The 50927-nt window shown below is 36.3% G+C and carries 58 protein-coding genes and 3 pseudogenes; 24 read left to right on the top strand and 37 right to left on the bottom strand.

What is annotated here, in order from left to right; genetic code table 11:
- The 12 genes and pseudogenes from FY049_RS21050 to FY049_RS20995 all read right to left on the bottom strand — a co-directional run.
- Window positions 1–251 (bottom strand): annotated as a pseudogene (locus FY049_RS21050) (hypothetical protein); the annotation flags it as partial.
- A gap of 159 nt (window positions 252–410) precedes the next feature.
- The gene (locus FY049_RS21045) at window positions 411–800 is read right to left on the bottom strand and encodes a hypothetical protein (RefSeq protein ID WP_446084310.1); all 390 of its coding nucleotides are present in this window, start codon (window positions 798–800) and stop codon (window positions 411–413) included.
- Between the two features lie 72 nt (window positions 801–872).
- A complete protein-coding gene (locus FY049_RS21040; protein ID WP_446084309.1) occupies window positions 873–1220 on the bottom strand; it encodes a hypothetical protein in 348 nt (115 codons plus the stop codon).
- A 391-nt stretch (window positions 1221–1611) separates the two neighbouring features.
- Entirely contained in the window at window positions 1612–1899 is a 288-nt protein-coding gene (locus FY049_RS21035) for a hypothetical protein (protein WP_446084308.1), read from the bottom strand.
- A 177-nt stretch (window positions 1900–2076) separates the two neighbouring features.
- Window positions 2077–2286 carry a hypothetical protein gene (locus FY049_RS21030; RefSeq protein ID WP_446084307.1) on the bottom strand — a complete coding sequence of 70 codons (210 nt, stop codon included), beginning with the start codon at window positions 2284–2286 and terminating at the stop codon, window positions 2077–2079.
- Window positions 2287–2354: 68 nt separating this feature from the next.
- Window positions 2355–2918: a hypothetical protein gene (locus tag FY049_RS21025; protein ID WP_446084306.1), complete on the bottom strand. Its 564-nt coding sequence runs from the start codon at window positions 2916–2918 to the stop codon at window positions 2355–2357.
- Between the two features lie 54 nt (window positions 2919–2972).
- On the bottom strand, window positions 2973–3134 hold the full coding sequence (locus tag FY049_RS21020; protein WP_446084305.1) for a hypothetical protein: 162 nt from the start codon (window positions 3132–3134) through the stop codon (window positions 2973–2975).
- Between the two features lie 316 nt (window positions 3135–3450).
- Window positions 3451–3636 carry a hypothetical protein gene (locus tag FY049_RS21015; RefSeq protein WP_446084304.1) on the bottom strand — a complete coding sequence of 62 codons (186 nt, stop codon included), beginning with the start codon at window positions 3634–3636 and terminating at the stop codon, window positions 3451–3453.
- A 3-nt stretch (window positions 3637–3639) separates the two neighbouring features.
- A complete protein-coding gene (locus FY049_RS21010) occupies window positions 3640–4074 on the bottom strand; it encodes a hypothetical protein (RefSeq protein WP_446084303.1) in 435 nt (144 codons plus the stop codon).
- Window positions 4075–4083: 9 nt separating this feature from the next.
- Window positions 4084–4758 (bottom strand): metallophosphoesterase, encoded by a 675-nt coding sequence (locus tag FY049_RS21005; RefSeq protein ID WP_446084302.1) that lies wholly within the window; start codon window positions 4756–4758, stop codon window positions 4084–4086.
- A gap of 8 nt (window positions 4759–4766) precedes the next feature.
- Window positions 4767–5417 (bottom strand): annotated as a pseudogene (locus FY049_RS21000) (helix-turn-helix domain-containing protein); the annotation flags it as partial.
- Window positions 5414–5710 (bottom strand): hypothetical protein, encoded by a 297-nt coding sequence (locus FY049_RS20995; RefSeq protein ID WP_446084301.1) that lies wholly within the window; start codon window positions 5708–5710, stop codon window positions 5414–5416. The gene FY049_RS20995 and the pseudogene FY049_RS21000, both read right to left, overlap by 4 nt.
- Here FY049_RS20995 and FY049_RS20990 point away from each other — a divergent pair.
- From FY049_RS20990 to FY049_RS20980, 3 genes are read left to right on the top strand one after another with little or no spacing between them, the layout of a single operon-like run.
- The gene (locus tag FY049_RS20990) at window positions 5709–6443 is read left to right on the top strand and encodes a hypothetical protein (protein ID WP_446084300.1); all 735 of its coding nucleotides are present in this window, start codon (window positions 5709–5711) and stop codon (window positions 6441–6443) included. The genes FY049_RS20995 and FY049_RS20990 overlap by 2 nt on opposite strands.
- Window positions 6444–6455: 12 nt before the next feature.
- Window positions 6456–7541, top strand: coding sequence for a hypothetical protein (locus tag FY049_RS20985; RefSeq protein WP_446084299.1), 1086 nt, complete (start codon window positions 6456–6458; stop codon window positions 7539–7541).
- A 56-nt stretch (window positions 7542–7597) separates the two neighbouring features.
- Complete coding sequence (locus tag FY049_RS20980) at window positions 7598–7858, top strand: DNA-binding protein (protein WP_446084298.1); 261 nt, start codon at window positions 7598–7600, stop codon at window positions 7856–7858.
- Window positions 7859–7872: 14 nt separating this feature from the next.
- Here the strand turns inward: FY049_RS20980 and FY049_RS20975 are convergent, their stop codons facing one another.
- Window positions 7873–9102, bottom strand: a complete 1230-nt coding sequence (locus FY049_RS20975; protein WP_446084297.1) for a tyrosine-type recombinase/integrase — start codon at window positions 9100–9102, stop codon at window positions 7873–7875.
- Between the two features lie 167 nt (window positions 9103–9269).
- Between FY049_RS20975 and ybgC the strand changes: the two genes are divergently transcribed.
- The 7 genes from ybgC (at window position 9270) to pal (ending at window position 14960) form a co-directional block, all read left to right on the top strand.
- Window positions 9270–9677: a tol-pal system-associated acyl-CoA thioesterase gene (gene ybgC, locus FY049_RS20970; protein ID WP_004724526.1), complete on the top strand. Its 408-nt coding sequence runs from the start codon at window positions 9270–9272 to the stop codon at window positions 9675–9677.
- 24 nt (window positions 9678–9701) lie between these two features.
- Window positions 9702–10400 carry a protein TolQ gene (gene tolQ, locus FY049_RS20965; RefSeq protein WP_004724528.1) on the top strand — a complete coding sequence of 233 codons (699 nt, stop codon included), beginning with the start codon at window positions 9702–9704 and terminating at the stop codon, window positions 10398–10400.
- The gene (gene tolR / locus FY049_RS20960) at window positions 10400–10849 is read left to right on the top strand and encodes a protein TolR (RefSeq protein WP_004724530.1); all 450 of its coding nucleotides are present in this window, start codon (window positions 10400–10402) and stop codon (window positions 10847–10849) included. The genes tolQ and tolR overlap by 1 nt, the downstream gene beginning before the upstream one ends.
- Window positions 10850–10852: 3 nt before the next feature.
- Window positions 10853–12265 carry a cell envelope integrity protein TolA gene (gene tolA, locus FY049_RS20955; RefSeq protein WP_446084296.1) on the top strand — a complete coding sequence of 471 codons (1413 nt, stop codon included), beginning with the start codon at window positions 10853–10855 and terminating at the stop codon, window positions 12263–12265.
- A gap of 67 nt (window positions 12266–12332) precedes the next feature.
- Entirely contained in the window at window positions 12333–12779 is a 447-nt protein-coding gene (locus tag FY049_RS20950; RefSeq protein ID WP_336953998.1) for a hypothetical protein, read from the top strand.
- 276 nt (window positions 12780–13055) lie between these two features.
- A complete protein-coding gene (tolB, locus tag FY049_RS20945) occupies window positions 13056–14339 on the top strand; it encodes a Tol-Pal system beta propeller repeat protein TolB (RefSeq protein ID WP_004724537.1) in 1284 nt (427 codons plus the stop codon).
- Window positions 14340–14390: 51 nt separating this feature from the next.
- Window positions 14391–14960 carry a peptidoglycan-associated lipoprotein Pal gene (pal, locus tag FY049_RS20940; protein WP_004822680.1) on the top strand — a complete coding sequence of 190 codons (570 nt, stop codon included), beginning with the start codon at window positions 14391–14393 and terminating at the stop codon, window positions 14958–14960.
- Between the two features lie 163 nt (window positions 14961–15123).
- On the opposite strand, the gene FY049_RS20935 is transcribed toward pal, so the two are convergent.
- Both FY049_RS20935 and FY049_RS20930 read right to left on the bottom strand, forming a co-directional pair.
- The gene (locus FY049_RS20935; RefSeq protein WP_446084295.1) at window positions 15124–15729 is read right to left on the bottom strand and encodes an SMI1/KNR4 family protein; all 606 of its coding nucleotides are present in this window, start codon (window positions 15727–15729) and stop codon (window positions 15124–15126) included.
- A 75-nt stretch (window positions 15730–15804) separates the two neighbouring features.
- Window positions 15805–15990, bottom strand: coding sequence for an NF038105 family protein (locus FY049_RS20930; RefSeq protein ID WP_004724542.1), 186 nt, complete (start codon window positions 15988–15990; stop codon window positions 15805–15807).
- Between the two features lie 175 nt (window positions 15991–16165).
- Between FY049_RS20930 and FY049_RS20925 the strand changes: the two genes are divergently transcribed.
- From FY049_RS20925 to FY049_RS20905, 5 genes are all read left to right on the top strand, one after another.
- Entirely contained in the window at window positions 16166–17140 is a 975-nt protein-coding gene (locus tag FY049_RS20925) for a class 1 fructose-bisphosphatase (protein WP_314338101.1), read from the top strand.
- A gap of 110 nt (window positions 17141–17250) precedes the next feature.
- A complete protein-coding gene (locus FY049_RS20920; RefSeq protein ID WP_056517677.1) occupies window positions 17251–18027 on the top strand; it encodes a TrmH family RNA methyltransferase in 777 nt (258 codons plus the stop codon).
- Window positions 18028–18182: 155 nt separating this feature from the next.
- Window positions 18183–18797 (top strand): RNA polymerase sigma factor, encoded by a 615-nt coding sequence (locus tag FY049_RS20915; protein WP_035371023.1) that lies wholly within the window; start codon window positions 18183–18185, stop codon window positions 18795–18797.
- A complete protein-coding gene (locus FY049_RS20910; protein WP_224963865.1) occupies window positions 18790–19116 on the top strand; it encodes a hypothetical protein in 327 nt (108 codons plus the stop codon). Before FY049_RS20915 ends, FY049_RS20910 begins: the two co-directional genes overlap by 8 nt.
- The gene (locus FY049_RS20905; RefSeq protein WP_004724554.1) at window positions 19106–19513 is read left to right on the top strand and encodes a DUF3106 domain-containing protein; all 408 of its coding nucleotides are present in this window, start codon (window positions 19106–19108) and stop codon (window positions 19511–19513) included. Before FY049_RS20910 ends, FY049_RS20905 begins: the two co-directional genes overlap by 11 nt.
- Before the next feature lie 215 nt (window positions 19514–19728).
- On the opposite strand, the gene glnA is transcribed toward FY049_RS20905, so the two are convergent.
- The 3 genes from glnA to FY049_RS20890 form a co-directional block, all read right to left on the bottom strand.
- The gene (gene glnA / locus FY049_RS20900; protein ID WP_016539490.1) at window positions 19729–21144 is read right to left on the bottom strand and encodes a type I glutamate--ammonia ligase; all 1416 of its coding nucleotides are present in this window, start codon (window positions 21142–21144) and stop codon (window positions 19729–19731) included.
- 440 nt (window positions 21145–21584) lie between these two features.
- Window positions 21585–22118 (bottom strand): GTP-binding protein, encoded by a 534-nt coding sequence (locus FY049_RS20895; protein ID WP_327857375.1) that lies wholly within the window; start codon window positions 22116–22118, stop codon window positions 21585–21587.
- A gap of 135 nt (window positions 22119–22253) precedes the next feature.
- A complete protein-coding gene (locus FY049_RS20890) occupies window positions 22254–23195 on the bottom strand; it encodes a hypothetical protein (RefSeq protein WP_333666284.1) in 942 nt (313 codons plus the stop codon).
- A gap of 632 nt (window positions 23196–23827) precedes the next feature.
- Between FY049_RS20890 and FY049_RS20885 the strand changes: the two genes are divergently transcribed.
- Window positions 23828–24280: a hypothetical protein gene (locus tag FY049_RS20885; protein WP_333666286.1), complete on the top strand. Its 453-nt coding sequence runs from the start codon at window positions 23828–23830 to the stop codon at window positions 24278–24280.
- A 46-nt stretch (window positions 24281–24326) separates the two neighbouring features.
- Here the strand turns inward: FY049_RS20885 and FY049_RS20880 are convergent.
- Window positions 24327–24588: pseudogene (locus tag FY049_RS20880) on the bottom strand (phage tail protein); the annotation flags it as partial.
- A 160-nt stretch (window positions 24589–24748) separates the two neighbouring features.
- Between FY049_RS20880 and FY049_RS20875 the strand changes: the two are divergent.
- The 6 genes from FY049_RS20875 to FY049_RS20850 all read left to right on the top strand — a co-directional run bounded on the left by FY049_RS20875 (window position 24749) and on the right by FY049_RS20850 (window position 31430).
- A complete protein-coding gene (locus tag FY049_RS20875) occupies window positions 24749–25261 on the top strand; it encodes a hypothetical protein (protein ID WP_333666287.1) in 513 nt (170 codons plus the stop codon).
- Between the two features lie 1145 nt (window positions 25262–26406).
- The gene (locus FY049_RS20870; RefSeq protein WP_434279339.1) at window positions 26407–27621 is read left to right on the top strand and encodes a tyrosine-type recombinase/integrase; all 1215 of its coding nucleotides are present in this window, start codon (window positions 26407–26409) and stop codon (window positions 27619–27621) included.
- Between the two features lie 136 nt (window positions 27622–27757).
- On the top strand, window positions 27758–28609 hold the full coding sequence (locus FY049_RS20865; RefSeq protein ID WP_446084294.1) for a hypothetical protein: 852 nt from the start codon (window positions 27758–27760) through the stop codon (window positions 28607–28609).
- Window positions 28610–28783: 174 nt separating this feature from the next.
- The gene (locus FY049_RS20860; RefSeq protein WP_446084293.1) at window positions 28784–29428 is read left to right on the top strand and encodes an SOS response-associated peptidase; all 645 of its coding nucleotides are present in this window, start codon (window positions 28784–28786) and stop codon (window positions 29426–29428) included.
- A 92-nt stretch (window positions 29429–29520) separates the two neighbouring features.
- Window positions 29521–30138, top strand: coding sequence for a LexA family protein (locus tag FY049_RS20855; protein ID WP_446084292.1), 618 nt, complete (start codon window positions 29521–29523; stop codon window positions 30136–30138).
- Window positions 30135–31430: a Y-family DNA polymerase gene (locus tag FY049_RS20850; RefSeq protein WP_446084291.1), complete on the top strand. Its 1296-nt coding sequence runs from the start codon at window positions 30135–30137 to the stop codon at window positions 31428–31430. Before FY049_RS20855 ends, FY049_RS20850 begins: the two co-directional genes overlap by 4 nt.
- Window positions 31431–31593: 163 nt before the next feature.
- On the opposite strand, the gene FY049_RS20845 is transcribed toward FY049_RS20850, so the two are convergent.
- Complete coding sequence (locus FY049_RS20845; RefSeq protein WP_446084290.1) at window positions 31594–32094, bottom strand: hypothetical protein; 501 nt, start codon at window positions 32092–32094, stop codon at window positions 31594–31596.
- A 2-nt stretch (window positions 32095–32096) separates the two neighbouring features.
- On the bottom strand, window positions 32097–33074 hold the full coding sequence (locus FY049_RS20840) for a hypothetical protein (protein WP_446084289.1): 978 nt from the start codon (window positions 33072–33074) through the stop codon (window positions 32097–32099).
- 192 nt (window positions 33075–33266) lie between these two features.
- Here FY049_RS20840 and FY049_RS20835 point away from each other — a divergent pair, with 192 nt between their 5' ends.
- On the top strand, window positions 33267–34019 hold the full coding sequence (locus FY049_RS20835; protein WP_446084288.1) for a hypothetical protein: 753 nt from the start codon (window positions 33267–33269) through the stop codon (window positions 34017–34019).
- Window positions 34020–34282: 263 nt separating this feature from the next.
- Here the strand turns inward: FY049_RS20835 and FY049_RS20830 are convergent, their stop codons facing one another.
- The 13 genes from FY049_RS20830 to FY049_RS20770 all read right to left on the bottom strand — a co-directional run bounded on the left by FY049_RS20830 (window position 34283) and on the right by FY049_RS20770 (window position 48132).
- On the bottom strand, window positions 34283–35257 hold the full coding sequence (locus tag FY049_RS20830) for a hypothetical protein (RefSeq protein ID WP_446084287.1): 975 nt from the start codon (window positions 35255–35257) through the stop codon (window positions 34283–34285).
- A 226-nt stretch (window positions 35258–35483) separates the two neighbouring features.
- A complete protein-coding gene (locus tag FY049_RS20825) occupies window positions 35484–36026 on the bottom strand; it encodes a hypothetical protein (protein ID WP_446084286.1) in 543 nt (180 codons plus the stop codon).
- Window positions 36023–36526: a lysozyme gene (locus FY049_RS20820; RefSeq protein ID WP_446084285.1), complete on the bottom strand. Its 504-nt coding sequence runs from the start codon at window positions 36524–36526 to the stop codon at window positions 36023–36025. Before FY049_RS20820 ends, FY049_RS20825 begins: the two co-directional genes overlap by 4 nt.
- Window positions 36513–36785 (bottom strand): holin, encoded by a 273-nt coding sequence (locus FY049_RS20815; protein ID WP_004823278.1) that lies wholly within the window; start codon window positions 36783–36785, stop codon window positions 36513–36515. The genes FY049_RS20820 and FY049_RS20815 overlap by 14 nt, the downstream gene beginning before the upstream one ends.
- A 60-nt stretch (window positions 36786–36845) precedes the next feature.
- Window positions 36846–37076, bottom strand: coding sequence for a hypothetical protein (locus FY049_RS20810; protein WP_224963669.1), 231 nt, complete (start codon window positions 37074–37076; stop codon window positions 36846–36848).
- A complete protein-coding gene (locus FY049_RS20805; protein ID WP_446084284.1) occupies window positions 37069–39078 on the bottom strand; it encodes a hypothetical protein in 2010 nt (669 codons plus the stop codon). The genes FY049_RS20810 and FY049_RS20805 overlap by 8 nt, the downstream gene beginning before the upstream one ends.
- 16 nt (window positions 39079–39094) lie before the next feature.
- The gene (locus FY049_RS20800) at window positions 39095–39496 is read right to left on the bottom strand and encodes a hypothetical protein (protein WP_446084283.1); all 402 of its coding nucleotides are present in this window, start codon (window positions 39494–39496) and stop codon (window positions 39095–39097) included.
- Window positions 39493–39846, bottom strand: a complete 354-nt coding sequence (locus FY049_RS20795) for a carboxypeptidase regulatory-like domain-containing protein (RefSeq protein ID WP_446084282.1) — start codon at window positions 39844–39846, stop codon at window positions 39493–39495. The genes FY049_RS20800 and FY049_RS20795 overlap by 4 nt, the downstream gene beginning before the upstream one ends.
- Window positions 39839–41068 (bottom strand): hypothetical protein, encoded by a 1230-nt coding sequence (locus FY049_RS20790; RefSeq protein ID WP_446084281.1) that lies wholly within the window; start codon window positions 41066–41068, stop codon window positions 39839–39841. The genes FY049_RS20795 and FY049_RS20790 overlap by 8 nt, the downstream gene beginning before the upstream one ends.
- 52 nt (window positions 41069–41120) lie before the next feature.
- The gene (locus FY049_RS20785; RefSeq protein WP_446084280.1) at window positions 41121–42737 is read right to left on the bottom strand and encodes a hypothetical protein; all 1617 of its coding nucleotides are present in this window, start codon (window positions 42735–42737) and stop codon (window positions 41121–41123) included.
- A 10-nt stretch (window positions 42738–42747) separates the two neighbouring features.
- Window positions 42748–44709 carry a hypothetical protein gene (locus FY049_RS20780; RefSeq protein ID WP_446084279.1) on the bottom strand — a complete coding sequence of 654 codons (1962 nt, stop codon included), beginning with the start codon at window positions 44707–44709 and terminating at the stop codon, window positions 42748–42750.
- Complete coding sequence (locus tag FY049_RS20775; RefSeq protein WP_446084278.1) at window positions 44699–45112, bottom strand: hypothetical protein; 414 nt, start codon at window positions 45110–45112, stop codon at window positions 44699–44701. The genes FY049_RS20780 and FY049_RS20775 overlap by 11 nt, the downstream gene beginning before the upstream one ends.
- A gap of 2 nt (window positions 45113–45114) precedes the next feature.
- Entirely contained in the window at window positions 45115–48132 is a 3018-nt protein-coding gene (locus FY049_RS20770) for a tape measure protein (protein WP_446084277.1), read from the bottom strand.
- 471 nt (window positions 48133–48603) lie between these two features.
- On the opposite strand from FY049_RS20770, the gene FY049_RS20765 reads away from it, so the two are divergent.
- Window positions 48604–49410 (top strand): hypothetical protein, encoded by an 807-nt coding sequence (locus FY049_RS20765; RefSeq protein WP_446084276.1) that lies wholly within the window; start codon window positions 48604–48606, stop codon window positions 49408–49410.
- A gap of 29 nt (window positions 49411–49439) precedes the next feature.
- Here the strand turns inward: FY049_RS20765 and FY049_RS20760 are convergent, their stop codons facing one another.
- The 3 genes from FY049_RS20760 to FY049_RS20750 are packed head-to-tail and all read right to left on the bottom strand — an operon-like array spanning window position 49440 to window position 50782.
- The gene (locus FY049_RS20760; RefSeq protein WP_446084275.1) at window positions 49440–49877 is read right to left on the bottom strand and encodes a hypothetical protein; all 438 of its coding nucleotides are present in this window, start codon (window positions 49875–49877) and stop codon (window positions 49440–49442) included.
- Window positions 49878–49879: 2 nt separating this feature from the next.
- Window positions 49880–50161 carry a hypothetical protein gene (locus FY049_RS20755; protein ID WP_446084274.1) on the bottom strand — a complete coding sequence of 94 codons (282 nt, stop codon included), beginning with the start codon at window positions 50159–50161 and terminating at the stop codon, window positions 49880–49882.
- 60 nt (window positions 50162–50221) lie between these two features.
- The gene (locus tag FY049_RS20750; RefSeq protein ID WP_446084273.1) at window positions 50222–50782 is read right to left on the bottom strand and encodes a hypothetical protein; all 561 of its coding nucleotides are present in this window, start codon (window positions 50780–50782) and stop codon (window positions 50222–50224) included.
- Window positions 50783–50927: the final 145 nt, after the last annotated feature.

Here is a 50927-nt window from a genome sequence, read left to right as displayed (position 1 = left end):
ACTTCTAATCGTTTAATTTGGTCATCTGAAAGACCACCCACAATATCGCCTTTTTCAAAACGACCTATGGGCTGTAATGCTTTATATATTTTCATATGGTCATGGTCAGGGTTATGTAATGCACCACCAAGTGTTAGAAAGTTAGTCACCACCCATTCTTTTAGATCCACGGCGGGTGTCAAGCGAATCGCTTCCTCTTCTTCGGCTTGGTCAATCAACTCAGTTGGTGGGAATGGTCTGATCTGGTCCATAATTCACCCATAAAAAACCCACATTTTTGGAGAAAATGTGGGTATAAAATACATAGGCATTTGGGGAATTACCTACGTCAACTAACAGTACTAGGAATTGCTCAAACTAAAAATAGCAATTTAAATAATATAATAAAATTTAACAAATAATAAAAAGCTTCAATCAAGTTTTGTACAAATATAATTTACAACATAACTAGAAAGGATTTGATCAGGGTGAAACCGCTCAATCTTGTACCCCATCTTTTCAGCTAAATCATATTTACTGAATGCATTTGCTATCTTTTTACCGCCACGACCAACTGACCACGGGCTACCCACAATTTCAATGAGAAGATTTAATTTCACAATATAAAAATCAAATCGCCAATTTCTAGTTGATTCAAATTGAAATTTTCTACGATAACCAATTCGATGTTCTTCTAATTCTTGAAATAAAGTTTCCTCAGCTTCTAAATACTTTTGAGTTGCTTTTGGCAGTGGTCTTATTCTTGGTTTGGTTTTAGGTGGATTCTTTTTGGTAAGAGTGGTGTATTGGTTAATTTCCATAAAGGACTCTCCCATAAAAAACCTCCCGGAGGAGGCTTGTGTTACCAAATAAGAAGCTTGTATTTTAGATTATCAAAGAGTTGCTTGTGGGATTGGAATGTCTTTTGATATTTTCTTGGCATTTTTGAAGTGAAGATCACAACGAGAGAGGCCCCACTTCTTTACTATGCCTTTTTCAATCATAAATTTTTCTTCACAATAACGCCCTGGATGTACAAATTTTTCGTAAGAAATAATCTTACTGCCACTCGTTAAAGTATAACTATTATCTGGTGTCCCCCATTTTTGAATCAACTCTTCTTCTGATGAGCCAACCCATGATTTCATTAGATCATTGCGTGTTTCATAACGCTGGGTACTTATACTTGCACAAGCTAAAAGAATTTGGCTAATCAGAATAATTAAAAGTATCTTTTTCATTATTTATGTCCAATAAATATTAATATAGATCACTAAGATCTCATTAGTTCTTTTTAACAAGATCAAAATTTACATTATTGCTTATTATAGATACATAGCATTGTTTAGTATTTCATCCCACTTTCCTCTAAGCATTAAAAAACCCCTCGAAAGAGGCGTAATCTTAAAGATGAAGTGAATAGCTAACTTAATTCTCACATCTGGCGGTTGAATGCGTGTCGTCATATCTCATCAACTCAAATTAAGCCATCAATGCTTTGAACAGTGGTACTGACGTAATACTGCTAGCCTACTGCTTTTTTATTCACTTCTCTTTAAAATCTAAACAGGTTTAATTTTCCCATACTTCCGACACTCTCTCACCGTAAAGAAATCTGAATATTCCCAAATCCTATCCAATAAAGGGTTCAGTTTTAAAATCCGGATGCGTGGCTTTATACAAAATCAATCTTCTTTTTTCAATTTCTAAAAATAATTTTGGCTCATCAGACCATGTTGATTTACCCGAGTCTAGACCTGAATGTATCAGAGCCCATTCTGAAACACATCCATAAATAAACGTGTTATCAGCGAAAATCCATTTTGCCTTATCACCCTTACTGTTAGTAAAAACCTTATATGTTGGTAAAGACCCAAATATACTAATTTGTGTATAACGATATTTATAGATTTCAGGCATAGAATAGACAACTTAAGGGGCTGATCATTATATCATGTTGTGTAGCTGAACAGATTGCACAGCTACACAAATCAAAATCGCCCTTGGTTCGGGTGGCGTACTACCCCTATGCATATGCTGACATGACGAATCTCCCGATCATGTTACTTGTGCACGTCACAAGCACCTTTATAAATTTCAAACATAAAAAAAGACGCCTAAGCGCCCTTTATTTAAACCCTGCCTTGTCAGCTTCTCAGCCTCAACAAACGCATCATGAAAACTTACTTGATCTGAAAACCAAAACTTATATGTCTTGTCGCCGATTACGATTGACTGTTGAAAATAATCATTTGGGCTTTTCTCTACAACTTGACCGCTCAGCTCACCACCGATGCAAATATTCATGTGTTTTCCTATTTATCGGTGGGAGTGTAGCACCCAACAACATACAACAGTTTAATGAATTAAGGACTTTATTGATTCTTTTTTTCATTCCTGAGATTAATTAGCTCAGCTTCTAGCTCAGAATCTTCTGATATACCAAGGTCTTTTCGCAACAACTTTGCAAATTCAAAAACATGATCTTCTAGGTCTGTAGTTTTAGGTTTTTCAGTATGACGCCAATAAAACTCAAGTAACTTTTGTTGATATGAATGAATCTCATATTCCAATTTATGTAGTTCTAATCTTATTTCTGAAGTAGTAATTAAATTAACTTTGTTAAGACATCCGATAAGTTCAAAATATTTACTTTCAAACAAATCCCATTTTTCTTGATTTTCACCATCAAATGGTGCATTTGAATTGCTAAGTGGAAGTCTTAATGAGGAAACTAAATACCGAGTATAGGAATCTGTCAGATCTATATATTGATCTCTCTTTGATTCAGCAACCTTTTCTGACTTTATTTCATTTAAAGTATTTTTAGCAGCAATTCTGATTGAAATTATTAGAGCCACAGCCCCAATTAGTGCTCCAAAGAATCCCAAAAAACCTTGAATGTAGGCAGCATCAATTATTGCTCTTATAGCATCCATTTATAAAAACCCTAATTATTATTAAGCCCCACAATGCGAGATTTATCTAGTGGATTACCCATAGAGTGATTTGTATTCTTCATCCGTCAATACCGAAACGAAATCATCATTCACTACAACCCATCTATTGACTGGAACTAGAAGCATCTTGCCTTCTTGCAATGTAATAATAAAGTGTTCTGGATAATCAACACTCATTGCTAGATCAATGCCCAATGTTATTGCAGCATTTAGAATATTCATGCTCTGTCTAACAAAAAAGGATTTCATTATTCCACCAAAAAATACCCACCTGATGGAGTTAGTGGGTATGCAAAGAACTTAATATTTGATGCCCGTCTTTCCGAGCTGTCAACAAATTTACATCAGTATGTTGATGCCAATCAAGAATAACTTTTTCTATTTATTTTCTCAACCCAAAAAAAATACCCACGTATTGGAATAGATGGGTATATGAAATTTAAACTGTGTGGATTACCATAACTTCGTCCAGTATAACAGAAATATGCCATAATGCGTTTAAACGGTCAAGCTATTCATATTCGAAAATAATTAAAGCACTATACTCAAATAAATTAACATCAGCATTGCAAGTAGTGTGACTGATAGCTTTGATAGAGATATGGTTGTTATTATTTACGAGCTCATGATGTACCCAAGCATTAATTTCATTAGCTAGTCCTTCTGCTGAATTTGATTCAAATGATTTGACTGTCATTAATTACTCCATTTTTAGAAAGCTATATTTACCAAGAATATAGAATCTAGCACATCCAATTAGAATATTCACCTGACCTTTTGACTGATTCGTAATGCCTGCCACAGCACTTAGACTTCTATTCTCCACCTTGTGCTTGACTAAACACATCACTGCATACTTAACCTGATAATCCACTGAATCACTCTTAAAAATACTTCTCAGCAATGCCTGTACCTGCTCTGCCTCAAAGTCACTAATTTCGCAACGGATATAACACTTCGAGTTACGTGGCGTTTTATCCGCTTCACGAATCAACCAATAGATCTGGTTGACATGTAGACCATCAGGCAATTCACCACCTTTCAAACGAGCGGTTTCACACCAAGCGCCAAATTGCTCAAGCCATCCATCAATTGTGTATTTAGACCAATCCATAATTCTCACCGCTGCGTTCATAATTGCCCCTTAAACTTTACTCAAATCTAAAATTGTCATAGTTCCCCAATGCACCGCACCTGTATCGATGTAATAGCAGTTGTCACGCTTGAGAGGCTTTGGAGTGACTGTATGCCCCATGATGACCGCATCAATACCTTTGACATGTGTGTATTGCAGATTGTCCGAATCAAGTCGATCTCTACCCCACATTGCCAATTGAGCAGGATCACGGAAAGCTGACACGCCTTGATTGTTCGCAAATTCATTCCAATCATTTTGTTCAATGTGACCGTGAACAAATCCATACTTCTTGCGTTTGTGATTTACTTCTAAAGCAATTGGAAGCTCCTTAAACTGCTCAACCATTCTTTCTTGATCACCAGGTGATAACTCGTTGTAGAACCATTCACCGCCATTTGAGATATGGCAATTTCTAGCAGCTTGGTTGTCGATGCCCTGAATACATAGATCCTCATGATTACCACGAACCGAAGTGAACCAATCCTCATTCAATAAATCCACACACTCAATGTTTTGAATGCCTCGATCCACCAAATCACCTACTGCAACCAACAAATCATTTTCAAAATCAAAACCAATTTCATTTAAACGATTCATCAGCAAGTTGTAACATCCGTGAATATCACCGACTGCATAGAGCTTGCCTTTGATCTCTTTGTCCCAAACTTTGACTAAGCTCATACCTTCACCTTCTTAATCGCTTCAGCAAAGTGGTAAATCAAGAGATCATCACAAAGATTATTTCCAGCATTGAAAAGCTCGAATGCTTTTTTCTCACGCTCAAACCAACTTGCTTCGATAATCGATTTTGGTACTACCGTGGGATCAGCTTGATCTAATTCAGAACGAAGTTTTTTAAAGCAAAGCCAGTCTTTTTTATTTTTAGATTCTAATGGGAGATTCCTTGGGAGGTTCTGTGTCCCAAAATTGGTACTGGTCTCGGTACCAAAATCGGTACTGGTTCCAGTTCCATTATTGGTACTAGTACCGTTTTTGGAACCAGTGCCTAAATCAACACCAGTGTCATTTTTGGTACTAGTCCCCTTTTTGGTATTGGTTTCTGAACTATCTTCACGTCCAAATACACCAATTAATTGATAGACTTTTACGCCATTCCCTTTAATTTCACCTGTAAATTTAATCAACTTTTTAAGCTCAAGTTCGTCTAAAACTTTGATAATCGTTTTTCGATTTAAAGTGGTGTCTTTCTCTAATCGTTTTAAACTTGGGAAGCACTTATGGTCATCTCCAGCTCGATCAGCAAGTGATAGAAGTACTAGCTTTTGACTAGCACCATCTACAGTTGTTTTCCAAGCCCATACAGTTGCATCAAGGCTCATAATTCACCGACCTTAGGCTTTACGTACCCACCAAATGAAATGACCTCTTCAGCTTTAATCAAGCTCGTAATAACCTGATGTGATAAACAAATTGTGATCTTGAATCGATAAGCCATCTTTTGGGCCAATTCTTCTTTGGTTACAGCTGCATTCTCTTCGTTGTAACCACGCATTCTTAAATTGCCTTTTTTGATGTCATGGATGTGGTTCAACAACAGCAAAGTTGGTTCATAAAATGATTGGATTTCCTGAGTCTGTTTATGCTCAGGTTTAATTTGAAAATGGCTAATCATGACAAATTCAAATAATACAAACATGGATCTTTGGAATTCTTTAAGCATCACAGATCCAAAGAAAGTTAAGCCGATTACAGGTAAATCTTATAAAGGCTCATCACCTCAACCGTATTGGTTAGTTCAACGAGCTACCGAGACTTTTGGCCCTTGTGGCCAAGGTTGGGGAATTGAAATAGTTCAACAAGGTTTTCAGCAATGTAATGCCGAAACAATGATGCATTATGCAACAGTCCGTGTTTGGTATATGCAAGACGGTAAAAAGTGTTCAGTGGAACACATGGGCGGAACAATGGCCATGTATAAAACCAGTACAGGTAAAATGATATACGACGAGGATGCCCCTAAAAAATCTGTCACAGATGCAATGGTGAAAGCGCTTAGTTTTATTGGTTTTGCTGGTGATATTTTCTCTGGTATTTGGGATGACTGGAAATACCAAGAAATGGCTGCAGCACATTACAATGAGCAAAAACAACAGCCAGCACAAAATCAAAACAACCAAAATTCAGTTCAGCAACAAAAGCCATTAGCTCAGCGTTATAACGATGCACTTCTGGCTATAAAAGATGCTAAAAAACCTCAAACACTTGATAAAGCTATCAACACTTTCAAAGGTACTCAATACGAGGCAGGTATATCAAAAGCCTGTCGTGCTAGAGCAGATCAAATGGGATGGAATGAAGCGCCACCAATAAACCAAGTTCAACAACAAAATCAAATGCAGCATTGAGGAAAATAAAAAATGAATTTATTAAATAGTAATGAAGCATTTTCAGCACTTATGGCTGGTAAAAATATTATGTGCCGCGCTGTTGGCGAATTGATGGAATTTGATGACTTAAATCAGTTCCCTGCTACGATCTTCGCTTTACAAGGTTATGAGTTCTGCATTAAACGTGAATCTTTAACATTGTCTGATATTCAATTTACTAAGCCAGTTGAGCCGCACGATCTGGAGAATGGCCAAGAAATCTTTATTGTGATGCCAACATGTATCTTGCGTACTAAATACGATTCAGAACATGGTGATATATGTTTAAGTGTGGCAAATGGATTTGCTCAATTAGATGCTGAGAATGCACAGCTGCAGCTTCAGGCGTTTGGTAAAATGTTTGGCAATATAATTACTGAAATTGAAATTAAAGACGGTTTCAGTGAAAAGCCAAAAAAAACTCGGACTCCACGTAAAGTAAAAGAAACCGAAAACAAAGATGGCAAATCCAGTGGGAGTTACCCTAAGTCTCAAGTAAAGAGTCAAGCATTCATAGATCTATGGCTTAATCGTGCTAAAGATGAACCTACTCAAAGAAACTTATTCAATTTAAAAGGTAGTATTGACCATAATTTCAATTTATTAGATGACGATCATAAAGTTCAAGCACAAAAGATTTATGAAGATTTTAAACTGCTTGTTGAAGAACAAGATACTTCAATGGATCCTAAGCAACAACAAATCCAAGAAGACTTAAAAGAAGATCCAGATTATCAAAAAGTTTTAACGGAACTTCTTGATGCTGCTAAAAAGGCTCATACACCCAAACAAGCCAACGCTTTATATAAATATTCAGTCCATTGGACGGAAGAACAGCGTAAGCCTTTGATGGATGCAATTAATAAACGATTGAGTGAATTGGGTGCGACCGCTCCACCTCCTGAACAGCCACCTTCCTTAGCAGTTCAGATCCAAAATGCACCTGATTTAATAGCCTTGGATATTTTGGAAATTGATGTTGCAACCCGTCATCCAGACATTCAACCGAAATTAATGGGACTGGTTCGTAAACGTCGATTTGAGCTTGAAAATTCAGGTTCAAACGTAATGACTTAATTTGGAGCTATTTCTCTTATCACTTGATGAAATGAATTTAATAAATAGGTAAAGGTATGAGTAGACAATCAAAACTTTCTAAAATGACAGAAGAAGAAAAGCTCTTGGCAGCAAAGATTTTTTGGGAATCCCCTTTAGATGCAACATTCCCACCTACCACAGTAGCAATTGTATTTAATGTATCCCTTCTCTGGTTACAGCTTAAACGCTGTGAAGGTGGAGGCATACCATTCATTAAAGGTGCTAGAAAAATCTCGTACACAAAAGGTGATGCTGTTAAATATTTTGAAGGCCAAAAACTTACAAATACAATCTGATTTAAAAAGGAGGTTTATCCTCCTTTTTTATATCCTTCAAAAACAATGTCCTCAACTTCCTGCATGGCCAACCTTAACTTTTTATCGCTAATCTGGATATAACCCTCAGTTACATCACCCGAAACAGTATGATTCAATAATCTCTTAATCGTGTACTGACCGTAATCAAGATTCTCTGCAATGGTGCCAAAGGTACGTCTAAGGTCGTGGAAAGTGAACTCAATACCAGTTGCATCAATTATTTTTTGTTTAGCTTCAAATAAATTTGTTGTATAGCCTTTTTTCTTAGCCTTAGTGGACGCAAAAACATATTCATTGAACTTTTGCTCATCTCTTTTCTTCATGATCTCCCAAAGGCGCGCCCCCATTGGTAATGTATGAACTTCCCCATTCTTAGGATCATTAGAAGTTATCCAGCCATATTTTAAATCAACAGCATCCCATTTTAATGTTTGGCATTCATGACGGCGAAACCCGGTGAGTATCAAAGTTATGAGAAAGTCTCTGACTGTATTTCGTTCCTGTCTCAAAGCAGTGAAGCTCATAACCGCATTAATCCAATCGGCTAACTGTTCCTGTTTGATATAGCCTTTCCGGCGTTTGATTTTATTCCATGTTCTTTTAGCTTTAAGCGTTGCTACTGGATTCACTGCAGTAATAATTGACTCGTCTTTGGCATCAAGAAAATGTTCAATAGAAAAATTAAAGATCGCCCTGAAGACAGCCATTGCTAGATTTGCTTGAGCGGGACTTCTTTCAGTTAATTCTGTGTATTTTGCTTGGACTTGAATTCGCGATATATCCCCTATCTTAAGTTTTTTCCAATCAGCTAAATATTCATTTACAACCTTGTCGTAATCTTTAAGTGTTCTAGGTTTTAATGTTCTATTCTTAAGATATTCATTATAAGCAACCTCAACAGTAGGATGCTGCCTTGATACGTTTAAAATATGTTCATCTTGATCACGTTTAGCCTTCTTCTCCTCATTTGGATTGTAACCTTGTGCCATTTGAGAAAGCAGACCTTGTGCTAAAATTCGCGCCTGTGATAGTGTTAAATTGCCATGTAGACCAATAGTAGACCGTACCGCTTTGCCTTTGACCTTTTTTTCAACAATATAGGTTTTACAAGTTGTATTAACTCGTACAGCAAATCCAATAAGTTCACTGTCCCTGTATATGCCTGGTTCGCTTAAAGAATCAATTGCAGTTTTAGTGAATTTTATGCGTTCTGACCTAGACATTGTTTAACCCTATTAAGCAATAACGATCGCTAGTAAGCAGTATACATTCTAGTCTACTATGCGTCTACTTTATGAGTTTTCTTATTAATTTAAGTTTTTCATGAACAATTTAAAATCGCTAAATATTTGATAGATATGCAATAAACAACACAGGAATGCATAGCAACATGAGTAATAAATTCGAATTCCAAATCCGTGTATATATCGAAGATACAGATGCTGGCGGTATCGTATACCATGCCAATCATATCCGCTTTATGGAACGTGCACGGACAGAATGGCTACGTGCATCCGGTATTGACCACTATTGGCATCAAAAAGATTACAATTTTGTCGTGCATAAAATTGCATTGAAATATTCTCGCCCTATACTCATGGACGATCTTATTACTGTTACAGCAAGTGTAGTTTCATGTAAAGCTTCGTCATTTGTGTTGCAACAGAATATATATCGTGGTGAAATCATGCTTGCTTCTGGCGAGGTGGAATTGGCATGTTTAAGTACAGATATGAAACCTCGTAGAATTCCTGACGAAATCCGTGATTTAATTCTTCGAGAATTAGCTCACGAATAAAAAATACTTTTGGCACATGTAACTATGGCAACACAACTAGAATCTTCTTTACACATCTCTGATTTAATTTTACAAGCGAGCCCTGTGGTTCAATTGGTGATGCTAATCTTAGTACTCGCATCCGTTTTTAGTTGGTATTTGATTGCCAAGTTGCATATGGGCTATAAGAAAGCACATCAAGGCGATGAGCACTTCCAAAAAATCTTCTGGTCTGGTGCTGAACTCAATACCTTATATAACAATGCTCAGCTTAATTCTAAGCGAAGCGGTTTAGAAGATATTTTCTATCAAGGTTTAAGTGAGTTTTTAAAACTTAAAAAACGTCATGCTGAAACTGCATCGATGATTGAAGGTACTGAACGTATCTTGCGTGTAGGACTCAGTCGTGACCAAGGCCGTTTAGAGCAAGGCTTAAGCTCTCTCGCCAGTATCGGTTCTGTCGCACCTTATATTGGTTTATTTGGTACTGTTTGGGGCATTATGAGTGCATTCATTGGCTTAGCTCAGGTTGAACAAGTTACCTTAGCCACTGTTGCACCAGGTATTGCTGAAGCATTGATTGCAACTGCGATTGGTTTATTTGCTGCAATACCAGCAGTACTAGCATTTAACCATTACACTGCAAAAGGCGAAGAAATTTATTCAGATCGTGCATTATTTGCAGAAGAAATGGTGGCGCTATTACAACGTCAGTCTGTGGGAACTACACAGGAAGATGAATAATGACAATCCAACGTTCTGGACGTTTTGAGCGCGTCAAAAAGCCTTTAAAAAGTGATATGAATGTCGTTCCCTATATCGACGTCATGTTGGTTTTATTGGTTATTTTTATGGTGACAGCACCCATGATTACCACGGGTGTTAAAGTTGATCTACCTCAAGCAAACAATAATCCGATTCAATCTGAAGACCGACCAGCCATCGTGACTTTAGAAGCAGATGGTACGATTAAACTTGAAGACAAAAACCATAAAAATGAGGTTTTAACTTTAGATGAGTTAAAAACAGTACTTACAGAAAATCAGCAACAGGCTCAAGCAAATAACAAGCAATTGAGTGTCTTGATCAATGGTAGTGAATCACGCCCTTATGGTGAAGTCATGAAACTCATGTCTACACTGCAAGATGCTGGTTTAAGCCAAGTGGGTTTACTGACAGAGTCTGTAAAGTAAGTTATGAAAAATATTCAAAAGCCACAATCTAAAGAAAAAGCGATTGCACTTGGATTTACCTTAGGTATTCATGTGGTGGCGATTACTGGCTTACTTTTTCTCGGTTTAAGTCAACCACCTGAGCCACCCAAGCAAATTAAAACTGTTTTAATTAAGCCTGAAGATTTACCACCGCCTGAACCCAAGCCTTTAGTAGAAACTGATGCCACTGAAACGGCAGATAGCAAGGTTGCAGATAATACTCAGCAAACAGCGGAACCCGATCAAACTGCACCAGAAATTCCAACTGAAGCAAATAATACACCAGATACCAAGGCGATAGATGCACAAAAAGCTGCCGAACAGGCCAAGGCAGCCGCATTAGAACAGCAATTGGCTATGGCAGCGGCTAAAGCAGCACAAGAAAAAGCCTTAAAACTTTCTCAAGCTAAAGCAGATGCTGCGGAAAAAGCCAAACAAGAGGCAGCTGAAAAAGTAAAGCAGGCTAAAAATGCTGCTGAGAAAGCTAAGGCAGAAGCTGAAGCAAGATCTAAAGCAGATGCAGCAGCTAAGGCCAAGCAAGAGGCGCTTCAAAAAGCCAAAGCGGATGCTGCGGAAAAAGCCAGACTCGCAAGACTCAATGCCGAAGCAAAAAGCAAAGCAGAAGCTGCTGAAAAAGTCAGAAAAGAAGCCGCAGATAAGGCCCAACAAGCCAAAGCCGATTCTGCTGCAAAAGCCAAAGCCGATGCTGCTGCAAAAGCCAAAGCCGATGCTGCTGCAAAAGCCAAGGCGGATGCTAATGCAAAAGCTAAAGCAGATGCTGCAGCAAAAGCCAAAGCAGACGCTGCTGCAAAGGCTAAAGCGGATGCTAATGCAAAAGCCAAAGCGGACGCTGCTGCAAAGGCTAAAGCGGACGCTGCTGAAAAAGCCAAAGCGGATGCTAATGCAAAAGCCAAAGCAGATGCTGCTGCAAAAGCCAAATCAGATGCTGCTGCAAAAGCTAAAGCGGATGCTAATGCAAAAGCCAAGGCAGATGCCGCGGCAAAAGCCAAAGCGGATGCGGACGCAAAACGTAAAGCTGATCTAGCACGCGAATTAGATGAAGAAAAAGCCTCTGCTGCTGAAAAAGCCAAAGAAGCTGCTGCAAATAAAAAGGCAGAAGCGAGAAAAGTTGCATCTTCTGCGAAAAAGGACTTCGAAAGTAAAGTTCGGAATGCTTGGCGTATGCCTGCTGGCTCAACGGGTCAAAAGGCTACAGCTCGTGTCACGCTAACAGATAGCGGTTCTATAGCCTCTGTCTTTGTTAATGCATCAGACCCAGATGTAAAAGCAAGTGTGGAACAAGCAGTTCGCAATGCTGCACCTTTCCCAATGCCATCTGATCCAGATGCCAGACGCGAAGCACGAAGTTTTAGTGCAAATTTTACTGTGAAATAATCTTAAAATTACACCCTGTCTTGGCAGGGTGTAATTTAATGCAAAAACAATCACTCGGAAAAATCAAATGCGAGTTAAACCCATATTTGTAGCAATTTCATTATTTTTTCCAACCGCGTTATTATTTGCAAAAAATCTCGAGCAAGAAAAAATACTTGAAGTAAATACGCAACAATACCCACCTTCTGCGTCATACGAAAAAAACCCGTCTGTAGCAACAACGGAAGCATTACTTCTACAAAGTCAAATGGCTCAGCGGATAAATACCGCTAGAGTCAATCGTATTGTTAAAAAGTTGAGAAATTTAACAATCATCCAAGAAAATGCCGATGTTATTATTTACTTAGATGACAGTGGGAATGTAAAAGATATTTTAATCACAGAACAGGACAGCGAAACGTTTTCAAACGCAATCAAAACGGCGATTCAGCAAACAGCACCTTTTGAGATGTCTAAACAGTCATCGCTCAATCAATTATTAAAAGTGATTCGCATCAAATTCCGTGTTGAATAAGTCTCTATTCAACACGAGATAATATATTTTAATGGCAGCAACAATGACATTGTTGTCAAATCTATAAAAAAGTAATTTTTAAAGCTGCAACATTTACAATGCCCAAAGATCAAGCTGAAATTCATTAGTGTAATAAATTTGAATTTAATTTTTTAGTAAATCTGTTCAATGATAATCTTTTGTTCACAATTACATGCTTTATATAGATTAAAATCATGTCTTTGTGCTACAAAGCTAAGCATAGTTAAAAATTGATATTTGAGTACATGAAGTCCAATGAAAATCATGCCTAAACATCTATTAGGATTCGCAATTATTGTTGCATTTAGTCCAGCATTGATCACAACATCATATGCACAATTGCAATTAGAAATTGCCAAAGCACCTGAATCTGCACCTAAAATTGCCATCATTCCATTTAGTAATGATCAATCTATCTACCCTATTGTTGAACAAGATTTAAATCGCTCTGGGCGCTTTACCAGTTCATCAAAAAATCTTCCTGCAACTGCAAACATAAACAATATAAATGCAGAAGCATGGAAAGCGGCTGGGGTTCCTTATGTGGTTTTAGGTGACTCTAAAACCAATGCAGATGGTTCATTGGCAGTACATTACCAACTCTATGATGTTGAAAAGCAGAAATTCCTATTAAATGAATTGCTCTCAATCCCAGCATCACGTGTACGTTCTGCGGCACATATGATCAGTGACGCAATTTATCAAGCGCTTACAGGGATTCAAGGTGACTTCACAGGACGTATTGCTTATGTGTTACGTAACCCTGCAACACCAGAGACTCGTTATACCTTACAAATTGCAGATACTGATGGTGAGCAACCTAAAACAGTATTAAGTTCAAGAGACCCGATTCTCTCACCTGCTTGGACGCCAGATGCGAAAAAAATTGCATATGTTTCATTTGAAACCAAGCGCCCTGCTATTTATATCCAAGATTTAGCCACTGGTGCACGAGAAAAACTCGCTGCATTTCGCGGTTTAAATGGTGCACCAAGTTTCTCTCCTGATGGGAAATCAATGCTGTTTACTGCATCTATGCATGGAAATCCTGAAGTTTATCAAATGGATTTAGATTCACGTCAAGTGAAGCGCATGACCAACGATAGCGCAATTGACACTGAAGCACGTTATGCTCCAGATGGAAAATCATTTATTTTCACATCTGACCGTGGTGGATCAGCACAAATTTACCGTTATAGTTTTGATGATGGCTCAACCAAGCGTTTAACTTTCCGTGGTGCATTTAATGCACGCGGTACATTAAGTGCCGATGGTAAATATGTGGCATTGGTACACCGCCCTTCTGGTAGTAATTACAAAGTTGCCATTCAGGAAATTTCTACAGGTATCACCAATATTTTGACACCAACAAGTTTAGATGAATCACCAAGCTTTTCTCCAAATGGGCAAATGGTGGTTTATGCAACACGTGAGGGTAATCGTGGCTTATTGGCAATCATGTCTACAGATGGTCGCTTCCGCATGAACTTACCAAGTGAACAAGGTGAAGTACGTGAACCGGCTTGGGCCCCTAAATAATTTAATCAAGATGTAAATCACTTATTTAAAATTGAAATACCGGAGATCAACATGAAGTCAATTCAATATCTAGCTTTACCCTTATTAGCAGCAAGCTTGGTGATGACAGGTTGTGCAAGCCGTAAACCTGCTGCCACTGTAGAATCAGGAACCAATCCAAATAGTGCAACGACAGTAAATACCAGTGGTTTAAGTGAAGATGCTGCTTTAAATGCACAAAACTTAAATGGTGCTTCATCTAAAGGCGTGACTGAAGCCAATAAAGCATTTTTAGCAAAACGTGTGGTACATTTTGATTATGACAGTAGTGATCTTTCCAATGATGACTACCAAACACTACAAGCACATGCGCAGTTCTTGATTGCCAATGCCAACTCTAAAGTGGCATTAACAGGTCATACAGATGAACGTGGTACGCGTGAGTACAACATGGCTTTAGGTGAGCGTCGTGCTAAAGCCGTTGAAAGCTACCTGATCACCAATGGTGTTAAAGCAAACCAATTAGAAGCGGTAAGCTACGGTAAAGAAATGCCAATCAATGCTGGTCATGATGAAGCTGCTTGGAAAGAAAACCGCCGTGTTGAAATCAACTACGAAGCCGTTCCTCCTCTTTTAAAATAATGCCAAAGTTGCATTATTAAAATAGACCATAAAAAAATGCCCAATTCAATTGGGCATTTTTACCAGAAATTCTTCTCATTCAGCGCTTTTCCATTTCAAGATAAAGTCTTGATTTAGTAAAATAAAATAAGAAACTGCTTAGAATGTTCAATGGTAATTTATATTAATAACGCCATTTCTTGAGTATTTGCTCATTAAATAACGCAATAAACCTTTCCTCTACCCATTCATCTACTTCATCTGGATGTGCTTCAGCAAAAAACTCAGACTGCACTAAAATCAGACAACCTTTAATATAGTCATCCACACAGTCCAATATTTTACTTAAATAAGGCGTGTCGTCATGATCAAAGTAATAGATTTCTTTGCTGATATCATGAAAGCAAAACATATTGCCATTACCAAGATAATCACTAAATGTAATCAGATGAGGTAAAACTGCTAAATCGGTCTGACTAAATTCAGGCGCATATTGCGGTGCATTTGCCCAAATATCTTTTAAGTAGCCAATATCATCAAATTGCTGCAATTGTTCACCAATATCAGCAATCCCAAAGTGCTGATAAAAGAACTTTAAAGATTCAGGTAAGTGACAATTTAAACGCTGTTCAAGTTTAAAAATTTGCTCATCATCAATTGCAGGTACAATCTCATCATCATTTAAATCAGCAAGGGATTCTAAAATAAGGCGAGTTTTAACATCCCACTCCACTTCACCAATTTTATTAAACGGAATGATAATGTCTGTTTTGTGATCAATTTCTATCATGAAGCGTTATTGTTCGGAATGAATATGAAATAAATAGAAAAAAGCGCTCATATAGTAATGAACGCTTTTTATTGATTAAGCCTTTGACTCGTCTGGCTTGGGGCTTTGCATAGATTCAATCATGTCATGCTTATTGAATTCTTTGAATTCAGGCTTAGCTTCGTAATTCTTCCATGCTTCTTTCACTTTTTCAGCACTAATATCTTTTAAATCAATGCTTTCATTTGGAGTCGGAGTCGCTTCAAACTTTGTCGTTGTCATGTCAGTGCTCCTTTACGCTATTGTACGTATATTCAACATAACACTTTCTAAAATACTTTCAAGGGTAATTTCACGACAAATAACACAGGATAATTTCTATTTTGTGCTGAACTCATCTAAAATAGCCTCCATTATTTGGTTTGTAAAAATTTATCGCTTTTGGAGCACCTCTGATATGTCATATCGCACCCTATCCCAATATTTAGAACAACAACAAGGGAACTTAACACCTGAACTTGCCAATGTGATTGAAACAATTGCCAATACCTGTAAAACCATCGATCAGGCTTTACAAAAAGGTGCTTTAGCTGGTGTCTTGGGAAGTGCGCAACATGAAAATGTACAAGGTGAAGAGCAAAAAAAACTTGATGTGATTTCAAATGATTATTTGATTGATGCTTTAAAAGCCAATCCAAATGTAGGTGGACTCGCATCTGAAGAATTAGATGAATTTACCCCAGCTCAAGAAAATGGTAAATATTTGGTTTTATTTGATCCATTAGATGGTTCAAGCAATATTGACATTAACATGTGTGTAGGAACAATTTTCTCTATCCTTCCTGCTCAAAATGCCGTAACGCAAGCTGAAGACTTCATGCAAGCAGGTATTCAACAAGTTTCAGCAGGTTATGTGCTTTATGGCCCATCGACAATGATGGCTTTGACTGTTGGTGCAGGCGTTGTGTTCTTCACTTACGACCCTGAAGAAAAGCAATTCTTGCTCACTTCTGAAAATATTCAAGTTGCTGCGGATACCAAAGAGTTTGCGATTAACTCATCAAACCAACGTCATTGGGAAGCGCCTGTAAAACGTTATATCGATGAACTACAAGCGGGTAAAACATCTATACGTGAAAAAGATTTCAATATGCGTTGGGTGGCGTGTATGGTGGGTGATATTCATCGTATTTTATGTCGTAGCGGTATTTTCTTATATCCATACGATACCAAAGATCCTAAAAAAGCAGGTCGTCTACGTTTAATGTATGAAGCCAACCCAATGAGTATGTTAATGGAACAAGCTGGCGGCGCATCGACTACAGGTCGTACACGTATTTTAGAGATTCAACCGACTGAGTTACATCAACGTGTTCCTGTTATCATTGGTTCTAAGAATGAAGTTGAGCTTGTTACCAGCTACCACAACTAATTCTTCTCTTTTCTTACTCTCTATTTAGGGAGTAACGCCAGCTAGGGTCTGTTGCAATTTCTTTATAGAATGATCACAGACCCTACTTAATTTTTTGGACGTACTCTCCCATGCCTACAATTTTCCTTGAATCAAAAGACAATCCCAAAATTAAACACCTCAGAGGTTTAATTGAACAAAATACTTACCGTAAAAAACAAGGACAAACTGTACTTGAGGGGACGCACCTTACGCTTGCATGGTTAGAAAAAGGTCGAAAAATCAATTCAATTTTCACCACTGAACATGCCTTAGAACATGAAGATTTAGGCAGCATCCTTGACCAATATCAAGGTATCGTGTTTGTGGTCGGTGAATCTTTATACAAAGATTTAAGTACCCTTGGAACCAGCCTTGCATGTCTAGCCATTGTGGATTTACCAAGTTCAACTCAGGCACTGAATTTTACTGAAGACACGCTAATTCTTGAAAATGTCCAAGATCCAGGCAATGTTGGTACATTACTTAGATCAGCGGCCGCTGCGGGTATTGAACAAATTGTCTGTACCAAAGGTTCTGCATCTTTATGGTCACCACGAGTATTACGTGCTGGTATGGGGGCGCATTTTTCATTACACACATATGAAAACGTGATCCTTGAAGACCTGCTCAAGCAATTTAAAATTCCTGTGTATGTCACCAGTTCGCATCAGGCAGAAAGCCTTTACACTAAAAACCTACGCAAACAATGCGTTTGGATTTTAGGTAACGAAGGTCAAGGTGTTTCAGATTTCGCTCTTAAACGTGCAGAAGCGGTATCTATCCCACAACCTGGTGGTCAAGAATCACTCAATGTTGCAGTTGCTGGCTCGATTTGTTTCTTTGAAATGGTTAGACAACGACTATAAGGTTAATTTATTTTAAATATTGCCCGTTATTGGAAAAAATCATTTAAACTGAAAAAAATAATTGATTTACATGTCAACCCAAACCATTTTTTTAACGTTATAGAGATATGAATTTAAAATAATGGTGGGTACCCATGACGGGATTTTCCATCTCTATGGACTTAGCACCAAAGAAGTCACAGTCTGAAACAGCAAGTGCTCAAACGAGTACGAGCGAGCAGCGTCTGCGTTTTTTCATGCAGGACGTGACGGGTCGTGCCCTAGTGATGATGGAAAATGCAACCCAAGGTCACAATGGGATTGCGATGGATTTGGTACAGGAAGCGTTTATTTCCTTACATAAATCTTATGCTGATAAATCCACTGAAGAATGGTATCCGCTGTTCTATACAATTTTAAATAACAAATTACAAGATTGGCGACGCAAAGAAGCACGACGCGCTTCTCCATTTTCGTTATTTCGAAAAATTGATTTAGATTCTGATGACGAAGAAGCCATGGAAATTGTGGATGAATCCACACCTAATCCACTTCAATTTCTAGATCAAGATGTCACCGTTGAGGAAATTCAAGAAGCCATTAGCCGCCTCCCTGTACGCCAGCAACAAGCATTTATGTTACGCGCTTGGGAAGGATTTGATACTCAAACCACTGCATCTATTATGAATTGTACAGAAGGTAGTGTAAAAACCCATTATCACAGAGCTATTCAAGGACTAAGAACTTCGCTCTCACATTTAAATCCGTATGGAGGTTCATCACATGAATAATGATGATTTCACCAAACAAGTGACGGCAAAACTGGATGAAGCTGCACGTCATCACCGCAATAAAGCAGTGGTGATGAACAATGTGCTTGATCATATCCAAGATAAACAAACCTCACGTTTTGGTCACTGGAAAATGACTGGCTTTGCGCTTGCAGCGGCAATTACTGGTTTTGTTGTGATTCCCAATGCTTTTGATGTATCACCAGAATCGCAAACTCCGCAACAAGTGGTGATTAGCCCTAAACTTTCACCTCAAATGATGGAAGATTTAGATATGTTGTCTGTATTTGGTGAGGATAAAAACTCTCATGGCAGCTAGAAAATTAGCTTTGGCATTTTGTGCTATTGGTTTTCTACAAACAAGTTTTGCTGGATTTGAACGTTTTTGGATTTTTTCTAAAGATGCGAACAGTCAAGTCAATGAAACATGGGATGCCCTTTCTGAGGACGAACAAAAAGCACTAATTAAACGCTATCAAAATTTAAAAGAAATTCCGACTGATCAAAGTGCAGCACTGCAACAACGCATGGATTGGTTTACTCAGCTTCCTGAACAAGAAAAGCAAAAAATGCGTGAAGTCTGGCAGCAAATGAGCACCGCTGAACGCAACGAAATGCGTAAAAAAATGCAAAAAGCATCAACATCTGATGAACGTAATGAAATTCGTGAACAATATATGGTGAAATATCAACAGAATATCACGGGTTCACATTAAGCATATTTTTAAATTTTATTCATTGCCAGTTATCTAACTGGCTTTTTACCATTAAATTTAGCATCTTCAAACTCAATATCGTCAAAATCTAAACTCACCATTACTGACAATTCTCCCCTCTCATAATTTTAAAATTAAAATACTGAATTTCTAATTTTCAGGCATAAAAAAACCTGCACAAGGCAGGTTTTTCATCACTTAAATTCGAAAACGAATTACAAGCTATAGTACATATCAAATTCAACTGGGTGAGTCGTCGTATTTAAACGACGTACATCTTCAGTTTTAAGCTCGATGTATGCATCCAACATTTCTTTTGTGAATACGCCACCTTTAAGAAGGAACTCATGATCCGCTTCAAGTGCTTCAAGAGCCATATCTAGGCTATGCGCAACTGTTGGGATTTTAGCTTCTTCTTCAGGAGGAAGATCATATAAGTTTTTATCAGCTGCTTCACCTGGGTGGATCTTGTTTTGAATACCATCAAGACCAGCCATCAATAATGCCGCAAAACCTAAGTACGGGTTCATCATTGGATCTGGGAAACGCGCTTCAATACGTTTGCCTTTAGGGCTAGAAACGTATGGGATACGAATCGAAGCAGAACGGTTACGTGCAGAATAAGCAAGCATAATTGGCGCTTCGAAATGAGGAACCAAACGCTTATACGAGTTAGTAGAAGGGTTTGTGATCGCATTCAATGCACGCGCATGCTTGATGATACCACCGATGAAGTAAAGCGCCATTTCTGAAAGACCAGCGTATTCATCACCAGCAAACAAGTTCTTGCCATCTTTAGAGATAGACATATGAACGTGCATACCTGAACCGTTATCACCAACCATAGGCTTAGGCATAAACGTCGCAGTTTTCGCATATTGATGCGCAACATTCCAAACAGCATATTTGAACTGTTGAACTTCGTCAGCTTTACGAACCATCGTATTGAAGCTTACACCAATTTCTAATTGGCAAGATGCAACTTCGTGATGGTGCACCTCTACACGACCAGGACCCATGATGTCTTCAATACGTGCACACATTTCAGCACGCATATCTTGTGAAGAATCTACTGGAGGAACTGGGAAATAACCACCTTTAACACGAGGACGGTGACCAGAGTTACCTGCTTCGTAGTCTTTACCTGTAGACCAAGCAGCTTCTTCAGCGATTAATGTATGGCGAGCGCCAGACATATCGATGTCCCATTTAACTTCGTCAAAAACGAAGAATTCTGGTTCTGGACCAAAGAATGCAGTATCACCAATACCTGTTGATTTTAGGTATTCTTCCGCACGACGAGCAATCGAACGTGGATCACGGTCATAACCTTGACCAGTAGATGGTTCAATAACATCACAAGTAACGACGATGGTTGCTTCAGCAAAGAACGGGTCAAGGAAAGCAGTTTCAGGATCTGGACGTAAAATCATGTCAGATGCTTCAATGCCTTTCCAACCAGCAATTGAAGAACCATCAAACATTTTACCATCTTCAAAAGTATCTTCATCGATAGTGTCTGATGGGTAGCTTACGTGCTGCTCTTTACCCTTAGTATCAGTAAAGCGAAAATCGACCCATTTTGCGCCACTTTCTTGTATGAGTTGAAGGACCTTGTTCGCCATGCTCATTTTGCTCCAATGAATTTTTGTTGCACTTGTGAAGTGCGTGTTAGTAGTTGGTATTTATATAGCAAGTAGCATACCAACTTTTAAAATAATTGCTAAAATATTGAATTTCTTATCAGAAAATAAGCTTAGCAACGATTAAATTCCATCTATTATACTGAGTGCAAATAGAATTGCACCATATTCAAACACACTTCTCATTTTAAAATTATTACGCACAATTTTAACGCACTATTTTTGTGCAAACTGAATAAAATGTTTTATCTTGGTGCTTATATTACGCGAACAACACTTTTTATCGACTATTTTTTAAGATGATGGCAATTTTTTATTTCAAAAGCATTAAAATAAGGCGTATTCAGTCTGTGTACGCCTTTAACATTGTTCTATACAACCCTTAATGCAGTAACGTAATTTTATAATCTACGATCTATTATATATAATTAACCAAATTCGACTTCGGCTCTTGCAATAAGCGCTTCAACCATGACCAATACATCATCTTTTTTTCTGGCATCCACCGCAAAAATTGGCATGGTCAATTGATTTAATTGCATCCAATCTTTATAAGGTTTTAATAGATGCTGCGGATTTTCATCTATATGGGTCACACCAACCACAATATTATTGAGATGTTCTTTAAAACTTTGAAAGTAAAATTTTAAATCTTCAAGTGCATCTTTTTGCGTATGGTCAATCAATATGACCGCTCCGATTGCACCTTTACATATCACTGACCAAACAAAATCAAAGCGATCCTGCCCTGGTGTTCCATATAATCCAACAATAACGCCTTCATCTAATTTAATTTCACCATAGTCAATCCCGACAGTGGTCAATGCCTTGCTGTGTGCTTGCTCATCTGTATTTTGTGCTTCTGTAGATAAGACTGAAATTTCAGATAATGATTTGATCGCTTCTGTTTTACCAGCCCCCATTTTACCGCCAAAAACAATTTTATACTTTTGTAAGATCACATCATCACCTATTTTTAAACTTATCACTGCATCATATAAACTGACTATGCATTTATTTATCGTGTCAGTTTAAACAAACTTGATTTAAGGGTTAATTTTTACAAGCCTTATTTGATTCGCATGTTTTTTACACACTTAAAGCCCTAATTTTTTCCTTAACTTACCAAAAAACCCACGTAAAATGCCTGAAGATTGTTTTTCCTCAGTGAGTAATTTTGCATCTTCAATCGCTATTTTTTTCAGTGCATTGGTCAACATGCCAATTGAAACAAATTTAGCGACTTGTTCTTTGCTATAACCTGTTTTCTGAGCCACTTGGGAAACACTTGCTCCCAATTCAAAACACGCTGCAATTTTAAAAACCATTTGCCGTTCATTTTGATGATTCGGTTGCGGCCAATCTAGCAGTTTATAGCAATCGTTAGAACTGATTGGAATATTGACATCATCTGAATACCACAATAAATTCCACACCCAAGATCTAAGTTCTATACCTTGAAAAGTGCTGACAGACTGTGCCATTTGCATAGTTGCATAAGTAAAATTTAAAGAAACATCTGTTCCCTGCACTTTTCGTAACGGGTCTATCCAAACTTGCTGTGTGCGAATATTAACTAATGCGATGTTGCCTTTTGAGTCAAATACTTGAACATTGCCATTTCGCTCATTAAAAAGCTCAGGAACCACCTTGGTTAAATCGGCTTTTTTTGAAATCTGATTGACAATATTGACTGCTTTATCACTGACAGGTACATGTAAATAGCGATCTTTAAACCATTTTCGAATTTCATCTGAGGGAGAAAAAGGTAAATATAATTTATCTCCTTCTATTTGCCCTGATTTTTCATTCTTATTGACCAGACGCAAATAAGGGACTTTTTTAACACCAACCAAATTTTGAATTGTAGGTGAACTAAAAAACATATCATTCACAAGAAGAATATCTAAATGAGGGTCTGCAATATTCGCCCAACTTACTTGAAGTGAGTCATCATACATAGATCGTATTTTCTGCTTAATTGCATCGAGCACATTTAAACTCAAACCGAATATAGCGATTTTTACTTCTTCTTTCATTTAGCCCCCATGGCCTCATATAGAATGTGAACAGTTTATCATTTTTATAGAAAAATAAAATATAAAACACTATATTTGCTGTAAAAAAATTGTACAAATTTAATATACTATTGAGCGCATAAAATACAAGAATAGTTATTAAAAAAATCCTCAAGTAAAATTTAACCTAGACAACACAAACAAAATATATAATTATATTTCAATAACTTAATTTAAAATTAAGCTAAATCAGTGATATTTTAGCTTAGAAATAATGCCAATCAAATTTAATAAAACTAAATGTTTTATTTAAAAATATTAATAACATTTGTATATTAATATCGGTAACATGAATAAATCAATTTTAACTTGATCAGTTAATCTTATATTCTCATGCATCAAATAGATCTTTTTAGCGCGTATTGGTTTACCCTGCTTACTAAATAAGTAATATAAAATGTTCTAAAAATAAATTAGTGATTCAGTTTTCGAGTATTCACTGTGGCACAAAAATTTAAGACGAGCTGAGAATGACAACCTAGTTTTAGGAACTGTATAGGGGGGATGGTAAGATGGTATAAAGGAAATCAATAAATAGATATCGCAGCTGAAAATAGAATTGTTTGATTTGGGAAAAGAGGAAACTAAAACTAATGGCAAAGAAAATCAGAAATATTAACTTTAAAGTTAAAAAAAATGATGGTTTGTGTGCAGGGCTTTGGATGCAAATTATCCCCTCAAGTATTGAAAATAATAGGAATTATTTAAATTCTATTGTTATTGGCGAAACTGCTTTTTCTTTAATCGAGAGGTTTTTTTTTGAAGGTGAAGATAAATGGGCACATTGGAGAGATGTTTATCTTGATTCAAAAAAGGTTGAAGTGATAATTGGGAGATTAGAAGCTTATAGAATGTATTTGGATACTAAAACAGTAATAAATGAAAATGATGATATTCAATTCATTTTTAATGAAAGTAAGTTAAATTTTATTGAAAACTTTGAATCATATAAAAATGATGCTATTGAAATGATGGATCAAATTGTTAATTTTTTGAAAAATATTTTAGAAAATAAAGTAGATGGAATGACTGTGATAGGCGTATGACTTTGTTGGTTTCGAATAAAAATAAAGTGTACTAACTTGTATCTGCTCTAACGCCCACCTCTCCATCCAATGCAGAATTCCATAGAAATGAATCAGTGCCTTTGTGACGATAAAAAAAAGCTTTGATTTGTAGAATCTCACCTTTGCTTGACGTTCTCTGATATGACCACTACCTCCTTACTATTGTTGATCCTTACTAAGTTGCTCTGCTCATAGCCATGGCCGAATTTCGAAGTCAAAATATTGAAGTTTTGCTTGCTTAAATTTCCATCTAGATCACAGAGATGTGTAAATTTTTCATTACTCATAAATTGGGTCCAAAAAAACCCAACGGATGAACTGCACCCCGAAAGTTGGACAATTTTAGACTAACTTGGAGGATACATTGCTCTGAGCTTGTTATAATTATTCTTGGAATTATTAAATATAAACACCATTTTTACAGCAAATGTTTGCAGACCTTGTTTTATGAAAAAAATATTACTAACTCTGAGTATTCTCCTATCCTGTTTTAGTCTTTCACTTGAGTCAAGTTTTGCTCAAAATGAAAGCGCAGCTAAAATATCGAAATCCGAAAAACAGGATTTAATTAATGATTGGGTTGATTATAAATTAATTGAATACCAAATGGATGCATACTTAAATCAACAAAAAAATCCTAATATTGATCCAAATGATCAGAGCGTTGAAGCTTATTCTGAACAAATTAAGCAAAATTTTAAGCAGTATTTCCAGCAATACAAAATCAGCTATCAACAACTAAAGTCACGTACTTCTGAAATGCATGACCTCATTCAACTACAATTACAATATCTTGATCTCACTAAAGATCTGATGTTCAATCCAAAATATGAAGATACACAGCAAAATCCAAATCAAGAAAAACAAGTGGTGCTTGAGCAATATCAAGAACTAAATGAACTGATAAAAAAAGATGCTGCAAAGATAGAATTGCAGATGTTAAAGTATCAAAAAAATTGAGATAGTTTTTCACTCAATATATTGTATTTTCATTGATTTTAAAAAGTTCTCTAGTGAATTGCACTCCCAAAGCTAGGCACTACTTAGTCTAACTTTAAGTGTGTTTTTCTACAGAAAATCCCGACTAATTTGGGCTTCTTAAATCTTCAATACAACTCTTCTTTTTTTCTTCCTTGTTACGTGCATCAACAGGATTCTTAACGCATTTACAATAATCGTAATACTTTCTCTTATCTAGCTTTTTGGGTGGGTCTATGCCCTGACATTCCGTTAGTACTGTCCCTAGTCTATGAAATTCTTTACTTTCTTTATGTTCTGAGGGAATACTAGGTTTATAGATAATTATGAGTAGTGACACTATTATTGCTAAGAAAAATATATATTTCATCCAATCAATAGCCTCCCTAACCCAAAATATGAAAATCTGTTTATAAAGCAATTTGATATTAAATCAAGACTTGCTTAATTTAATCATCCTTCGCAGTTTGCCATTTGTAAGATTCAACATCTAAAGTCAACTGCCGTTGCTTATTAATATTAGAGTTAATCTGCCCCCCATTTGATCTGCAGCAATTAAGTACACCCGATATGCTGTAGCTTGTCTAAGCAATGCAAAAGCCAATAATTCTTAACCGAACTAACTGCAAATCACTTGAAAAAAATGTATGGTCAATATCTTGAAGACTGGGCGGATATGATCAGAAAAAGTTTTACTCTGAAATTAAGAAAGGAAATATCAAACAACCGAATCGAATTTCCGAAAAAGATGTGTTCTAGTATGAGTCCTATGTAAAGCAAAAAGTGGAAGAATTTAAACAAGAATCTGATATCATAGCCTGCACCTAGCAGGCTTTTTTTATTTTGTGCTGTAACTAGGTACTTTTTTCAAAACGGGTAACCTAACGGGGATCCAAAACCACTAAACAAAATAAATTGATAAATTTCTATAGGTTAGTATCAATATGCTTCTAATGATCGAAAATTGACATTGGCAAAATTACAGCAAACTATAACAAATTTTAAATTAATCAAAATAATAAAAATCAAGATGATAGCAAATTATAAAAAACCTTTTAAAACTATACAAAACAAATCACATTGAGTACATTATTGAGTACACCTAAATTTTTCCCAAAGTGTACTCAATGTTAAGCGATACAAAAATAAAATCACTAAAACCGACTGACAAAATTTATAGAGTTATAGATTCATTAGGTCTTTATATTGAAGTTCGTCCAAATGGACGAAAGTATTGGCGTTATCGTTATCAATGGCAGAAAAAAACTACAATGGTTGGTGTTGGTGAATATCCAATGGTTCAACTTGCAGAAGCTAGAAAAAAAAGAGACGAAGCTAAAGCACTTTTAATAAGTGGAAAAAATCCAGCTCAAGAAAAAAAAGCTAACACTCAAGTTGAAGTTGTGGCGAATACGTTTAAAGATATTGCTGAAGAATATAAAAACGAATATCTAAAATCAAAGTCTGAACGATATGTAAATCAATTTGACACATCTATGAAAAAAGATGTCTACAACGTAATTGGTCACAAAGACATTAAAGAAGTTTCATCTGCTGATATTCTGACAATCATGAAAAATACGATTAAGCGTATTAAAAAACAAAAAAACTTCGGTTCAGGTGAAGTGACTGCAATTCAAAATCGGAAATTTATAGGCGCTGTTATGCGTTATGCAATTACTAGTTTACGCGCAGAGTACGACCCTACCCTTGCGGTCGTGGGTGCAGTCCAACGACCAGATGTAGAACATGCCCGACCATTGACGAAAGAAGAAGCTAAAAATTTAAGAAGTAAATTGGAGAGCTATAGAGGATCTACAACCGTAAAAAATGCAGGACTGACGATGTTGTACTCTATGTTAAGAACAATTGAAATAAGGCGCATGCAGTGGGATTTTGTAGACTTTGAAGCAAGAACTATTACATTCCCAATTGCTTCAAAACGTACCGGACAAACACGCACAACCAAAAAAAATAGAATTCACATTGTTCCAATGTCTGATCAAATTTTTAAAATCTTGAAAGATCAATATGTCGTAACTGGCAACCAAGAATATGTTTTTTCTTCAGTTTATAAAACTGGGATGATTGCCTCAACGACATTAAATAGAATGCTTGAATATATTGGGCTTGGTGAAGTAACTGCACATGATTTCAGGGCAACAGCATCAACACTACTGAATGAAAAAGGTTATGATGAGGATTGGATTGAAAAGCAACTAGCACATGCTGACGATAATAAAACTAGAGCCTCATATAATCATGCAAGATATTTAGAAGAACGAAGAAATATGCTGCAAGATTGGGCAGATATTGTGGATAACTGGCAATTAAGAAAATGAGCACACATTGAATATATTTTTAAATTGTATATATTCATACACTTAGATAATATAAACCACATCTGATTAATAGTATTTTCAGTTTATTAATATGAGATTACTAAATTTATAATATAATTTCCTAAGGTGAGTTAAGATGTTTAGTATTAATACAAGTAAAAAAATTCCAGTATGGAAAAGCCTCGACTTTTATAAAGAAAATTGGAGCTTAATTATATTTTTACCAGCCCTTTTGGGTGGAGTTTTACAAATTATTAAACTTTTCAATTTAGATCCCTCTTTTGTCCGTTTTTTTGCCGTTGAGCAAGTTGTTCCTGATGGATTATTAATTTTATTTTTAACCATTCTCGCTTGGATAATATATTTTATATTTAGAAAATCCATTAATGAAAATAATTTAAAAAAAATAACTTTAGGTTGGAATCTAAAAAATATCATTTCTAATTTAAGTTCTACATTTGCTTTTTTATTATTCTCATTGATAATGGTAAGTTATTTATCTTTTGTTAGTTATTTTGAAATTGAAAGCATTACAATTGGTTACCTAGTCTTTAAAACTGTAATAGAATTTTTTATTTTAAAATGCATATTTGATATTTTTTTTACTTTAACACTCATCTATATTTTTAGAAATTATCAAAAAGTATCTGATATCCCAAGAGAAGAATTTAATAAAGCTATAGAAAAATTACAAAATCTACCAGAAAAAACTATACCATTCTTAATCTTTACATTTCTTACATTTGGCATACTATTTATTATATTAACTAAAATTAATTTATTTTACTCCCACATTAATAAACTAAACTTACCAATGAATGAAAAAATACTAACAATAAAATTAAAAAACCAATTAAAAACTGATGTGAATTTAAATATAGAGTATTATAACGGCAAGTATGTTTTTTTTAGAATAGAAAATCAAAACAATAAGAACGAATATTTGGTTTTAAAAGGTGAATCTTTAATTAATATACTTGAAAAATAAAGATAGAAATTATGTTTAGAAAATTGATTGCTAAAATTCTATTTTTTTAGGCGTATTATATGATAAATTTGCTTTATTTCCACCAACATACTGTACAAATTAGTTCACCTTTCTACAGATACAATGGTTATAGTTTTATAATCAGTATTAGGTTTTGCATGTCGAGAATAAGAAATGTGCTCAAACTATGAAATTCCCAGCAGAGAATCCCTCTCCTTGCTTGATGTCCACGAAGATCAGTTGAGCTTAGATTTAAAACTACACGTTTATCCTGGTTATCATGCGCCTATTATTATGCGGGGGTTTGATTTAGATATTGGAAAATTCGGTCTTTTACCAAGCTGGGCGAAAGACTTCAAATTTAGCTCTCATACATATAATGCAAGAACTGAAACTGTAGCTGAGAAACCTAGCTTTCGTCATGCATGGAAATACAGCAAATTTTGCCTTGTACCAGTGCAAGAGTTCTATGAGCCTAAATATATTGATGGGAAAGCTCACTGGTACACGATCAAGCGAAAAGATGATCAGCCTTTCACAGTAGCAGCGATTTATGATGATGCAGTGATTAAAGACTCTAAAGTCAGATCATTTTCAATGCTCACAATCAATTCTGACAACCACCCTTTCATGAAGCAATTTCACGCACCTGACGATGAAAAAAGATCGATTATTGTAATTCCAGAAGAATATAGAAAAGATTGGCTGAATGTTGATAAAGAAAATGCACATGAATACTTCTTTGAAATGCGTGATGAGTTTGTCACTTTTCCGCGTGACAATTCATCTGAAGTAGCCAAACAAAGTGATCTATTTTAGATCAGCTATGATTATCCACAGCTTTTAAATTTGAAATTTTAAAACATACAAACTAAACTCTTGAATATGTAACGTAATCAAGTGGTGTTTTTATGGATATTAAATTAGATGACAGCTCAACAAAAGCTAAACTTCAAAAGCTTAAAGATGCAAATCTAGATCACTTGAACGGTTCTAAAGTAATTGATATAAAAAAATATTCCTCAAAGTCTCGTCAAATTTCTGACATCTCTAAAATCTTGTCATTTCAAGCAATAACTAAAGCCTCAATCCCCTTAGTTTTAAACAAGATTGCTGCAGGTTTCCCATCCCCAGCCGAAGATTATATAGATAAAACTGTCGACATGAATGACCTTCTTATTTCTAATAAAGAAGCGACATTCATTGTTCAAGTTGAATCGCTTTCGATGAAAGATATCGGGATCGATATAAATGATTATTTGATCGTTGATAGAAGCATACGCTCACAGCATCAAGACATTGTTATCGCATTCATTGACAATGATTTCACAGTAAAAAGAATGATGATTACACAAAGAATGTCTCATCAAGAATTGTTTGATATTTTTCATAATGAAAATGAACTTAGAAATCTGCCAGCAGTTTGGCTTAAGCCTGAAAACAGCGAATACAAACCTATCTTACCCAGAAATGAACAAGAATTAGTAATCTGGGGCGTTGTCACTAAAGTTATTAAGAACTTTAAATGAAACATGAAGAAAAGATATTTGCACTTATTGATATCAATAATTGCTATGTCTCGTGTGAACGGTTTTTTAATCCCAAGTTGAATAATGTTCCAGTCATCGTACTCTCAAACAATGATGGTTGTGCAGTTGCTCGTAGCAATGAAGCTAAACAAATGGGGATTAAAATGGGTGTTCCGCTATTTCAGATAAAGGATGTAGTCCAAAAAAATAATGTTCAAGTACTTTCTAGCAACTATGCGATATATGCGGAAATGTCGCGTCGATTTCACTCAATCTTAGCCGGGTATGTTGCACCACATGAACAAGAAATTTATTCAATTGACGAATGCTTTCTAGATCTGACAAGCTTTAAGAATAACTATGATCTTGTGGAGTATTGCCAAAATATGCGGGATCGCATTCAAGAGTGGATTGGACTCCCCGTATCGATTGGAATAGGCCGTAGTAAAACCGAGGCTAAAATCGGCAACAATATGGCTAAAAAAGGAAAGCGGTTTAATGGAGTCTGTGATTTAGCAAATATGGACCCGAGACATCGTGATTATTTTTGGTCATTGGTTGAGGTCGGTGAAGTTTGGGGCGTGGGCAGAAAGCAGAACAAGAAACTCAATGATATGGGGATTAAAACTGTTTTAGATTTATCAAAAGCGAATCCCCCCATAATAGGGAAAATGTTCACTGTCTGTATGCAAAGAACAGTTTTAGAACTGCAAGGCATTTCATGCATGCCGATTGATGATCAACCCAAACCAAAGCAGCAAATAGTAGCCAGTCGTTCTTTTGGCGTGAAGATCACTGAGCTGCAGGACTTGAAAGAAGCAATGTCGAAATATGTGCAGGACGCGGTAGGTCGATTAAGGAAAGAAAAGCTATTGTGTGGTGTGATCACGGCTTTTGTCCAGTCAAACCCTTTTGATCAATCTATGCCGTATTACAGTAAAGCACAAACTTATAAGTTCGCTGAGCCAACTGATTGCGTTTTAGATTTGGTTGAAGTTGCTTACTTACTATTGGAAAGAATTTATAAACCAGACATCAAATATAAGAAATGCGGTGTGTTTTATTCAGAGTTAATACTGAAATCAAATCATATCCCTGACTTGCTTTCAGATCATCAAACTAGAATTGGGAATGAAAACTTGATGCAGGCATATGAAGATATTCAAAGTAAATTCGGTAAAGCCAAGATTTCAGTAGGTCCCTGTTATTTCAAGGATCGAAAATGGTCAATGAGTCGAGATATGTTGTCTAAGAATTATTTTACGAAGAATGGGATGATTAAAGTTAAGTAAATTTTATTAATGTTGTTTTTTGACTTAATATTATTAATTTTGAATCAAACAAGGAATATCTTTTAAAATAAAGGGGTATTGTCAAAATGACCATAACCCTATTGACTATATCTTTGTGTGGTTATCTACATAAGATTGGATACTAATACTCAGATTGTGAGTATCAACAATGTTCCCTTTTAAATTTGATAATAAATTCTTTTTGAGCATCACTAAAAACATGATTATCTTCAACCCATCGCGTATTCAACCTGACACAAAAACTATCCATAAAAGCCTTGTTTTGATCAGTTGTTAAGAAGTGATATATCGCAGCAGGTAAATAGAATTTAAACCCTTCTGAACTTAAAAAACTACAATTCTGTCCAAAATAATATAAATACTCATAACTCACATCTATCCAAGTTCTGATCCGTTCATGTGGTCTACTTCGTAAGAGAGCTGCTTCGAGTCCAGCTTGTAAGTAAAACTCTGGCCAGTCAAAGCCAAATTCAAGCAACAACCCTTCCGCAGACACTTGTACAGCAGAAGGATAATCATCATCAATTTGGTCAAAATAACAATGGTGTGTATCGTAAAAATCACATTCTAACAATGAGCGGTTTTCACCCAATTCAAAAGGAGGAAAAACTTTCTCAAGTAGATCTTTAATATCTGCATTCATAATTAATTTTCACATAGACTCAAGGCATTTTGAGCATCAGTCAAAGCAATAGCATGGTTTGGTTCAGGAGGTGACCAGCAAGCATTTTCCTGAACTCTTGCATTGATTAAATTTCTAAAAAGAGTTGCATTAGTCGCTTTTACAGTCGTGTCTGTTACATTTTTACAGCTCTTTCCTCTTGTAGCAGTTTTGGAATCTCTTGTTGCACGTGTGTATGGCATAAATAAAAATTTATCGCAAACCCAGCAACTACCATTTCTAACTATTCCACTTGGGCATTTAGTATTATTTTCCAACTCATCAGCAATTGTCTTCGCTTTAACATCATCCTGTTCATCTTCATATAAAATATTTGACGCTGCTGCTAGAACGGCAAATTGTGCATCGAGATTATCCCCTTCTGCATTCTCGATGACTTGTTGAGCGGCGGTTATGAGGGAGAGATATTTTTCAGGATTAGGAATTGCTGGGTAATTAGGATAAGCAACAAGATTAAGCCTTGAAGGTAAACCAGGATTACACCAACCTACACTACCATTAAAAGCAAATCCTTCTGGTTCTTCATAAGAAACATAAAGACTTCCTAATGAATTTCTACAAGCAGCTTCTCCTGAATAAAAATATGTAGCATCTTGAGAAGTTGTATATTTTCTTTCAGAATTTAAAACATCAGGTATTTTTTTATACTTAACAGCATTATTTGCAGGGTCCAGTACCCAGTCCACCGCACCCAATAACTGATCAACAGCAAATGTAAGCGCATACCCTACTAATCCACCACGTAAAACCTTAGCAACTTGTGAAGTATTTGGTGAGATTAGGATTGATGAGGTAGCTGCCCCTTTAGTGCCATCATATAAAATAGATGCACCAACAGCGGTTGGGTTTGATAAAGTCCACCCACCAATTGAAGCATTCACTAAAGCTGAATTTAACAACAGCAGTATTGGGACTAAAAAAATCATAATTCTTTTAAGCATGTTAATTTCACTCTTTTAAAGGAATTGGAAGTATTTTTGATTGTTTTACGACATTCTGGTAAGTATAACTAAAAATTATAAATTGAAATGTAAGTTGAGGGAAATTGACTAAGAATTATTTTAGTTGGGATGGGTTGTTGACTGTGGGTGATTAAATCTTAAAATAGTTTGAAAATTCATGAAGCGCTCTGTATGAACAATATAAATCAAGAAACTCAAAGCTATAATGAAATACCCAACACATATCAGATTGTAAATAAAGTTCCTGAAAAGCAAGCAATAGTATTGCAAAACACTAATAAGGATTATCCAATCCAACTCAGGGTTGATCCAGTTACAGACTATACTGCTTTAGGAATTACTGTTTTAGCAAGTGTGATTGTATCGATTATTGCGGCTATGGTTACAGTATTATTAGTAAAGGATTCTAATAAAAATTTGGTTAACACTCAGAGAGAATCCCAAGATAATTTGTTTAGAATGCAAAAAAAAGAATTGAATGCTAAAAGTAGAAGTGAGCGTTTAAATCAAATCAGAGAGTTTGCTTCAAATATAAATCTCATTAGCAATCAAATTCCTAGAATGATGCTAGACATTAATGCATATAAATTTCTCCAACCATCTAATGCTGAATTAAGTAATAAGGCGATTACAGATTTTCAAACGGAACTTAAAAACTTCATGAAATATAATTATAATTTAAGATTATATTTATTAGATATGAGTGCTGGAGAGAAACTTATAATCTCAAATATAGAAGAATTCATAAAAACATTAAATGAAATTTTTCCAATTGTTTTTAATATTGAGGTTTATGTTACATGGAAAAATTTTAATGAAGACTTTGAAGGTAATAAATTAAAGCTCCTATCAGATAAAATTGCTAGCTCGATTGAAAATTACTTAAAAGAAGAATGGGATAAGATATTGCAACTTTCAGAATAAATTAATAAGCTTTAATTAGGTATGGTCATGAATTAATAGCCTTATTCTTCGCATCATTCAAAGCACAACACTCTTTGTATTTAGCAACAGTGTCAATGATCCAAAGCGTGATTTCTTTGCCCCGCCCTGACTCAAGTTTTAAGAGTTTAGGGCAAGGTAAAATTCAGTTATTGATATGAAAATATCTAAAATTTCGCATAAGTTGTATTATGTTAATTTTAGGAAAACTTATTGCAAATGAAATCATATGTATCAGATTTAGATTATTGTTTATCGGCAATTACTTTATCAAATTTAAATAAAAAAACTTGATCTCCCTCAATTGAAATCGCATCGGTTTTCTCACCCCAACCATAATCACTCCCATATTCACCTCTAATTTCTTCTTTATCAGTTATTAAGGTTAAGCTTTCTCCAATCAAATACATATATCGAGTTAACCCTCTGTCATATAATCCATCACTCCCTTTAGGATAAGTCTTGAACTTCACATGGTTATAGTGTGAATCAAGAATACTTACGAATGCTTTTTCCGCATCAGCAATAATTGATATTGTTTCTAAAGTCGTTGGCTCTGTTGATTCATTAAGCTCTTCTATTGACTCTATTTGAGCAATATGAAGTGGGTCTACTCCAAAAAATAATAAAATAATTTCATCAGTTAATCTTGAACCTTCATTCAATGAAGATTCATTAGACAATATCCGAATTCGTTTCTCATGAGCATTAGTAACTAATCTAGTTAAACTGTCATCTGCTTTTGATATTCCAACATAGTGTAGATTAAATTTGGTAAATTTCTGAAAATTTTCTAAACCGTCAATAAACCTACTAGCCCTTGATTTTTCAAAGATTGTTTTATCAACTGTAAACCAATTTATAATCTTTCTTTCTCCATTTTCTAATGAAATTGACCATATTCTTAACAATTTCTTCCCCATTTCAATTTTAATTTTAACTTTTTCCTGGTCAATTAGGTCATGGTATGGTTCTAATATTTCATTCAACTTAAATACCCCTTCATCACAGGCATCACCACATGTTAAAAGAAATTCAATGGTATCAGTATTATCTAAAGAGTGATTAAAAGTAAAAAAGGCCTCAGGACGCTGGCAAATCATATAAAGGTTGCTTTTAGATAGTGAGTCTCTGACTTCAGGATCATCTTTAATCCACTCTGCTTCCTGATTAGATATTGGTGGATAAACTAAACGTAGAGTATTTATTTGGCTTCGCATAATAAGGACTAAATCTCAATTTTTAAGAACAATAGATTTTTTGAGAATTGATAATAACTTAGCTAGGGATATAAAGATTAAAAAACTAAAAAATTTCTTTTGAATTAACTTAATAAACCTATTATTTTATTAAAAATACGGTTCAGATATACTTTTTAACTTACCTTCCTCTTTAACATAAAAGCTCTTATTCGAAGTTTCAAAATTAGATTTTTCCACTAAATAACTATCTATTTAACATAATGGGCGTTATGCGAATTAGCCCTCTCTCAGAGGGCCACGCCTCCATCAATTTTTCTGCATCAGCTGCGTGTCCATCAGCTTTTTCTGCCACTGTTCGATATCTAGTGATGCAGTTTTCGAGTATCTCACTATTGGTATTGGTGTACTCAATGATGGTTTCTTTGGTAGCACTGGACAAGCGACTGTTTGCAACCTTGAGTTGCTTTGACAAGCTGTTAGCACTGGCATTAGCAAGGCGACTATCAGACTCAATTTGCTTAATTTTGGCATTATAGTTTTGCTCCGCTTTTAACTGTTGTTCTGACCATTGTTTCTCTTTGAGTGCTGCAGTCGCTTTTGCTTGTTCTGCCAATGCCTTAGCTTCTGCAACTTCTGTTTTGTATTTTGCATTCAACAATGTGTATTCACTTTTAAAATGATTTACACGCCATGATTGAATGCCTAAACCTGTTATGGCCAACAATAAAAAAACCGCCATTGCGATAATGACGGTTTCATAAAATTTTGCTAAGAATGCTTGCATCATTGCGCCCCCATACATTTACTATATCGGTCCTGCTGCCTTGTCCAAACACCATAACAACCATTGGAGCGAATACTACAATCACGCTTTGCAACGTATTTGTATTTAAGAAGTGATGTGCATGCTTGTTTGTATTGCCCTGCTTTCAGATTACGAAGCATCGATGAGCCATTCCAATTTGCTTGGCCATAGTTGTAAACGAAGTCTAAGTACACATCATATTCTGTTTGAGTGAGCTTCACGCCTTGCAGTGACTTTCTAAAAGCTACTTCGTCTTTTGCTATGTGAGCTTTGGCAATTTGAACAGCACGTTCTTTAGTGATTGGCTTATCAGTCATTTTGACTTTTGATCCGTTTTCATAGGAAGTGGACCCGATACCGATAGTTGCTACTTTTGCACTATCTAAGTATGTCTTTGACTTGTACCCCTCATAGCCAATTAAAGACGTAAAAAAAGCAGCCGAAGCTGCTAAACCAACCGCCCAAACTTTAGTTTTTGACATTGCATTCGTCCTTTAATTTTAAGATTCGTAATTGATGTTCTGCTTTACGCATTTCGTGCTCTACTTTTTCACGTCTATTTTTAGCTATCGCAAAGTACAGCTGAATAAATAAGCCTATTAATGCCACGCATAAACCGCCCCAAGCGATTACATCAACCTTGGCCAAGAATGCGAAGAATGATGTAGCGCCACTTGTAACTGTAACTTTTTGAGTGATTGCGACCGCACTCGCTTCAATTGCTGCCTGCGTTTCAGACATGTAACCCCCTTTTTTTGGCAATAAAAAAGCATCCGATTGGGTGCTCATATTTGGTTAATTTCATACTTCTATCTGAACCACAGTGCCCTCTGGTGCAGATCTTTTGATTTCATTATTCGAGATAAATACTCGATCACCAGTTTTGTATTCAACTGAACTGGTGCACATCACTAAGCCTGAATTATCAGATACTAAGACTTTGTAATTTGGGTGATTTGATGAGGTGATTACACCCACAAATTCAGGTGTTTTTGGCATTAGATCCATTAGTCGTTTTAGTGCATTACTCATTCACTGTGCGCTCCACCTTAATTGATTGGCTCACAACAGCATAATTATATGAAACACTAACAGCATCAACTATGCCCCACCACTCACCATTGAACGCCAAGATTTCACCTGGTATACATTCCCCGATTTCATGAGTAATTGGAAAATCAAAATCATGAGATTCAACTTTGCCTGACTTGGCCAGTTTAGATTTACCAAATCCCCCCATGCTTACAGCATTGAATAATGGATTGCTTACAGGCTCCAATAAAATATCACCTGCAGTGTCACGTCTACGGATTTGACCAACATTGCCGTTTCTAGGATTTGTTAAAGTGATTGCGTTAAAATCCAGCAACTCATCAAAACTATCACCATGTTGAATCACAATGCTTTCAGGTAAATTTCGATCATAGTTATCTAAATTTAAGGTATCCCAAAAAGTCTTTTTATAAAGTGGTCTGATTGAAACTGTATTACTTGATTTTTCACTATATAAAAAGCCCCCCCCAGCTTCAGCAATAAGCTTAATCGCATCGATTGGCGCAAGATTTGTATAGCTCAAGCTTTCAGTTTCAACAATCCAGCCAAGCTCATCAATAAGCTGCCAATCCAATGCTGTTTCACTATTCACTCGATCTATTTCAGCTTGGGCAAGTTGTACTGAAGTTCGTTCATTTTCTTGCAAATAAGAGCGTACAGGTGAGTATTTGCTTTCAAGGAGTGCTGTCTGACTCCGTCCAGTTAAGTTGTATGTAGTATCAGCAAACTTTTGAGATTTTGAATATTCTTCATACATCATCATGTGAATATTCCCATTCACATTGATTTTTAAAATATCTCCCTTTTCGAGCTTCAACATTTCAGGCTCTGTAACTGTCAAGCTGTAAGACCAACACCATCGGCTGCGATCGGTGCTGTAAGAGCCATTAAGTACCTTAATCTCTTCATTTGTACGTGTATTAATAATCGATACTTCATTCACGATATACCACCAATTTCTATTAACAATTGAGGGAATACATTCATCAACACCAAAATTTAATATTAGATTGTGGGCATCAATTTCAGTGCAAGAACAAATAAAATTAAAATCTGTATCTCCCTCAAACTGCGGTTTTTCAGGTTCTGGCCAAGGGGTAATAGAGTGCTTTCTATAATGTACTGGCTTGGCTTTATCCCAAGCAAAGTTACAAGTCGTAACCAGCTCTAATCCCATATCCCAATCGATTTGATATTGCCTTTCAAAGTGCTGAGCCACTTCAAAACTATAAGTAAACTGCTTACGTTTACGAACCAACTCAACCCAATCAATAGACCTTTGAATATGTAATTTATTTGACTCATCAAAAACCAAAGATTTCGTTATTTTGATTCGTTGATTGTCTTGCCATGCTATGCATGAATCTGATTTCAATCCTGTAGATTCTTCAAAGATCAATTTAATAGAATGGCTTAGACTTGATGCTTGATCATGTTTAATCTTTGATTCATGAGTAATGCTTATACCATGGTCATAAAAAAAAGCACTATTGAGCGCCTTAAGAATAGGTTTTGAAAACTTTAAGCTATTGCTTCTTAAAATTTGTTTAGTGAATTGATAATTTGCATTAAGTTCAGCAAAGATACCCAGATTAAAATTAATATCAAATTGAGCATCTAAGTTTGGGATGAAACTCGTATTGAGGTCAGCCTCAATTGTGCAGAACTGATCAATTCTAGCGGCTTCAATTATTGCAATAAAACTTGATGAGACTTCACACGCCAGTTGGCTAAACTGACCTTGAAGCACTACAATTTCAGTATAAAACCCAGTCTGCAATTCAGCATCTAGTAGGTTTAATGTGAAGCTCTCAGCGAAAATTTCTGAATTGAATGCTGTGTAGATTTCAGCAATTAATGACGCTTCTTGAATCTCGTCTAAACCGAAATTTAATACAAGATTATGAGCATCAATGCTTTGAAGTTCATCTTTAAAATTTAGGTTGGCTTGCAGTGAATCAGGTGGCGTATAGTTCGGCACATCTACACCCCTTTATTTATTGAAGCGTTGGTTTTAAGACAATGGAATTCAACATTAAGGTTGAGCCAGCCACCAAAGTTGGGTTGTTTAAAGTGATATGAGTGCCCACTTCAAAATCAGCAACCGCTTTGCCTGCAGCTGAAAATAAACGAGCAAAAATAGCTGTACCGTTTCTCAGCACGATTGCTGCATCAGTTTGTTGTAGTTCGATGCTGTCAGCATTTAATTTCTTAAAACATGGCTTGGGCAATGTCATTGTAACCAGACGCTTTGATTCATCAGCTTCTATAGTAGTGTTTGTTGGCTTAGCACTACTATAAAAAACAAAGGTAGCATTTTCGCTACCTTGATCAATATAGTTTGTCAGAGCTTGAAGTTGAGTAAGCCCAGCTTCAATTGATGGTATTACTGCGCTCATTTCGCTTTTACTCCATCTGCAATTACAGCGTTATACTCTCGTTTTGGATCAAATGCCGTTACGAAGCATTCAAGCCCCGCAGCTAAGTTTCTAAATGCATATGATCCGTCGGACTTAGATAAAGTGGTCCATAAAAGCTGTTTATTACTTCGCTTAAATACACAAACTTCAACACCTGGATAAATCACATTTAGTTTTTTAGTGCTTCCTTTAATTTGCCCAAAACCTTGGTCACTATTAACAACCGTGAAAAAAGGCATCTGTAATTTCAATATTTGGTATCCAAGATTTTTTAATTTTGAATAATCAGGACTATAACCACCAGCAAAAATTCTCATAATTTTAAGCAATTTTTATCTCCTCAATAGGAAATGCTAAGAACGATGTTCTTGATCTACTCCCTCCGCTTCCAGAATTTGAAATAACAATATTTGAGTTAAAATCTATATCTTTCGTGATGAGGGGTAAGCTTGTTTTACCAAGTAGTGGTGCACTAGCATCATCCCCATACAAACACATGTACACGCCATAACAAAAACCCAAATGTTGAGAAGTAGCTCGTTCAAAAAATTGTAAAGGCATAGCTGTTGTAGTGTTGAATGAATCAATTGATGAACTTAAAACTGAAGATATGGCTTTATTACTACCTTCAGTTAATCCATTTAACATAGTGTTTTTATTTTCGAAAACAACACGTATATTGCCAACTGTTGCATAACCATTATCACTATAGCTGTAAAAATTCCCGTAATTACTCTCACCATATGAAGAGGTTGCAGATGGAGTTTTTCTTGCGATGATAATTGGATAGCTTAATACTTCATAGTTGAAGGTAGCAATTGGTAGAATTCCGTAAATCTCAATAGGATAGGGAGTTGCCCAGCAGGCTAAAATAGCAAAATGATATAGGCTACCTACACACATCGCTTTACCGTAATTTGAATAACCTTGAGCATATGTATAATTATTTGCTTGGTTACTGGCTTCATAACCATCCCATCTTGGTAATGCTGCTGCACTTGGTGTCATTACTTCTTTCGTTAACTGAAATGCATTCGGATCATTAATAAATCCAGTTGATAAGTCGAAGGTTTTTCCAATACAAATCGCTATAGCATTACGATGTGCAGCATTATCTTGAAAACATAAACGGACATATCGATCAGTGTCATCAATATGTTTCATTTTATAAACATGGATATTTAATTGCTCATACATGAGTTGCCAGCCAAGTGGTGCAACAAATGTAGTGAAACCACCTGAAATGGTTGTAGGCGCATTGTCTATTGTTATTGTCACAGTGTTGCTTGTCACACTATCAATCACATATTCGCCAGTTAAATTAGGGGCATTTAACTTAAGCACCCGGTCAGCAACATAACCATGATTTACTCCATAAGTTAAAACCACTTGATTGCCTGTAACCACTACACTTGAGACAGTCTGCGTGTTGTACCCTTGAGCAAGCATTTTCTTAAAACGATCGGGGAATAGGTTTTTAGAACCTGCACAAAAATCCAATCCTACATCTGAAAAGTCAAACATTTTGGTTTGCGTTTGCTTCATAGCCATTTGTTTTACTCATAAAAAAAGACCGCTTAAAGCGGTCATATTTGAACTAAGTTTAAATTACACGATCAATATCGCCACGTAACATCACTTGGAATTGATCTGTAAGCTCTGTTGGTTCTGATTGTTTGACTGTGCGTATTGCCCAGACTGGGTACATTGATGAGATCGAGTTAAAGCGTAATATATTACTATTCGCCCAACCGGTACCCCAACCCTCTTTTTTAATTACAAAATATGGGACCAAAGTAATCGGATTGATTGGCGCAAAATCAATATTTGTGCTGCCTGTACCCACTTCACCCGAATATTCACCCACACATTTGAAAGTCGAGCCACTGACAAACACAATCGCCCAGCGCTCTTGAATCGCACCTTTATTCATCATTTGGATTGGATAAATCGCATCATTGTAATTTGCTGAAATTGCACCACCCGAGGCCTCATCTGCCCAAACATTATTCCAAGTTTGTTGTATAAACTTTTTAGTGTAACGTGCCTGCATCTCATCAATAACCAGAGCAGAGCCTACAATGGTATTTTCTGCATCATAGTTATGTGTAAGTTGCTTAGTAAATGTAAGTTGCCCATTGATCTGAACGTCACGTAACAAGCCCATATCTTGATAACGATATTGAGCCGTAAAAGGTGGTGTAAGCGCATTTACCGCAAAGTCACCTGAAAGCGTAAATTTACCATAATCATAATCAACTACATATTGATCGAATGGAACTTTAATCCCTTTTGAATCAATCAATTCACACCAAGAAATACGAATGTCTGGCAGCTGATAAGCTTTACCCGCCACATGATCTGGCATTGCATAATCCTTGCTTGCACTTACAACGCAGATCCCCCCAATTCTGAAAATTGGCACTCGGCCATCAAGTGGTAAGCGTGTTGCTGATAATCCCAAAATCTCAGCATCTAAAGGGATATAGGTATAAGCTACAGCGTTATATCGGGCAGACGAAGCGTCAATCCACACGGGAACATTTAAATACGTCTTTGTTGCTTCCTCATACTCAAGTAATGGGTCATACCAAGGTTTAGCTTCAATTTCAGGTCGATTCGCAACAGTGATTTCTGTTTTAGTGTAAAAGTAGATTTCTACAAAACCAGTATCATAATTAATCTTGCCGTGTGCCCGACTTGTTTCAATCACCCCGTTTTCATCGGCTGTTAGAGTCATCTGACCAAAATCCATAGATGAAATCACAACAGTTAAAGATTGTGGTCGAATTGGAATGATCGGTGTTCTGAAGCTAAGTTTATTTACAGGTGGCAGATCAGTTGTCGTCGTTAATGATTGAAGCACAACAGTGTTGTCGATGTTCGGCGTCCACGTATCGAGTTCAACAACACCATTGCCGTAATAAATTACTCCCGATGCAATACCACTATTTGTCGCTGAATCGACATTTCGATATAAAGTGCCTGTGCGATCAAGAAAAGTATCATTTCCTATTTTGAAACGAACCGATCCATTTAAAATTTGCTCATCGTATCCAGATGACAGGTCGAACTTAACTTTTTCTGCAATGATATTTTGCGTTGAAGAATTCACACTTGATGTATCACGATAACGTACCTGAACATTGGTTGTGGAATAAGCCTTAAACTCAACTTCTTTCCCTTGAATGCTAGAGGTTTGTGGTGAATAAAATGACATATTTCCTCACTTAAGCTGTTCCATACACAGCAGTAGCTGTATATAGAACCTCAAATACACGCTTAATTAATTTTGGGGTGACTTCACACTGCCCAGAGGCATAAGTGATTGTGCCTTGCGCTTGTCCTTGATCATTGACTAAGTTACCGATACTCGCACTGATGGGTGTATCAGTGAGTTGAACAAACTCTGTCGAGCCATCAGGAGTGCTTACAGGCATATTTAAACTCACACTATTGGGCTGAATCGGTGATCCGGTACCAATGGTAAATACAAGTTTTTGTCCAGCATCTGGTTCAATATTTGTTCTATTTTGAGTTTGTTGTGGTCCAAAGTTATAGGTCACAACAAAACTAGTATTTTTCTGTGGCAATTTCACAGGGATGATTTCACCAATACCTGTTGTGTAATTAATTGAACCTGTTGCATCCCCTGTAAACTTTCCTTGTGCATTGCTGACAGCTTTTTTAGCAACACCCTCAAGCAACCAATCTACAGTTACACCAGGAGCAATCCCCTCTTTTTCTAACTGAAAAGAGAACGTTGCTTTATTCACGGGTAATCCAGAACGTATGAAAGTGACTATTGGTGTTCCCCACAATAACAATATTGGCGAACCTACATCAGGTAAAGCCCCAGCTGTCAGTGTCCAAGATCCAGTTTCATAATTAATTCGACCAGAGCCAAATGAAGTGCTTGAACCTTTTAATTGCCCAGAGCCATCATCTTTTAACTCATAGAACTTTCCTTGAGCCATGTATGAAATCGATAAGCTACCCGGTGCAGGAATTGGAACTAAAACCCCTGTCCAGTTTGTGCTTTGATTATTTTGCGTGACAGGAATGGAATAACTTTGAAAATATTGGCTAGGCGCTGCAGCAGGTGTAAAGGTAATAGCTAGTGTTGTGCTTCCAGTCCCTGCAGATGCTGTCCATTGAATTAGACCGCGCTGATAATCAATCGTTCCAACTTGAGTACCATGCACATTCTTGAGCAATCCGCCCTGGTCTATAACTTGCTGACCAAACAAGCTGAATGAAACACTTGAAGGCATTACACTGGAACCAATGTACAGGTTCTGACTTGTACCAACTGTTGTAGCAAAATTTGCAGAAATTGCGGCTGAATTACCAGGTACTAAAACAACACTCTCACCTGCAGCATTAACATCAACTATCGGTGATTCAGTTTGTGCTGATGGAATAAGCTGAGTAAACACATCGCCCACATTGACTGTGTATTCGCCTAGTTGTGCATCTGTCTTTAGTTTTTTGGATGAATAGTACAGGCCTGTATCAGCAACAAGCGTGTCACGTATAATGGTTTGACTCTTATCACCTGAATACCATTGTTTTGCTGATAACCCGACATAATCTTGATCAAGCGGATCATTCAATGAGTAAGTGGCAATCTTATACTCAACTTGTTTACCATCGACAATCATGATTGCAATACGAGTTTCAACCTTAGTGATTCGTACATATTGCTCATGTTGCAGCGCTTTACCTTCATTCGATACAAGTACAATCGTATCACCCACAGATGATTCAACCTCTTGCGGAAACATAACCGCTTGAAGAATCTTCATGCCTTGATAGTGTGTGTCTTGTGGGATGCCAGCCATTTGACCACCTTTAGCCAAATAGTTTTCAATGCGGTTCTGAGCTGATTTACGCTGATCTGTCCAACTTCTTGTACTGAATAGAAGCGCTGACACATTTGGATCCTTCGGCAATTCAGAGACGAATACTGTGGCACCCATAAGCTTATCTGTATCAGCAGTTGTGACAGCTGGAAAAATCTTTCGAAGTGACACATTCCCCATGGTTCGGTCTAATTCTGAAATATCATCAAACAGATTATTACTTAAACCATCAGCTATGATTTTTCCGTTGTATTTTCCACCACCGTCATCATTATCCGTTAGTCGCTCTGGTTCATAAATCACCAAGTCTTTAGTTTCAATCGGCATCACTTAACTCCAAAAATCGCAATGTCACGTTATATTCGTCATCATCCGAAACAGATGGATGCTCAAGCACTGGTTTGGCTTCAATTGCTTTGTCTTGATGATTGAAAACAACATTAAAAGTGCGTTTATCATGAAAGTAATTAAATTGAAGTTCGAATTTTTCTTGCAGGACCGACCAATCTTTTAACTTGCTTACAATATGACGTTTAATCCATGCCATGTTTTTATCAGCAGTAAGTGAGATTGGCCGACCAGACTTTTTTTTGCCCTCTTGAATAATGAAAGCGCCATCAACGGCATAGTCCTGTTTTTGTTCAATAGGGTTCCAATCAAACTCATCAGACCATAAAAAGCCGTCAGACAATGTGACGGCTTCAGATGTACTTTTTCGTACTAGTTTCATGATTAAGTGCTCTTTTTGATAGTTTCTAATTCACTCAAGATATTTTCCATAACATCTACATCATTAGATGTTCCAGTCAAAGATGCAGTTTGCTTACCATTCGTTATTTCTAAACGCCTAGTTGAAGTAGGCCCTGTTGTTACAGATGTATTACCAGCATATTGAGTATATTTCTCCAATTGCTCACGGACATAGTTTGCATTTGAAGTACCACCACCACCGCCAGCAAATGACCCAACAACATCTAAACCATTCTTAGCAAGCCATGAAGTGGATGCATTTCTATATCCACCGCCTAGCTTAGATCCGTCAAGAATAGTCCGAGCAATTTCAGCGGCTTTCTTATCGTCATAACCCATTGCTTTTAACTCTGCCTCAACACCACTTTGATCGAATGCTAAGCGTGTTTTCTCGCCCTGAGTTGTTGCATGCATACTGCCAGTTTGAGCTTCGAGCGCCTTAGCCCAAGCTTCAGATGAAGAGTGAGCTTCTTCACGAGCGACATCACCTAGGTCCCTAAAGCTTTGCTGTGCACCATAAGTCGCATTACTGACTCGTTGCATAGAGGTTTCCATTTTATTGGTTGCCTCTACAGTTGCCTTTCCTGTGCTATCAATTTGGATTTCAAGGTTTCGACCTGCACCCGCAGCATTAGCCATGGCTATAACGCTTGTATTACCTGATAATGCGGCAGCTTGAGCAGCTTTTTCATAAGCTTTTTGTACACCTTCAGCTGTTGCCTTGCCACTATCTCTCACGTTAATAAAATCCATCATTGCTTGTTGTGCAGCAATTTTTAGATTCTCTTTAGTTTCAATGCCAAGTCGCTTAAAAGATGCTGTAACTGGATCTATAGCATCAGGAAGTTGCTGAGCTTGCAGTTTTATAGCAATCAAACCTTGCTCAACTTGATTTGTCGAAATTTTCCCTTGTAAGCCAAAATCTTGAAGTTTTGATTTCGCAAGATCTATTTCAGCTTGACTCTTTGCTTTTTCAAGCCACTTTAACCAGGCCTCATAAGTGAGATCACCTGCTTGCTTTCCTTTTGCTCCAAGCTTATCAACACCATTTGCAAGATTTACAACATTCGTTTGATTTGCTTTAAATCCCTCAGAAACTCTGTTTAATGAAACATCTAGATCCAAACCAAGTGCAGTAGCTGATTTACGCGCTTTATCCGCAGTTGATTGAATTCCTGTTGCTACTTGAGCATTACGCACATTTCGAGCTGCATTTAATTCTGCTTCTTTGGCATCAATCGCCGCTATTGAGTTTTGAGCAGATAATAGAGCATTTAAATCACCTGATTTTTTTGCATCCTCAATTTGCTTGGCAAGCGTAATTTTTTCAACTGCACTCGTTTTTAAGAAGACTTGATAATCTGCTTCAGCTTTCTTTGCATTTTCAATTGCAAGCTCATTTGCCTTTGCATTTTCCTCAGTGGCTTTTTTTGCTTCAAGCATTGATATAACAGCTACTTTGCCTGCTTCATCTAATGTGACCATGTAGCCTTTAGAGGTAAGTTCAGCTTGAATAGTGCCATCCAGCACACCATTGTTGGCTGCGATTGCGGCTTCCGCATAGGCTTTTACTGCAGCTATTTTTTCTTCTTCGCTGGTTTTTTTCCCATTAACTTCGGCTTTTTGATCTACTAACAACTGATCAAGTTTAGCTTTAGAGGAGGCTACAGTATCAGCATCTTTTTCTTTTTGTGTTTTTGATATCGCTTGAATGGCTTCAATGCCTTTGGATTGATATCCCATGGCATCGCTTGAAGCTGTTGAATAATGCTCTTTAGCTTTTTGATTTAGCTCCTCGTATTCTTTTAATGCTTGGTCCTTAGCATCACCTAGTAATAGTTTTGACTTCCAATAGATGAAGGCTGCCGCAACATCATACACAGCCCCAGCCAGTAAATTTATTCCTATTTTAATGCCTGTAAAGCCATCACTAATAAAACCTATTACAACATTCAATGCCTGGAAAAGTTTTGTAAGACCATTGGTTTTATCATTAACAGTATCAACACCACTATCAAAACCTGCAAGACTTACAAGCATTATGTTCAGCAAGTCACCAGTTACAGAAAATGCCTCTCCAATTGTAGATGCTACATTTTTTAGTGCATCATATGCACTCATTAAGGCAGTCTTTAATGCCTCAATTGTTGCTGGATCAATCTTTTTAAGCTGGTCTCCAATCCAAACAAAACCTTCTCCAATATCTTTTAAAACAAAATCAAGATCTGAGATATTATCAGCAAGTAGCACAAGCCATTGCGCAACTGTAGATGAAGCACCGTTTGCCTGATCCATTTTTCCTATTAAAATTTCCCAACTTGTTGAGATTCTTTGAAGTGCATTACTTATTGTAGTGGGAAACTTATCATAAGTTGCTTGAACAGAAGCTGATTGGCTTTGCAGGGCTTTTACCACACGCTCTGAAGAAAGCTCACCAGCTTCAGCCATCTTCCGAAGCTCTCCAGTGGTAACGCCTAAACCTCTTGCCAAAGCTTCGGCTAAACCATAGCCACCCTCCATGATACTGTTAAATTCCTCACCACGGAGAACGCCACCTTGCATAGCTTGAATAAATTGGGTAACTGCTCCATCTGCTGCCTCTGCTGAACCACCACCAATTTTGATTGCTTGTGTAACTGTTTTTGTAAGGTCTAACGCTTGTTGTTGCGTTATCCCCATATCTTTACCCACTGCATTTAGTCGAGTAAATAAATCTGCAGTTGTGGTTAAATTGGAGTTTGTAGCAAGCGCAACTTGGTGTACACCTGCCATTGCTTGATTAAAATCACCACCATCTTTGGTGGCTATATTAATTCGAGCTGAAAGGTTTGTGTATGAGTCCGCTGCTTGTGCCAAACCCTGAACACTCAAGCCAACACCTACAGCTGCCATTGCAGCAACTAAGGCATTTACAGCGAATTTAGCGCCATTCATTCCTTGCTGTAAGCCAGCGGTATTGGCTAAAAGATTTAAGCGAAAATCTAATGATCCTGAAGCCATACATTCCTCAACTTTTAGATAGACATAAAAAAACCACCTAAAGGTGGTGTGTTAAATTAAATTTTAAGTACTAAAAAACGCTTAGAAGCAATTCAAAAAATTATTAAGTGGTACTAATAATTTCATTTTTTTTAAGTTGGATTAGCCAAACACTTATAAAAAGTACATCTATTTACCATCAAGCAAATCAACTCTCATATGAATCGTGATGTAGTATAAAATTCATATTTTATTGAAAAATAAACTTTAATAATTGATTTTTTTAAAGTATTATCAATATCACAATAATTCATTTCGTAATTAAAATATTCTCGCTTCTAGATTTTAGTGAATCAACACAACAAACTTTATCGTTTCAGATGAAAGAATTTTGAATATTAAAAACATTAAGGACCTATATCTTTAAGTTTAAATTGTCCATTTGAATTGTTAATTGATCCCCTTACCCTTGACTTATCTATTTGGAAAAAAATGAAAACCAATGTCATCTTTGCCTGGCCAGTCTTAACTACAATTTTTACTTCATTCCTTTATTGGAGTGGCTATTGGTACTTTCTGGGATACACTGATTTTTATGACTATCAATTGAAAGTATTCGATATGCCTCTCTCAACACTAATAATTGAGGGTCTATCTCAAAATGTTAGTCATGTTATATGGTTAACTATAATTTTATTGCTTATTTCATTTATTACCAGCGTTAATAAAGAGCAATGGAAGTATGTAACCTTATCTTCTTTATCAATAACTATAAGTATACTTATGTTTACAGCATATTTATTGAAACCTTTGTTTTCATTAACTCCAAACTTGGGAATTTCTTCTAGAATTCAAACTTTTAATCCACCTTGGTTAATTTCTTTTAAAAATTTTTTAAAGATTCCTGCTCGATATTTAGTTTATGCAGTCGCTCGGACAAAACGATATATAAGATTGAATAAATTAACAGAAAAAGATATACGTAAACAGTCTTTTACATCTGTTCCTCCATATAGCTTTTATTTTTCCGTTTGTGTTCACTACATAGGTTTGATATTCCTACTAGTGTGTTTACTTTGTCTATTTAAATCAGCTGCTGTGGTTGGAATGGCAGCTAAGAACGAAGCAGCTAATGATTTTAAATTTTTTAATAAAATGTCTAAAGTAGTCCTAAAAGAGAATCCACAAACAGATTACCGAAATACCGGTGTTTGTTTCAAAGGGTTTTGCTTAATAACAGATATTAAAAAGAATGTAATAATGCATGAGATGAAAGAAACAGAAGTTAGAAGCAACTAATCAATATGAATAAAGCACCAAAAGGTGCTTTATTCATAAGTATTTCCGCATTTCAAACAAACCCATGTTCGACTATATGCCTTTATTTCTTCTTTATTTTTTTCACCTAAAAAAATAAATAACTTGTATAGACTAAAGGATATCAATAACAATATTGGTAATCCAATGACTGCACTCATCAAATGTCCAGTATTAAAACTAGATATAACAAATTTTAAAGTCGGTATCCAAAATAATATAAACAAGATACCTGTAACAATTATTGGTATTTTGCTTTTTTGTGGCGGGGAACAAATTGCTGCTAAATGTGATTGGGAAAAAGATCTCCCTTTTCCTACGCCTAAGCCAATAGTACCTCTTGTCGAAATACCAACTCCAGTTGATCTCTTTTGACCTGTTCTTGTACCGCTAGCCCAAACTATTTGCTTTTTTTTAGTATTATTAGAATTACAACTTGGACATTTCACTATCAACGCTCCCACTGAATTCTATAAATTTTGCCCTCTAAAACAGTGATGGTGTACTTGAGACCATCAATGCTGTAATAAAAATCAGTAAAAAACACTAATTTTCCTCTGGCATCTCTGCCTGAGTATTCATATTTTCCATCTGGGTGACCTAGCTTAGACATCATTGTCCCAACTGAATCATTGTATTCAACAATATCAGTGGTTGTTCTAATGCTACGAGCATCAACAGCAAAGGCATTCGCTGAACTTAAAAGAGCAAGTGCTAATAATATTTTTTTCATAAATATCCCCTTATTATGTGAACAGGATATCTTTTGAATGTTTGTTGTGCAATGTGAAATTTATGAACCTTTCATCTCGTTTGAAAATTTCTTATAACCATTATTGTCTGCATGATATGAAACACGCATTGTACTTCCAAGGCTTAATAATGAATTTCGTTCATTACGTTGTGCAGCCTTTAAGTATTCAAGGAAGGCACCAAAACTATAATCTAAAATATCTTTGTGACGATGGCCTTTGCTTATCAAAAACTGGAAAGAATCAAACCATGTGTTTTCTGTTTTTTCAGTAGATTTTTTCCCATCTTGCTGATCAAAGTAGGCTTTATTAATCGTCAATACATCTGCAAAGATTGAAAGAAATACATCAGCATCGGTATTCATGATATTCGCATAAAATTTTTCATCATGAATTGTTGTAAGTGAGCAAACCATAATGGCTGCTACAATGTGTTGTTTTACAATTGATTCAAGATTTTCATTTGAATAATCTTGTTTTAAGTCTTTACGAATCATTTCAGCAAAATGCGACCATTGATCCAAGTCTCTTACAGTGATTTGCTTGATTTCAATATCTTCATTAAATACAGATCGATTAGACGCTAAAAAGAATTCATTCATTTTAATTACTCGAAAACAGGCACAAAAAAAGACGCTTATGCGCCCCTGTGCCTGCTGTCTTAATTACGCTGCTGGAATTGTTACAACATGGCCATATAAACCAAGTGTAGGATCTAAACCTTTTTGAGTGTCGGAAAGTGCCTGT

This window comes from Acinetobacter sp. 1125_18A (genome assembly GCF_052824985.1).
This window is presented reverse-complemented; position numbering and strand designations above follow the sequence as displayed.

Excerpts from the sequence above, each read along its gene's own strand:
- FY049_RS21045 (WP_446084310.1), bottom strand. The coding sequence starts at position 800 with ATGGAAATTAACCAATACACCACTCTTACCAAAAAGAATCCACCTAAA.
- FY049_RS21040 (WP_446084309.1), bottom strand. The coding sequence starts at position 1,220 with ATGAAAAAGATACTTTTAATTATTCTGATTAGCCAAATTCTTTTAGCT.
- FY049_RS21035 (WP_446084308.1), bottom strand. The coding sequence starts at position 1,899 with ATGCCTGAAATCTATAAATATCGTTATACACAAATTAGTATATTTGGG.
- FY049_RS21030 (WP_446084307.1), bottom strand. The coding sequence starts at position 2,286 with ATGAATATTTGCATCGGTGGTGAGCTGAGCGGTCAAGTTGTAGAGAAA.
- FY049_RS21025 (WP_446084306.1), bottom strand. The coding sequence starts at position 2,918 with ATGGATGCTATAAGAGCAATAATTGATGCTGCCTACATTCAAGGTTTT.
- FY049_RS21015 (WP_446084304.1), bottom strand. The coding sequence starts at position 3,636 with ATGACAGTCAAATCATTTGAATCAAATTCAGCAGAAGGACTAGCTAAT.
- FY049_RS21010 (WP_446084303.1), bottom strand. The coding sequence starts at position 4,074 with ATGAACGCAGCGGTGAGAATTATGGATTGGTCTAAATACACAATTGAT.
- FY049_RS21005 (WP_446084302.1), bottom strand. The coding sequence starts at position 4,758 with ATGAGCTTAGTCAAAGTTTGGGACAAAGAGATCAAAGGCAAGCTCTAT.
- FY049_RS20990 (WP_446084300.1), top strand. The coding sequence starts at position 5,709 with ATGACAAATTCAAATAATACAAACATGGATCTTTGGAATTCTTTAAGC.
- FY049_RS20995 (WP_446084301.1), bottom strand. The coding sequence starts at position 5,710 with ATGATTAGCCATTTTCAAATTAAACCTGAGCATAAACAGACTCAGGAA.
- FY049_RS20985 (WP_446084299.1), top strand. The coding sequence starts at position 6,456 with ATGAATTTATTAAATAGTAATGAAGCATTTTCAGCACTTATGGCTGGT.
- FY049_RS20980 (WP_446084298.1), top strand. The coding sequence starts at position 7,598 with ATGAGTAGACAATCAAAACTTTCTAAAATGACAGAAGAAGAAAAGCTC.
- FY049_RS20975 (WP_446084297.1), bottom strand. The coding sequence starts at position 9,102 with ATGTCTAGGTCAGAACGCATAAAATTCACTAAAACTGCAATTGATTCT.
- ybgC (WP_004724526.1), top strand. The coding sequence starts at position 9,270 with ATGAGTAATAAATTCGAATTCCAAATCCGTGTATATATCGAAGATACA.
- tolQ (WP_004724528.1), top strand. The coding sequence starts at position 9,702 with ATGGCAACACAACTAGAATCTTCTTTACACATCTCTGATTTAATTTTA.
- tolR (WP_004724530.1), top strand. The coding sequence starts at position 10,400 with ATGACAATCCAACGTTCTGGACGTTTTGAGCGCGTCAAAAAGCCTTTA.
- tolA (WP_446084296.1), top strand. The coding sequence starts at position 10,853 with ATGAAAAATATTCAAAAGCCACAATCTAAAGAAAAAGCGATTGCACTT.
- FY049_RS20950 (WP_336953998.1), top strand. The coding sequence starts at position 12,333 with ATGCGAGTTAAACCCATATTTGTAGCAATTTCATTATTTTTTCCAACC.
- tolB (WP_004724537.1), top strand. The coding sequence starts at position 13,056 with ATGAAAATCATGCCTAAACATCTATTAGGATTCGCAATTATTGTTGCA.
- pal (WP_004822680.1), top strand. The coding sequence starts at position 14,391 with ATGAAGTCAATTCAATATCTAGCTTTACCCTTATTAGCAGCAAGCTTG.
- FY049_RS20935 (WP_446084295.1), bottom strand. The coding sequence starts at position 15,729 with ATGATAGAAATTGATCACAAAACAGACATTATCATTCCGTTTAATAAA.
- FY049_RS20930 (WP_004724542.1), bottom strand. The coding sequence starts at position 15,990 with ATGACAACGACAAAGTTTGAAGCGACTCCGACTCCAAATGAAAGCATT.
- FY049_RS20925 (WP_314338101.1), top strand. The coding sequence starts at position 16,166 with ATGTCATATCGCACCCTATCCCAATATTTAGAACAACAACAAGGGAAC.
- FY049_RS20920 (WP_056517677.1), top strand. The coding sequence starts at position 17,251 with ATGCCTACAATTTTCCTTGAATCAAAAGACAATCCCAAAATTAAACAC.
- FY049_RS20915 (WP_035371023.1), top strand. The coding sequence starts at position 18,183 with ATGGACTTAGCACCAAAGAAGTCACAGTCTGAAACAGCAAGTGCTCAA.
- FY049_RS20910 (WP_224963865.1), top strand. The coding sequence starts at position 18,790 with ATGAATAATGATGATTTCACCAAACAAGTGACGGCAAAACTGGATGAA.
- FY049_RS20905 (WP_004724554.1), top strand. The coding sequence starts at position 19,106 with ATGGCAGCTAGAAAATTAGCTTTGGCATTTTGTGCTATTGGTTTTCTA.
- glnA (WP_016539490.1), bottom strand. The coding sequence starts at position 21,144 with ATGAGCATGGCGAACAAGGTCCTTCAACTCATACAAGAAAGTGGCGCA.
- FY049_RS20890 (WP_333666284.1), bottom strand. The coding sequence starts at position 23,195 with ATGAAAGAAGAAGTAAAAATCGCTATATTCGGTTTGAGTTTAAATGTG.
- FY049_RS20885 (WP_333666286.1), top strand. The coding sequence starts at position 23,828 with ATGGCAAAGAAAATCAGAAATATTAACTTTAAAGTTAAAAAAAATGAT.
- FY049_RS20875 (WP_333666287.1), top strand. The coding sequence starts at position 24,749 with ATGAAAAAAATATTACTAACTCTGAGTATTCTCCTATCCTGTTTTAGT.
- FY049_RS20870 (WP_434279339.1), top strand. The coding sequence starts at position 26,407 with ATGTTAAGCGATACAAAAATAAAATCACTAAAACCGACTGACAAAATT.
- FY049_RS20865 (WP_446084294.1), top strand. The coding sequence starts at position 27,758 with ATGTTTAGTATTAATACAAGTAAAAAAATTCCAGTATGGAAAAGCCTC.
- FY049_RS20860 (WP_446084293.1), top strand. The coding sequence starts at position 28,784 with ATGTGCTCAAACTATGAAATTCCCAGCAGAGAATCCCTCTCCTTGCTT.
- FY049_RS20855 (WP_446084292.1), top strand. The coding sequence starts at position 29,521 with ATGGATATTAAATTAGATGACAGCTCAACAAAAGCTAAACTTCAAAAG.
- FY049_RS20850 (WP_446084291.1), top strand. The coding sequence starts at position 30,135 with ATGAAACATGAAGAAAAGATATTTGCACTTATTGATATCAATAATTGC.
- FY049_RS20845 (WP_446084290.1), bottom strand. The coding sequence starts at position 32,094 with ATGAATGCAGATATTAAAGATCTACTTGAGAAAGTTTTTCCTCCTTTT.
- FY049_RS20840 (WP_446084289.1), bottom strand. The coding sequence starts at position 33,074 with ATGCTTAAAAGAATTATGATTTTTTTAGTCCCAATACTGCTGTTGTTA.
- FY049_RS20835 (WP_446084288.1), top strand. The coding sequence starts at position 33,267 with ATGAACAATATAAATCAAGAAACTCAAAGCTATAATGAAATACCCAAC.
- FY049_RS20830 (WP_446084287.1), bottom strand. The coding sequence starts at position 35,257 with ATGCGAAGCCAAATAAATACTCTACGTTTAGTTTATCCACCAATATCT.
- FY049_RS20825 (WP_446084286.1), bottom strand. The coding sequence starts at position 36,026 with ATGATGCAAGCATTCTTAGCAAAATTTTATGAAACCGTCATTATCGCA.
- FY049_RS20820 (WP_446084285.1), bottom strand. The coding sequence starts at position 36,526 with ATGTCAAAAACTAAAGTTTGGGCGGTTGGTTTAGCAGCTTCGGCTGCT.
- FY049_RS20815 (WP_004823278.1), bottom strand. The coding sequence starts at position 36,785 with ATGTCTGAAACGCAGGCAGCAATTGAAGCGAGTGCGGTCGCAATCACT.
- FY049_RS20810 (WP_224963669.1), bottom strand. The coding sequence starts at position 37,076 with ATGAGTAATGCACTAAAACGACTAATGGATCTAATGCCAAAAACACCT.
- FY049_RS20800 (WP_446084283.1), bottom strand. The coding sequence starts at position 39,496 with ATGAGCGCAGTAATACCATCAATTGAAGCTGGGCTTACTCAACTTCAA.
- FY049_RS20790 (WP_446084281.1), bottom strand. The coding sequence starts at position 41,068 with ATGGCTATGAAGCAAACGCAAACCAAAATGTTTGACTTTTCAGATGTA.
- FY049_RS20785 (WP_446084280.1), bottom strand. The coding sequence starts at position 42,737 with ATGTCATTTTATTCACCACAAACCTCTAGCATTCAAGGGAAAGAAGTT.
- FY049_RS20780 (WP_446084279.1), bottom strand. The coding sequence starts at position 44,709 with ATGCCGATTGAAACTAAAGACTTGGTGATTTATGAACCAGAGCGACTA.
- FY049_RS20775 (WP_446084278.1), bottom strand. The coding sequence starts at position 45,112 with ATGAAACTAGTACGAAAAAGTACATCTGAAGCCGTCACATTGTCTGAC.
- FY049_RS20770 (WP_446084277.1), bottom strand. The coding sequence starts at position 48,132 with ATGGCTTCAGGATCATTAGATTTTCGCTTAAATCTTTTAGCCAATACC.
- FY049_RS20765 (WP_446084276.1), top strand. The coding sequence starts at position 48,604 with ATGAAAACCAATGTCATCTTTGCCTGGCCAGTCTTAACTACAATTTTT.
- FY049_RS20755 (WP_446084274.1), bottom strand. The coding sequence starts at position 50,161 with ATGAAAAAAATATTATTAGCACTTGCTCTTTTAAGTTCAGCGAATGCC.
- FY049_RS20750 (WP_446084273.1), bottom strand. The coding sequence starts at position 50,782 with ATGAATGAATTCTTTTTAGCGTCTAATCGATCTGTATTTAATGAAGAT.